Annotated in this window: 52 protein-coding genes (2 of these 52 only partly in view); 28 read left to right on the plus strand and 24 right to left on the minus strand. The window is 72.4% G+C overall.

What is annotated here, in order from left to right; translation table 11 throughout:
• Positions 1-403, plus strand: the 3' end of a protein-coding gene (locus ACE101_RS03500) for an ABCB family ABC transporter ATP-binding protein/permease (RefSeq protein WP_379126159.1). Its footprint begins 1,553 nt before the window's first position; the window shows 403 of its 1,956 coding nt (coding positions 1,554-1,956); its start codon lies beyond the left edge, outside the window; its stop codon occupies positions 401-403.
• A gap of 324 nt (positions 404-727) precedes the next feature.
• Here the strand turns inward: ACE101_RS03500 and argC are convergent, their stop codons facing one another.
• Positions 728-1,705, minus strand: coding sequence for an N-acetyl-gamma-glutamyl-phosphate reductase (gene argC, locus ACE101_RS03505; RefSeq protein WP_379126160.1), 978 nt, complete (start codon positions 1,703-1,705; stop codon positions 728-730).
• A gap of 372 nt (positions 1,706-2,077) precedes the next feature.
• Between argC and ACE101_RS03510 the strand changes: the two genes are divergently transcribed.
• The 6 genes from ACE101_RS03510 to hisN all read left to right on the plus strand — a co-directional run bounded on the left by ACE101_RS03510 (position 2,078) and on the right by hisN (position 10,450).
• Positions 2,078-4,315, plus strand: a complete 2,238-nt coding sequence (locus ACE101_RS03510) for a polyamine aminopropyltransferase (protein ID WP_379126161.1) — start codon at positions 2,078-2,080, stop codon at positions 4,313-4,315.
• A gap of 156 nt (positions 4,316-4,471) precedes the next feature.
• The gene (locus ACE101_RS03515) at positions 4,472-5,185 is read left to right on the plus strand and encodes a phosphatidylserine decarboxylase (RefSeq protein WP_379126162.1); all 714 of its coding nucleotides are present in this window, start codon (positions 4,472-4,474) and stop codon (positions 5,183-5,185) included.
• A 15-nt stretch (positions 5,186-5,200) separates the two neighbouring features.
• Complete coding sequence (pssA, locus tag ACE101_RS03520) at positions 5,201-6,037, plus strand: CDP-diacylglycerol--serine O-phosphatidyltransferase (protein WP_379126163.1); 837 nt, start codon at positions 5,201-5,203, stop codon at positions 6,035-6,037.
• A 102-nt stretch (positions 6,038-6,139) separates the two neighbouring features.
• The gene (locus tag ACE101_RS03525; protein WP_379126164.1) at positions 6,140-7,237 is read left to right on the plus strand and encodes a site-2 protease family protein; all 1,098 of its coding nucleotides are present in this window, start codon (positions 6,140-6,142) and stop codon (positions 7,235-7,237) included.
• A gap of 302 nt (positions 7,238-7,539) precedes the next feature.
• A complete protein-coding gene (locus ACE101_RS03530) occupies positions 7,540-9,585 on the plus strand; it encodes an AI-2E family transporter (protein WP_379126165.1) in 2,046 nt (681 codons plus the stop codon).
• A 76-nt stretch (positions 9,586-9,661) separates the two neighbouring features.
• Positions 9,662-10,450 carry a histidinol-phosphatase gene (gene hisN, locus ACE101_RS03535; RefSeq protein WP_379126166.1) on the plus strand — a complete coding sequence of 263 codons (789 nt, stop codon included), beginning with the start codon at positions 9,662-9,664 and terminating at the stop codon, positions 10,448-10,450.
• Between the two features lie 27 nt (positions 10,451-10,477).
• Here hisN and ACE101_RS03540 read toward each other — a convergent pair whose 3' ends face one another.
• Positions 10,478-11,476, minus strand: coding sequence for an alpha/beta fold hydrolase (locus tag ACE101_RS03540; RefSeq protein WP_379126167.1), 999 nt, complete (start codon positions 11,474-11,476; stop codon positions 10,478-10,480).
• Positions 11,477-11,700: 224 nt separating this feature from the next.
• Here ACE101_RS03540 and ACE101_RS03545 point away from each other — a divergent pair, with 224 nt between their 5' ends.
• Positions 11,701-12,171 carry an Hsp20 family protein gene (locus tag ACE101_RS03545; protein WP_379126168.1) on the plus strand — a complete coding sequence of 157 codons (471 nt, stop codon included), beginning with the start codon at positions 11,701-11,703 and terminating at the stop codon, positions 12,169-12,171.
• A 509-nt stretch (positions 12,172-12,680) separates the two neighbouring features.
• Here the strand turns inward: ACE101_RS03545 and ACE101_RS03550 are convergent.
• On the minus strand, positions 12,681-13,109 hold the full coding sequence (locus tag ACE101_RS03550) for an RNA polymerase subunit sigma-70 (RefSeq protein WP_379126169.1): 429 nt from the start codon (positions 13,107-13,109) through the stop codon (positions 12,681-12,683).
• A gap of 216 nt (positions 13,110-13,325) precedes the next feature.
• Here ACE101_RS03550 and ACE101_RS03555 point away from each other — a divergent pair, with 216 nt between their 5' ends.
• The 3 genes from ACE101_RS03555 (at position 13,326) to hemC (ending at position 14,865) form a co-directional block, all read left to right on the plus strand.
• Entirely contained in the window at positions 13,326-13,625 is a 300-nt protein-coding gene (locus ACE101_RS03555; protein WP_379126170.1) for an antibiotic biosynthesis monooxygenase family protein, read from the plus strand.
• A gap of 42 nt (positions 13,626-13,667) precedes the next feature.
• Positions 13,668-13,859 (plus strand): hypothetical protein, encoded by a 192-nt coding sequence (locus ACE101_RS03560; RefSeq protein WP_379126171.1) that lies wholly within the window; start codon positions 13,668-13,670, stop codon positions 13,857-13,859.
• A gap of 70 nt (positions 13,860-13,929) precedes the next feature.
• Positions 13,930-14,865 carry a hydroxymethylbilane synthase gene (hemC, locus tag ACE101_RS03565; RefSeq protein ID WP_379126172.1) on the plus strand — a complete coding sequence of 312 codons (936 nt, stop codon included), beginning with the start codon at positions 13,930-13,932 and terminating at the stop codon, positions 14,863-14,865.
• 1 nt (position 14,866) lies between these two features.
• Here the strand turns inward: hemC and pbpC are convergent, their stop codons facing one another.
• On the minus strand, positions 14,867-16,972 hold the full coding sequence (gene pbpC / locus ACE101_RS03570) for a penicillin-binding protein 1C (RefSeq protein WP_379126173.1): 2,106 nt from the start codon (positions 16,970-16,972) through the stop codon (positions 14,867-14,869).
• 62 nt (positions 16,973-17,034) lie between these two features.
• Positions 17,035-18,030, minus strand: coding sequence for an aldo/keto reductase (locus ACE101_RS03575; protein ID WP_379126174.1), 996 nt, complete (start codon positions 18,028-18,030; stop codon positions 17,035-17,037).
• Between the two features lie 96 nt (positions 18,031-18,126).
• Between ACE101_RS03575 and ACE101_RS03580 the strand changes: the two genes are divergently transcribed.
• Positions 18,127-19,020 carry a LysR family transcriptional regulator gene (locus ACE101_RS03580; protein WP_379126175.1) on the plus strand — a complete coding sequence of 298 codons (894 nt, stop codon included), beginning with the start codon at positions 18,127-18,129 and terminating at the stop codon, positions 19,018-19,020.
• 7 nt (positions 19,021-19,027) lie between these two features.
• On the opposite strand, the gene ACE101_RS03585 is transcribed toward ACE101_RS03580, so the two are convergent.
• Complete coding sequence (locus ACE101_RS03585; RefSeq protein WP_379126176.1) at positions 19,028-24,310, minus strand: alpha-2-macroglobulin family protein; 5,283 nt, start codon at positions 24,308-24,310, stop codon at positions 19,028-19,030.
• 196 nt (positions 24,311-24,506) lie between these two features.
• Here ACE101_RS03585 and ACE101_RS03590 point away from each other — a divergent pair, with 196 nt between their 5' ends.
• Positions 24,507-25,895: a peptidoglycan-binding protein gene (locus ACE101_RS03590; RefSeq protein WP_379138456.1), complete on the plus strand. Its 1,389-nt coding sequence runs from the start codon at positions 24,507-24,509 to the stop codon at positions 25,893-25,895.
• Between the two features lie 317 nt (positions 25,896-26,212).
• Here ACE101_RS03590 and ACE101_RS03595 read toward each other — a convergent pair whose 3' ends face one another.
• The 5 genes from ACE101_RS03595 to ACE101_RS03615 are packed head-to-tail and all read right to left on the minus strand — an operon-like array spanning position 26,213 to position 30,502.
• A complete protein-coding gene (locus ACE101_RS03595; protein ID WP_379126177.1) occupies positions 26,213-27,043 on the minus strand; it encodes an alpha/beta hydrolase in 831 nt (276 codons plus the stop codon).
• Positions 27,036-27,941 carry a polysaccharide deacetylase family protein gene (locus ACE101_RS03600; protein ID WP_379126178.1) on the minus strand — a complete coding sequence of 302 codons (906 nt, stop codon included), beginning with the start codon at positions 27,939-27,941 and terminating at the stop codon, positions 27,036-27,038. The genes ACE101_RS03595 and ACE101_RS03600 overlap by 8 nt, the downstream gene beginning before the upstream one ends.
• Positions 27,938-28,717, minus strand: coding sequence for an ABC transporter ATP-binding protein (locus ACE101_RS03605; RefSeq protein ID WP_379126179.1), 780 nt, complete (start codon positions 28,715-28,717; stop codon positions 27,938-27,940). Before ACE101_RS03605 ends, ACE101_RS03600 begins: the two co-directional genes overlap by 4 nt.
• Complete coding sequence (locus tag ACE101_RS03610) at positions 28,710-29,558, minus strand: ABC transporter permease (protein WP_379126180.1); 849 nt, start codon at positions 29,556-29,558, stop codon at positions 28,710-28,712. Before ACE101_RS03610 ends, ACE101_RS03605 begins: the two co-directional genes overlap by 8 nt.
• The gene (locus ACE101_RS03615; protein ID WP_379126181.1) at positions 29,555-30,502 is read right to left on the minus strand and encodes an ABC transporter substrate-binding protein; all 948 of its coding nucleotides are present in this window, start codon (positions 30,500-30,502) and stop codon (positions 29,555-29,557) included. Before ACE101_RS03615 ends, ACE101_RS03610 begins: the two co-directional genes overlap by 4 nt.
• Before the next feature lie 124 nt (positions 30,503-30,626).
• Between ACE101_RS03615 and ACE101_RS03620 the strand changes: the two genes are divergently transcribed.
• The gene (locus ACE101_RS03620) at positions 30,627-31,550 is read left to right on the plus strand and encodes a LysR family transcriptional regulator (RefSeq protein WP_379126182.1); all 924 of its coding nucleotides are present in this window, start codon (positions 30,627-30,629) and stop codon (positions 31,548-31,550) included.
• 222 nt (positions 31,551-31,772) lie between these two features.
• On the opposite strand, the gene ACE101_RS03625 is transcribed toward ACE101_RS03620, so the two are convergent.
• The 10 genes from ACE101_RS03625 to ACE101_RS03670 all read right to left on the minus strand — a co-directional run bounded on the left by ACE101_RS03625 (position 31,773) and on the right by ACE101_RS03670 (position 40,401).
• Positions 31,773-32,855, minus strand: a complete 1,083-nt coding sequence (locus tag ACE101_RS03625) for an SPL family radical SAM protein (protein WP_379126183.1) — start codon at positions 32,853-32,855, stop codon at positions 31,773-31,775.
• A gap of 67 nt (positions 32,856-32,922) precedes the next feature.
• Entirely contained in the window at positions 32,923-33,606 is a 684-nt protein-coding gene (gene rpe, locus ACE101_RS03630; protein WP_379126184.1) for a ribulose-phosphate 3-epimerase, read from the minus strand.
• 83 nt (positions 33,607-33,689) lie between these two features.
• Positions 33,690-33,968, minus strand: coding sequence for a translation initiation factor IF-1 (gene infA / locus ACE101_RS03635; RefSeq protein WP_012335131.1), 279 nt, complete (start codon positions 33,966-33,968; stop codon positions 33,690-33,692).
• A 256-nt stretch (positions 33,969-34,224) separates the two neighbouring features.
• Positions 34,225-35,352: a branched-chain amino acid ABC transporter substrate-binding protein gene (locus tag ACE101_RS03640; RefSeq protein WP_379126185.1), complete on the minus strand. Its 1,128-nt coding sequence runs from the start codon at positions 35,350-35,352 to the stop codon at positions 34,225-34,227.
• Between the two features lie 106 nt (positions 35,353-35,458).
• Complete coding sequence (locus ACE101_RS03645; RefSeq protein WP_379126186.1) at positions 35,459-35,818, minus strand: DUF6867 family protein; 360 nt, start codon at positions 35,816-35,818, stop codon at positions 35,459-35,461.
• Positions 35,818-36,594, minus strand: a complete 777-nt coding sequence (locus tag ACE101_RS03650) for an ABC transporter ATP-binding protein (RefSeq protein WP_379126187.1) — start codon at positions 36,592-36,594, stop codon at positions 35,818-35,820. Before ACE101_RS03650 ends, ACE101_RS03645 begins: the two co-directional genes overlap by 1 nt.
• The gene (locus ACE101_RS03655) at positions 36,591-37,205 is read right to left on the minus strand and encodes a LysE family translocator (RefSeq protein ID WP_379126188.1); all 615 of its coding nucleotides are present in this window, start codon (positions 37,203-37,205) and stop codon (positions 36,591-36,593) included. The genes ACE101_RS03650 and ACE101_RS03655 overlap by 4 nt, the downstream gene beginning before the upstream one ends.
• Positions 37,202-38,059: an ABC transporter ATP-binding protein gene (locus ACE101_RS03660; RefSeq protein WP_379126189.1), complete on the minus strand. Its 858-nt coding sequence runs from the start codon at positions 38,057-38,059 to the stop codon at positions 37,202-37,204. Before ACE101_RS03660 ends, ACE101_RS03655 begins: the two co-directional genes overlap by 4 nt.
• A complete protein-coding gene (gene livM, locus ACE101_RS03665) occupies positions 38,059-39,480 on the minus strand; it encodes a high-affinity branched-chain amino acid ABC transporter permease LivM (RefSeq protein WP_379126190.1) in 1,422 nt (473 codons plus the stop codon). The genes ACE101_RS03660 and livM overlap by 1 nt, the downstream gene beginning before the upstream one ends.
• A complete protein-coding gene (locus tag ACE101_RS03670) occupies positions 39,481-40,401 on the minus strand; it encodes a branched-chain amino acid ABC transporter permease (RefSeq protein WP_379126191.1) in 921 nt (306 codons plus the stop codon).
• A gap of 212 nt (positions 40,402-40,613) precedes the next feature.
• On the opposite strand from ACE101_RS03670, the gene ACE101_RS03675 reads away from it, so the two are divergent.
• The 10 genes from ACE101_RS03675 to ACE101_RS03720 all read left to right on the plus strand — a co-directional run bounded on the left by ACE101_RS03675 (position 40,614) and on the right by ACE101_RS03720 (position 50,433).
• On the plus strand, positions 40,614-41,078 hold the full coding sequence (locus ACE101_RS03675) for an SRPBCC family protein (RefSeq protein WP_379126192.1): 465 nt from the start codon (positions 40,614-40,616) through the stop codon (positions 41,076-41,078).
• A gap of 504 nt (positions 41,079-41,582) precedes the next feature.
• Positions 41,583-42,083, plus strand: a complete 501-nt coding sequence (locus ACE101_RS03680) for a (2Fe-2S)-binding protein (protein WP_379126193.1) — start codon at positions 41,583-41,585, stop codon at positions 42,081-42,083.
• 75 nt (positions 42,084-42,158) lie between these two features.
• Positions 42,159-44,528: a xanthine dehydrogenase family protein molybdopterin-binding subunit gene (locus tag ACE101_RS03685; protein ID WP_379126194.1), complete on the plus strand. Its 2,370-nt coding sequence runs from the start codon at positions 42,159-42,161 to the stop codon at positions 44,526-44,528.
• A gap of 16 nt (positions 44,529-44,544) precedes the next feature.
• Positions 44,545-45,348, plus strand: a complete 804-nt coding sequence (locus tag ACE101_RS03690; RefSeq protein ID WP_379126195.1) for an FAD binding domain-containing protein — start codon at positions 44,545-44,547, stop codon at positions 45,346-45,348.
• A 306-nt stretch (positions 45,349-45,654) separates the two neighbouring features.
• Positions 45,655-46,557, plus strand: coding sequence for an AAA family ATPase (locus ACE101_RS03695; protein WP_379126196.1), 903 nt, complete (start codon positions 45,655-45,657; stop codon positions 46,555-46,557).
• Positions 46,554-47,738, plus strand: coding sequence for a vWA domain-containing protein (locus ACE101_RS03700; protein WP_379126197.1), 1,185 nt, complete (start codon positions 46,554-46,556; stop codon positions 47,736-47,738). The genes ACE101_RS03695 and ACE101_RS03700 overlap by 4 nt, the downstream gene beginning before the upstream one ends.
• A 47-nt stretch (positions 47,739-47,785) precedes the next feature.
• On the plus strand, positions 47,786-48,109 hold the full coding sequence (locus tag ACE101_RS03705) for an XdhC family protein (protein WP_379126198.1): 324 nt from the start codon (positions 47,786-47,788) through the stop codon (positions 48,107-48,109).
• Positions 48,110-48,117: 8 nt separating this feature from the next.
• Positions 48,118-48,804 (plus strand): XdhC family protein, encoded by a 687-nt coding sequence (locus tag ACE101_RS03710; protein ID WP_379126199.1) that lies wholly within the window; start codon positions 48,118-48,120, stop codon positions 48,802-48,804.
• Between the two features lie 10 nt (positions 48,805-48,814).
• The gene (locus tag ACE101_RS03715; RefSeq protein WP_379126200.1) at positions 48,815-49,840 is read left to right on the plus strand and encodes a molybdopterin-binding protein; all 1,026 of its coding nucleotides are present in this window, start codon (positions 48,815-48,817) and stop codon (positions 49,838-49,840) included.
• Positions 49,837-50,433: a nucleotidyltransferase family protein gene (locus ACE101_RS03720; RefSeq protein ID WP_379126201.1), complete on the plus strand. Its 597-nt coding sequence runs from the start codon at positions 49,837-49,839 to the stop codon at positions 50,431-50,433. The genes ACE101_RS03715 and ACE101_RS03720 overlap by 4 nt, the downstream gene beginning before the upstream one ends.
• A 3-nt stretch (positions 50,434-50,436) precedes the next feature.
• Here ACE101_RS03720 and ACE101_RS03725 read toward each other — a convergent pair whose 3' ends face one another.
• Complete coding sequence (locus ACE101_RS03725) at positions 50,437-51,048, minus strand: exopolysaccharide biosynthesis protein (protein WP_379138459.1); 612 nt, start codon at positions 51,046-51,048, stop codon at positions 50,437-50,439.
• 261 nt (positions 51,049-51,309) lie between these two features.
• The gene (locus tag ACE101_RS03730) at positions 51,310-51,579 is read right to left on the minus strand and encodes an usg protein (RefSeq protein WP_379126202.1); all 270 of its coding nucleotides are present in this window, start codon (positions 51,577-51,579) and stop codon (positions 51,310-51,312) included.
• Positions 51,580-51,972: 393 nt separating this feature from the next.
• Between ACE101_RS03730 and bcsS the strand changes: the two genes are divergently transcribed.
• From bcsS to ACE101_RS03750, 4 genes are all read left to right on the plus strand, one after another.
• Entirely contained in the window at positions 51,973-52,695 is a 723-nt protein-coding gene (gene bcsS, locus ACE101_RS03735; RefSeq protein WP_379126204.1) for a cellulose biosynthesis protein BcsS, read from the plus strand.
• A gap of 139 nt (positions 52,696-52,834) precedes the next feature.
• Positions 52,835-53,701, plus strand: a complete 867-nt coding sequence (locus ACE101_RS03740; RefSeq protein WP_379126205.1) for a methionyl-tRNA formyltransferase — start codon at positions 52,835-52,837, stop codon at positions 53,699-53,701.
• A 3-nt stretch (positions 53,702-53,704) separates the two neighbouring features.
• Positions 53,705-53,860, plus strand: coding sequence for a DUF2256 domain-containing protein (locus ACE101_RS03745; RefSeq protein WP_379126206.1), 156 nt, complete (start codon positions 53,705-53,707; stop codon positions 53,858-53,860).
• 73 nt (positions 53,861-53,933) lie between these two features.
• The gene (locus ACE101_RS03750; RefSeq protein WP_379126208.1) at positions 53,934-55,424 is read left to right on the plus strand and encodes a carbohydrate porin; all 1,491 of its coding nucleotides are present in this window, start codon (positions 53,934-53,936) and stop codon (positions 55,422-55,424) included.
• A gap of 52 nt (positions 55,425-55,476) precedes the next feature.
• Here the strand turns inward: ACE101_RS03750 and ACE101_RS03755 are convergent, their stop codons facing one another.
• On the minus strand, positions 55,477-55,871 hold the final stretch of the coding sequence (locus tag ACE101_RS03755) for a multidrug effflux MFS transporter (RefSeq protein WP_379126209.1). The gene runs 775 nt beyond the window's last position; the window shows 395 of its 1,170 coding nt (coding positions 776-1,170); the start codon falls outside the window, past its right edge — the gene reads right to left on this strand; the stop codon is at positions 55,477-55,479.

The raw sequence follows: 55,871 nt of genomic DNA on the forward strand, positions 1-55,871 counted from the left end.
CATCCTCAAGGCCCCGCCGATCCTCGTCCTCGACGAGGCGACCTCGGCCCTCGATTCCTTCACCGAGCGCGAGATCCAGGATGCCCTCGACCGGGTGAGCCGGGGCCGCACCACGCTGGTCATCGCCCACCGGCTCTCGACGGTGGTGGAGGCCGACGAGATCATCGTCCTCGACCGGGGCACGATCGTGGAGCGGGGCGACCACGCGGCCCTGCTGGCGCGCGGCGGGGTCTACGCGGCGATGTGGAGCCGCCAGCGCGAGGCCGACGCCGCCCGCGAGGCGCTCCAGCGGGCGGAATCGAGCGAGGGCGAGAGCCTGCGCCGGAACCTCGAACCGGGCGAACTGCCGCCCCCGTCCGCCAAGGAATCGGCCAAGGCGCCGGAGCCGGCCTCGGTGTCGTGAGGCTGGCCGCCGGATAAGTCGGCCCAGGGGCTCGCGGGTCCGAACCGGCTCGCCTTGATCCGTGTGAGGGCTGTTGCCGGCCTTGAGCGGGCCTTGTGATCCGGAATCCGAAAGATCAGGTCCGGATTCCGGATCACAAGCCCGCGCGGCGCAGCCTCGCTCCGCAGGTTTGAGCGAAGCCGCTTTCCGCATCGCGAAGCGATCAATCGGAAACCGGATCACGAGCCCGCGCGGCGCCTGAGCGAGGCCGGTTTCCGCATCGCGAAGCGATCATCCGGAAAGCGTATGAGGCGGCCTAAATCGCTGCTTGGAGGCCCGCCTTCATCATGGCCAGAGAGGTGTGCCGTCCAGCCCCGCGGTCTCGGGGAGGCTGCAGATCAGGTTCGCATTCTGTACCGCCTGGCCAGCCGCTCCCTTGCCGAGATTGTCGACCACGCCCATCGCGATCACCAAATTGCGCTCCGGATCGGCCGCATAGCTGACAAATGCGAGGTTCGAGCCGGTCGCCCATTTGGTCTGCGGCGGCTTGTCGGTCACGCGGACGAATGCCCGCCCGGCGTAGAAGCGCCGGGCCGCATCCAAGCACTGGCCCGTGGTGGCGCGGCCGCGGCAGTAGATGGTGGCGAGGACGCCGCGGGTCATCGGCACCAAGTGCGGTGTGAACACCAGCCCGGCCGCACTGCCGCCGCTCAGCCGCTCGATTGTCTCGGCCATCTCGGGCATGTGGACGTGCTTGAGCAGACCGTAGGGCACCAAGTTCTCGTTGCTCTCGGCGTAGCCGAACCTGCTGTCGGCGCCGCCCCGGCCGGCGCCGGAGATGCCGGTCTTGGCGTCGATCACGATGTTGCCCGGCTCGATCAGCTCGTTGACCAGCAGCGGGGCCAACGCGGTCAGCGTCGCCGCGGGGAAGCAGCCGGGATTGGCAACGCGGCTCCGGCCCTCGATCTGGGCTGGCCAGACGTCGGCCAGGCCGTACACCCAACCCTCGGCGTAGCGGTGGTCGCCGCCGATATCGACGATCTTCACGTCCTTGGGCACGCGTGCCAGCGCCTCGGCCGAGGTGCCCGTGGGCAGCGACGCGAACAGCAGGTCGAGCTTCGGCAGGCTCGCAGGATCCCACTTCTCGATCACCCGTTCGGCCAGCTTGGCCGGTACACCCGGGAAGCGGTCCACCAAGCGGCTGCCGGCGCTGCCCTCGCCTGCGGCGTAGATGAGTTCGAAAGAAGGGTGGCTCGCGATCAGGCGCATCGCCTCGCCGCCACCAAAACCGCTGATCCCGACAACGCCGACGCGAATGCTCATGGGGACGTCCTTCTGGAGACTGGGCAAAAGAAAACCCCCGGAGCCGAGGGCTGCGGGGGTTCAGGAACGCGGGCCGGGCCGCTCCGGCGGGTGAGACCTAAGGTGAGGCCGTCACCACGCGGAGGGACGTTGATCGACGCGCAGTCCGAGGAACCGCCGCTTGGATGCAGCGGCGTCGACGTCGGTCACTGATGGTCTGGTTCCTGAGCATCTCCTGCGAGACTGTCGCGACCCACATTCACGGTCAAGCGGAATGTCTGCGGCCCCTCGGCCGCTCTTCTTGGATCAATCTGATCGGGTGTGGACCCCCCCTCCAAGGCTCCTTAATCCTTCGCCGGCATCCTGGCCGCGGTCCCTCGGGGAGATCGCGCCGTGCCCTCCGTCCCGCATCCCGCAGCCCGGCCCGCCGCCGGCCTCGCCGCGGCCGGCGGCCAGCTCGCGGCGACCCGCACCGCCCTGTTCCTCTCGGCCTTCCTGCTCTTCACCCTCCCGCCGATCGCCACCCGGATGGCGCTGCCGCGGCTCGGCGGCGCGCCGGCCGTGTGGTCGGTGGCGCTGGTCTGCGTCCAGGCGGCCCTGCTCGGCGGCCTGCTTTACGCCCGGGATCTCGACCGCCGCCTCAGCCCGCGGCGGGCGCTGGCCGCTCAGCTCGCGCTGATGGCGGCTGCCCTCCTCACCCTGCCGATCCATCTGCCGGCTGGCTTCGGCCGCCCGCCCGCGGATCGCGAGGCCCTGTGGGCGTTCGGCCTGTTCGCGGTCGCGATCGGGCTGCCGCTCCTCACCCTCGCGGCGAACGGTCCACTCCTGCTGGCGTGGTTCATCCGCTCGGATCATCCCCGGGCCGGCGATCCGGGCTTCCTCCCCACCGCCTCGCATGCCGGCTCCTTCGCGGCGTTGATCGCCGATCCGGTCCTGATCGCGCCCTTCCTGTCCCTGCACGCGCAGGCGCTGGTCTGGACGTTCGGATTCGGTGCGCTGACCGGCGTGATCGCAGCGGCCGGATGGCTCGCCCGGCCGGCGCCGCCGCCGGCGCCGGTGCGGGTCCGCCCCATCCCGGCTGCGGCCAAGCCCGTTCCGCCCCTCACCTGGCGCAGCCGCGCCGGCTGGATCGCCCTCGCCGCGGTGCCGGCCGGGCTCCTCATCGCGGTCACCGCCGACCTCAGCGCCGGCCTCGCGGCGGCATCCCCGGTCTGGTCGGCGCCGCTCGCCCTCTATCTCCTGACCTTCGTCACCGCGTTCCGCGACGGGGCCGAGCGCGCCCTGCGCTGGCTCGCCCCGCTGCAGGCCTGGGGCACGGCCCTCGCGATCCTCGCCCTGGCGCTGAGCCCCGGCCTCTGGACCGGCCTCGCCCTGCCTCTCGGGCTCCTGCCGATCAATGCCGGGCTCTGCCACACCGCGCTCTACCGCGCCCGGCCCGAGACCGCGCACCTGCCGAGCTACTACGTCTGCATCGCCCTCGGACGCGTGCTCGGGGCGGTGACCTGCGGGCTCGTCGCGCCCCGGCTGCCGGGCGTGGCGGAATACCCGCTGCTTCTCGGCGCGGCCCTGGCCTGCCGGCCGGGGCTGTTCGCGGGCGGCCGGGCCGCCCTGCGCGGGTTCGGCGCGGCGGCCCTGGTCTGCGCCCTGCTGGCGGGGCTCGTCGCCGCCGGGAGCAGTGTCGCCGGGATCGGCGCGACGCGCCTGCTCGTCGGCCTCGGTCTGCTCGGTCTCCTGGTCCTCGCCTGGGGGAGCCCGCACCAGACGGCGGTCACGGGGATCGCGGCCCTCGCGGTCCTCGCCGGCATCGGTGCGCCGCCGGCCGCGGAGACGGTCCGCTCCTTCTTCGGCACCCCCCGGATCGCCACCACGCCGGATGGCAGCGCCCGCCTGCTCCTCCGCGGCCGCGTGGCGCAGGAGGCCATGCGGCTGCGCGACCGGGATGGCAGCCCGGCCGGCGGCCGTCCGGAGCCGCTCCTGTCGGCCGCGCCCGACGGCCCGCTCGGGAGCGCGATCCGGGCGGTCCGGGCGGCGCGCGGCGGCCATCTCGGGAGCGTTGCGGTGCTCGGGCTCGGCGCCGGAAGCCTCGCCTGCGCGGCCCAGGACGGCGAGGCCTGGACCTTCCTGGAGGGCGACCCGGCGGTGATCCGCATCGCCCGCGACCCCGCCCGCTTCCGCTTCCTGGCGGAATGCGGGCCGACCCTGCCGGTGCTGGCGGGCGAGCCGCGCCTCGCCCTCGCCGAGCAGCCCCCCGGCCTCGGGCTGATCCTGGTCGATGCGGCCGCATCGGAGGCGCTGCCCGCGCATTGGCTCACGGTGGGGGCCGTCCGTCTCGCCCTGGCGAAGCTCGACCGCACCGGGGTCCTGCTGGTCCAGATCTCCCATCCGCATCTCGCCCTGGCCCCGGTCCTCGCCCGGGCCGGGGCCGCGCTCGGGCTCAGCACCTGGACGATCCGGCAGGAGGCCGGCGGCGGCCCGATCGGGCTCGTGGCGCTGGTGCGCGACCCGGCCCATCTCGGCAGCCTCGCGCCGGATACGGCGTGGCGACGCGTCCCGGTCGAGGCGGACCGGCGCCCGTGGACCGACGATCATGCCGGCATCCTGGCGGCCCTGATCGCGGGTCGCGGCGAGTGAGGCGGCGCCGGGCGGCACCGCCATCCGCGGCGCGACGGGGCCGCCCGGAGATCGCACGAGGTGCCGCAGGGATCGGGAGCGCACCGGGCGATTGACGGGAGGGCGTGCGCCTGCCATCCGCGGTGGCGACATAGCGCCCGGAGTGCCTGCAGGCCGATGACCGACCTCTTCGAGACGATCCGCCGCGTCCTCGTGCCGATCCACAAGGAGGGCTACCTCTTCATCGCGATCGGCATCGTGCTGACCGTGATCATGGGCGCCTTCGTGCAGGCCCTGGGCTGGATCTTCTTCCTGCTCACCCTCTGGGTCTGCTACTTCTTCCGCGATCCCGAGCGCGTGGTGCCGGTGGGCGAGAGCCTCGTGATCTCGCCCGCGGACGGGCGCGTGAACCTGATCAGCACCGTGGTGCCGCCCTCGGAACTCGACCTGCCCTCCGAGCCGATGCTGCGCATCTCGGTCTTCATGAACGTGTTCGACTGCCACGTGAACCGCGTGCCGGTCTCGGGCCGCATCGACCAGATCCACTACACGCCGGGCCTGTTCCTCAACGCCGAACTCGACAAGGCGAGCGAGGACAACGAGCGCAACGGCCTCGTCATCGAGACCACGAGCGGGGGCGAGAAGGTCCGGATCGGCGTCGTGCAGATCGCCGGCCTGGTGGCGCGCCGCATCGTCGACTGGGTCAAGCCGGGCGACGCGCTGGTGGTCGGCGACCGGTTCGGGCTGATCCGCTTCGGCTCGCGGGTGGACGTCTACCTGCCGGCGGGCTCGCGGGTGCTGGTCGGCCTCGGCCAGAAGGCGGTGGCGGGCGAGACCGTCCTCGCCGATCTGCGCCCCGGCGGCCCGGTGCGCCAGTTCCGCCGGACCTGAGATCCCGGAGGCCGCATGGACGACCATCTCTTCCCGCCTTTCGCGCCGGAGCCGAACGAGCCGCGCCCGCGGCGCTTCAAGCCGATCCCCCTGCGGATGATCATTCCCAACATGATCACCCTGATGGCGGTCTGCCTCGGGCTCACGGCGGTGCGGCTCGCCTTCGAGGGCCGCTTCGAGCCCGCCGTGATCGCCATCGTGGTGGCGGCGGTGCTCGACGGCATCGACGGGCGCGTGGCGCGCCTGCTCAAGGGCACCTCGCGCTTCGGGGCGGAACTCGATTCGCTCGCCGATTTCGTGAATTTCGGCTGCGCCCCGGCGCTGATCCTCTACGGCTTCACGCTCCACCACCTGAAGTCGCTGGGCTGGATCGTGGCGCTGATCTTCGCCATCGCCATGGCGTTGCGGCTCGCCCGCTTCAACGTGATGCTGGACGATCCCGACCGGCCGGAATGGAAGAAGGACTATTTCGTCGGCATGCCGGCTCCGGCCGGCGCGCTCACCGCTTTGCTGCCGCTCTACCTCCATTTCCTCGGCCTCACCTTCGGGCCGAAGCTGGCTCCGGCCGCGCTCGCCTACATCCTGGTGCTGGCGATCCTGGTGATCTCCACCGTGCCGACCTACGCGGGCAAGACCATCGGCAAGCGGGTGCCGCGGGAATACGTGCTGCCGATCTTCGTCGTCACGGTGGCGGGGTTCGGGCTGTTCATCAGCTTCCCGTTCGAGACGCTGGCGGTGATCAGCATCGCGTATCTCTGCGCGATCCCGATCGGCGCCAACCAGTACCGCCGCCGGGTCAAGGCCGAGGCCGCCGCGATCCCGGCCCCGGCGCGCGAGACCCCGACGGCCTGAGGCCGCCGGCCGGCGGCGTTCGTACCGTCACGATGATCTGCCTCATTGTCTCCGACGCCTGGTCATCCACTTCGTCGGATCAGGCATGAGGAGGGGGACGGAATGGGTTGGTCGCTGCCGCTCGGTACGGTGATGGGCACGGTGATCCGGGTCCACGTCACCTTCCTGCTGTTCCTGCTCTGGATCGGGGCCGCCGCCTATGCCCGGGGCGGGCAGGGGGCGGCGCTCCAGAGCACCGTCTACATCGTGCTGCTGTTCCTCTGCGTGCTGCTGCACGAGTTCGGCCACGTCGCGGCGGCCCGGCGCTACGGGGTGCAGACCCCCGACATCACGCTCCTCCCCATCGGCGGCGTCGCCCGGCTGGAGCGCATCCCCGAGGATCCGCGCCAGGAACTCGTCATCGCGCTCGCCGGCCCGGCCGTGAACCTCGTGATCGCGGCCCTGCTGTTCCTGGCGCTGGGAGCGGTGCCGAGCGCGGAGGTGGAGAATCCGGGGGTCTCGCTCTTCGAGCGGCTGCTCTGGGTCAACCTGTTCCTCGTCGGCTTCAACCTGATCCCGGCCTTCCCGATGGATGGCGGGCGGGTGCTCCGGGCGATCCTGGCCGCCCGGCTCGGCTACGCGCGGGGCACGCAGATCGCGTCCGGGGTCGGGCAGGCGGTGGCCTTCGCGCTCGGCCTCCTCGGCCTCGTCGGCGGCAACCCGCTCCTGATCTTCATCGCGCTCTTCGTCTATCTCGGCGCCGCCTCGGAGGCCCATGCGGTGCAGATGCGGCAGGTCTCCCGGGGGCTGCTCGCCGGGGATGCCATGATCACCCGCTACGAGAGCCTGGGCCCGGCCGCCCGGGTGGAGGACGCGGTGCAGGGCCTGATCGCGACGACGCAGCACGAATTCCCGGTGGTCGACGGCGCCGGCCGGCTCCGGGGCGTGCTGACCCGCGACGACATGATCCGGGCGTTGCGCGACCGCGGCCCGGACGCGCCGGTGCTGGAGGTGATGCGCAGCGACATCCCGAGCGTCCGCGACCGCCAGCCCCTGGAGGACGCCCTGCGGCTGATGCAGGAGGGGCGGCTGCCGGCGGTCGGCGTGACGGATGCCTTCGGGCGGCTCGTCGGCCTGATCACCCCGGAGAACGTCGGCGAGATGATGATGATCCTGGCCGCCCGGCCGGAGGGCCGCACGGGGCTCCGGCGGAGCGGGTGAGGCTTCTGCCCGCGCGATCGAGACGATCCGGCTCCGGACGGGTCCCGGGAGCCGGATCGACCCTCGCGGCGAGTTCGGAAGATCATCGGCGTGAAGTTCCCGCTCTCGCCAGCGCTCCGGACAATCCGCGCCGTATCCCAGGCTATTCTTCCATCCGGAAGGCTCGGTTCCATTGGGCCCGAACCCTCGGGACCGGTGCCGGCGCGCCGTTTCCGGCGGGATCCAACCATACCCCCCGGCCGTTCCTGACAAGGACGCAACGGCCCGGCTTCGCAGCGGGTCCGCTGGAGAGGTGCGGGTGAATGGCACGCGGCGGTGATCGGCAATCCTCCCTCATTCCGGCCGCGCCGGCGCGGATCCCGGCGGCCGAGACTCCCGGCCGGGGCTTCGCCCTGCCGCTGATCGTCGCCGCCGTCATCGTGGCGGGCCTCTATTTCGGCCGCGAGATCCTGATCCCCATCGCCATCGCGGTGCTGCTGAGCTTCGTGCTCTGGCCCCTCGTCAGCCTGCTGCGCCGCCTGCGCCTGGGGCGCACCGCCTCGATCGGGCTCGCGGTTGTCACCTGCATCGGCATCGCGGCGCTGCTCGCCGGCGTCATCGGCATGCAGCTCGCCGATCTCGGCACCGGCCTGCCGCGCTACCAGCGCACCATCGAGCGCAAGCTCGACAACCTGAAGGAGGGGCCGGTCGGGGCCGTCGCGGGCTACGTGCGCAGCATCGGCCGCCACCTCCAGCAGGCCGGCAGCATGCCCGAGGAGAAGGGCAAGCCGCAGGACCCGGTCGCCCCCCGGCCCGAGCCACAGGTGCAGAATCCCGACAAGCCGGTGCTGGTGGAGGTGCGCGAGCGCGGCGCCTCGCCGGTCGAACTCGCCGAGCGCCTCGCCACGCCGGTTCTCGGACCGCTCGCCACCACGGGCATCGTCTTCGTGGTGCTGATGTTCATCCTCGCCCAGCGGGAGGATCTGCGCGACCGCCTGATCCGGCTCGCCGGATCGAGCGACCTCCATCGCACCACGGCGGCGATGGACGACGCCGCCCGCCGCCTCAGCCGCTTCTTCCTGGTGCAGCTCGCGCTCAACGCGAGCTTCGGGGTCGCGATCGGCCTCGGCCTCTGGATCATCGGCGTGCCGAGCCCGATCCTGTGGGGCATCTTCTCCGCGTTGATGCGCTTCGTGCCCTATATCGGCGCCTTCCTGTCGGCCCTGCTGCCGCTCGTGCTCGCCGCGGCGGTGGATCCGGGCTGGAACATGGTGCTGGCCACCGCCGCCCTGTTCCTGGTGCTCGAACCGATCGTCGGGCACGTGATCGAGCCGCTGCTCTATGGACATTCCACCGGGCTCTCGCCCTTCGCGGTGCTGGTCTCGGCGCTGTTCTGGACGTGGCTGTGGGGACCGGTCGGGCTCCTGCTCTCGACGCCGCTCACCGTCTGCCTCGTGGTGCTCGGCCGCCACGTCGACCAGCTCGAATTCCTCGACGTGCTGTTCGGCGACCGGCCGGCGCTGACCCCGGTCGAGAACTTCTACCAGCGCCTCCTCGCGGACGATCCCGACGAGGCGCAGGAACTCGCCGAGACGATCCTCAGCGAGTGCTCGCTCTCCTCCTACTACGACGACGTGGTGCTCAAGGGGCTGCAACTCGCGGCCTCCGACGCGCGGCGCGGCGTCCTGAGCGAGGAGCAGCTCGACCGGATCCGCACCGCCATCGACCAGCTCGTCGCCGACCTCGCCGACCGCGAGGACGCCAAGCCCGCGAGCCAGCCGGGTCTCGCGGAACGCCTCCTCGCCCGGCGCGACGCCGATGCGCCGCCCTGCGAGGCCGGACCTGCCGTTCCGGACGCCCCCGACCCCGAGACGCTGCCCGCGCCCTGGCGCCAGAAGGGCGCCGTGCTCTGCGTCGCCGGCCGCGGCCCCCTCGACGAGGCCGCCTCGACGATGCTGTCGCAGATCCTGGAGAAGAACGGCATCGGCACCCGCGTCGTCCCCTTCGGCGCGGTCTCGCGCAGCCGGATCGCCGATCTCGACGCGGGCGAGGCGCGCATGGTCTGCATCTCCTACCTGGAGATCAGCGGCACCCCGGCCCATCTGCGCTACCTCGTGCAGCGCGTCCGCCGCCGCCTCCCGCAGGCGCGCATCCTCGTCGGCCTCTGGCCCGCCGACGACGCGGTGCTGGCCGACCCGGAGGCCCGGACCTCCCTGGGAGCGGACGATTACGTCGTCTCGCTGCGGGAGGGCGTCGAGGCCTGCCTGAAGGCCGCCCTGGCCGAGGAGGCCACCGCGAGCCCGCCGCGCCGCGAGGCCGTGGCCGGGATGCCGCGCCCCGGCGCCATCCCGGCCGGCGCTCCCGCCTGAGGGCTTGACGCCCGGCGCACGCCGTCCTTTCGATCCGGACGGGCCGCCGAGCGCGCGTCCTCGGGAGAAGCAGGTGATGAGCGTCGTCGATTTCGCGCGGTTCGTGGACGAACTCGCCACCCAGTCGGGCCAGGCGATCCTGCCCTTCTTCCGTGCCGCCTTCGTTACCGAGGACAAGGCGACGGGCTCCAAGCCGTTCGACCCGGTGACGGAGGCCGACCGGGCCGGCGAGGCGGTGATGCGCCAGCTCATCCGCCGCACCTTCCCGAGCCACGGCATCCTGGGCGAGGAGTTCGGCACCGAGAGCGCGGATGCGGAATACGTCTGGGTGCTCGATCCGATCGACGGCACGCGCGGCTTCATCGCCGGCCTGCCGCTCTGGGGCACCCTCATCGGGCTCTCGCGCGGCGGCACGCCCTGCTACGGCCTGATGAACCAGCCCTTCCTGGGCGAGCGCTTCTCCGGGGACGGGCAGACCGCCCAGTACCGCGGCCCGCACGGCGCCCGCCGGCTGCTCACGCGCCGCCGCTCCTCCCTGTCCGAGGCGATCGCCGCCACGACCGACCCGCGCCTGTTCGGCGAGGGGAAGGACCGCGAGGCCTACGGCCGGGTCGAGGCGGCGACGCGCCTCACCCGGTTCGGGACGGATTGCTACGCCTATTGCATGCTGGCGGCCGGCCAGATCGACCTCGTGATCGAGGCGGGGCTGAAGCCCTACGACATCGTGGCGCTGATCCCGATCGTGGAGGGCGCGGGCGGCGTCGTCACCACCTGGGACGGCGGCCCGGCCTCGAACGGCGGCAACATCGTGGCGGCGGGCGACAAGCGCCTGCACGAGGCGGCGCTGAAGCTCCTCAACGGGTGAGCCGAGGGGGCGCAGGGCGCCCCCGCGTCACGCCGGCGGCACCCGCTCCAGCGCGATCAGGTCCTCCTCCCGGGCGCTCGGTGCGGGCGTGCCGGGCACGAAGGCGTCGAAGGCCGCCCAGAACTGCTCGCGGATCGCGTCCTGCTCCATCAGGATCTCGTGGCGGGCGCCGCGCAGGGTGATCGAGTGCCCGGCCTTGAGGCGGGCGGCGAAACGCTGGATCGCCGGCGTGCTGCAGACCGGATCGTCCCCGGCCGCGAGGACGAGCACCGGCAGCCGGATGCCGAGGGGAAAACGCGGATCCGTGAGGCGGCGCATGGTCCGGAAGGCGGCGGCGAGCCATGCCACGGTGGGATCGCCCACCGCTCCGGCTCCCACCGCGCGCGCCGCCGCGGCGTTGCGGGCGTAGCGCGCCGGATCGGTGGTCAGGCGGTTGCCCGGGAACGGCTTCGTCGCGATGGAGACCGGGCTGCCGCCGGGCACGTAGCTGCGGCCGAGGCCGAGGGCGTTGAGGAGGGCGGCGGCCCGCATCGCCGCCCGGGGATGGCGCACCATCACGATGCCGAGCATCGGCGCCACCGTGACCAGGCGCGAGAAGGGGAGCGCATCCTCGTGGGCCGCGGCGAGGCAGACCGCCCCGCCCATCGAGTGGGCGAGCCCGAAGACCGGCTGCGGCATCGCCTCCAGCACCTGCGCCGCGATGGCGTCGAGGTCGAGCCGGTACTCGGCGAAATCCCCGACATGGCCCTTGTGGGCATCCGTCACGGTGCGGTCGGATCCGCCCTGGCCGCGCCAGTCGAAGGCGGCCACGGCGAAGCCGCGGGCCCGCAGGTCGCTGATGGTCTCGAAGTACTTCTCGATGAACTCCGCCCGGCCCTGGATGAGGCAGACCGTCCCCTTGGTGGTGCGGGTGGTGGCGGCCCAGGTCGCGGCGCGCAGGGTCAGGCCGTCCCGGGTGCGCACGGCACGCATCTCGGCCCCGGGCGGGATCGGGTTGTCCGGGGTCGCGATGAGCGGGACGGTCACGGGAACACCCCTCGGGCAGGCGGACGGCAGCGCTGCGAGAGCACCCCGTCCGCGGTGCGAAATCAAGCGTGCGGCAGGCCTCGTCCCGCGATTTCGGGTCTTGAACCGGGCCGAGGCTCCCCCAATATCAGGGAGGTGCCGGCCATCAGGCGGTGCAGACAAGACCAGGGTTCGGCCATCCGGCGAACCCGAGACCACATATTGCTTCGCACGGAGAATATGTCATGCGTCAGTTCGACCTTGCTCCTCTCTATCGCTCGACTGTCGGCTTCGACCGGCTGTTCTCGGCTCTCGACCAGTTCGTGAGCACGGATGCAGCCCCGACCTACCCGCCCTACAATATCGAACGCACCGGCGAGAACGCCTACCGGATCTCGGTGGCTGTCGCCGGCTTCACCGACCAGGATCTGTCGATCGAGGTCCGTGAGAACGCGCTGACGATCAAGGGCGAGCGCAAGGCGGCGGAGCCCCGCACCAGCGAGTTCCTGCATCAGGGCATCGCGGCGCGCAGCTTCGAGCGGCGCTTCCAGCTCGCCGACCACGTCCAGGTGACGGGCGCGGCGCTGGAGAACGGCCTGCTCCATGTCGATCTCGTCCGCGAGATCCCGGAGGCCAAGAAGCCGCGCCAGATCCAGATCGCATCGGGTGCCGCCCCGCGATCGATCGAGGGCACGGTGCAGCAGCAGGCCGCGTAAGCGGCACCTGATTCCAGAGTGTGGGCGCCCCGGCGAGAGCCGGGGCGTTTTCATTCGGCGGGCTCCCTCGGACGCCTCGACAGGGCTGCCCGTCCTCGACGGCGTCCTGATCCGATCTCGCGACAGCCGTGGAGCACTCTCGTCCCGTCGACGCCGCCGGGTATCGGGACGGAGAAGATCGGATATCGGGCGACCGGGACGCTGCGAAGCCGGATCGACGTGCGAGAGGGCGCCGGAGAATCCTAGCCACGTGCCGCCGAGGTTCGGCCCGACCGCCGCGCGCCAGCCCGAGGCCATCACGCACGACCTCGCCGCCGAGGCATGACGGCCGCCATCCACCAAGTCGCGGACGAACTGCTCGTCGTGCTCTCCCGGCATACGGCCCGCAGCCATGGGACCAACCCTCTGTCGGTCTCCGGGAATGGCATTTTACGATATGGTGAACGCGACCCCTCGCGCAGACGCTTCAGCCGCCGCCATGCCGTGCTGATCCGGGATCATGGAGGCGATCACAGATCCCCGAAGGCGAGCTGCGCATCCGGCTTCGGCTTGCGGGCCGCCCCCGCCGCCTTCTCCTTCGGCTTGCGCGGGCGCTTCGTGTCGGTTCCGCGGATGCGCGCCTTGCCCTTGTCGCGGGCGACGGCCTCGGGAGCGGCCTGATCGCCCGAGAGCCACTTGCCCCGCTTGATCACCTCGTTCACGCGGCCCTGGTTGACCCCGAGCTTGAAGGCGATCTCCTGCTGGGTCATGTCGGTGGAGCCGTGCAGCTCCAGGATGGTCCGGGCGAGTTCCGGGGTCATCTTCTTGCCCACGATGCGCCGGCCCGGCTTCACGGTCCGGGTCGCCCGGTCGCGCTCGCGCAGCTTCTCCAGGATGGCCAGCGCCATCAGCATGCCTTGCTCGCGCAGGGCGTCCTCGAATTCCTTCAGCGTCGTCATCGGCGAACCTTCGGATCGGCTGATCGGAGCAACGGTTCCGCTTGCGCGCGGTTTCTGGCGGTATTCACGGTTTGTGCGCGCCGGGCCGGCCCGATGCAACCGGGCGATCGCGTCATCCACTGCTCTTCGCATCCGCTTCGCGTGGATGGGGCACCCGCGCCGCGTGGACTTGCGCGCGGGGATCGCGCATGCGGAGATGGTCACGGGAGGAACAGCATGGTTCTGGAAATCGCGCAGATCGAGGTGAAGCCCGGCCACGAGGCCGCGTTCGAGGACGGCGTCGCCGAGGCGACCGCCCTGTTCCGGCGCGCCAAGGGCTGCCGCAGCATGAAGCTGCACCGCTCCATCGAGAATCCGACCCGCTACCGGCTGATGGTCGAGTGGGAGACCCTGGAGAACCACACGGTGGATTTCCGCGGCTCGCCCGACTTCCAGGCCTGGCGCGCCCTCGTCTCCAACCATTTCGCGGCGCCGCCCGCGGTCGAGCATACCGCCGTCACCACCGCGGGCTTCTGAACACCCGGCGCCCCGCGGGCGTTGGTCCGTCCGGAGGTGCCCATGACCACGGACCGGACCGCGCATGCGCAGGGCGAGCCCCGCCGCGAGGGGCTCGCCAACGACAGCCTCGCCACCAGCCGCCGTCCCGCGGGCACGCCGCCGGGGCCGCGGGGCGAGCCCGCCCATCCGGCCGGCACGCCCCAGGGCGAGCCGGTGGCGGACGAGCAGATCCCGCAGGCGAGGGAGGAATGAGCCGCAGGTGACAGCGCCGGGGCTTGCCGCTACTCGCGAGAGTTCGTGAAGGTTCTCTGACGGCACGGCCATGGTCCACCGCCCCCTGCGCATCGGCACCCGCGGCAGCCCGATGGCGCTCGCCCAGACCGGCATGGTCCGCGATCGCATCGCGGCCGCCCATCCCCACCTCGCCGAGCCCGGGGCGATGGAACTCGTCGTCATCAACACGGTGGCGGACCGGGTGCTCGACCGGCCGCTCTCGGCGATCGGCGGCAAGGGGCTGTTCACCAAGGAACTCGAGCAGGCGCTGTTCGCCGATCAGATCGACATCGCCGTCCACTCGATGAAGGACGTGGAGACCTGGCTGCCGGACGGGCTCGTCATCGCCGCCATCCTGGAGCGGGACGACCCGCGCGACGCCTTCCTGTCGCTCAAGGCCGACAGCCTCGACGCGCTGCCTCCCGGCAGCCGCGTCGGCACCTCCTCCCTGCGGCGCGGCGCCCAGGTGCTGATGCGCCGGCCGGACCTGCGGATCGTGCCCCTGCGCGGCAATGCCAACACCCGCATCCGCAAGCTGGAGGAGGGGGCCTGCGACGCGACGCTGCTCGCCATCGCGGGGCTGGAGCGGCTCGGGCTCGCGCATCTCGCCAAGGCCGTGATCCCGGTGGAGGAGATGCTGCCGGCGGTGGCGCAGGGCGCGCTCGGCATCGAGTGCCGGGCGGCGGACCGGGACGTCATCGCCCTGCTCCAGGCGGTGGCCTGCCCGCGCACCACCACGGCGCTCGCCGCCGAGCGGGGGCTGCTCGCGGAACTCGACGGCTCCTGCCGCACGCCGATCGCGGCGCTCGCCCTGATCGACGGCGACCGGCTCACCCTCGACGGGCTCCTGTTCCAGCCGGACGGCAGCGCCCATTGGGCGACGCGCCGCAGCGGCCCGGCCGCGGAGGCCGCCGCCATCGGCCGCGAGGCGGGGGCGGACCTGAAGGCCCAGGCCGGCGAGACCTACCGGCGGGATCTCCAATAGATCACTCCAGCCGCACCACCACGCTGTCGCTGGCGCCGGTGGCGTCCATCACCGAGATCCGCACGAAGCCGGCCCCGTCCGGCTGCCATTCCGCCTGCCGCCGCGAGACCTCCGGCAGGGGCAGGCTGTTGACCATCCAGGTCAGCGGCAGCGTGCCGCCGAGCGCCTTGAGCGCGAGACCGGCCGGGGCGCCCTCCGCGAAGCCCAGATCGACCCGGGCGCCGTCCGGCGGATAGGCGATCCGCACCGGCGCCCCCGGTGCCTCGCCGACCACCTTCGGGGCGTCGCGCCGGATGTGCCGCAGGGGCGGCGGCAGGCCGGCCGTGGCGGCGACCAGCGCGTCGCGGGCGGGCGCCACCGGCTCGGGCTCGCCGCCGTAGCGCGCGAAGGCATCGAACAGGATCGGCGCCGCGGCGAGCCGGCCGACGAGGCCCGGCACGCTCGCCCCGTCCGGCCGCCCGACCCAGACCGCGACCGTGATCCGCCGGTCGAACCCCGCCGCCCAGGCGTCGCGGTAGCCGTAGGAGGTGCCGGTCTTGTAGGCGATGCGGTTCGGCAGGGCGTTCTCGGGCGGCGGCGTGCCGCGCAACGTGTCCGCCACGTACCACGCGGCCACCCGCTCGGCGATGCGGGGCAGGTCGCGCGGGGGCGGCGGCGCGGTGTCGAGGCGGCGCACGAGATCCGGCACCAAGCCGCCGCGGGCGAGCCCCGCATAGAGCCGCGCGAGGTCGGTGAGGGTGATGCCGAGGCCGCCGAGCGCCACCGGCAGGCCGGGCGCCGCGTCGCGGGGCAGCGCGATCGCGGCGCCGCCCGCGCGCAGCCGCGCGATGAAGCGGGCCGGGCCGACCAGCTCCAGCAATTCCACCGCCGGCACGTTGAGGGACATCTGCAGGGCGCGCCGCGCCGTGACCGTGCCCTGGAAGGTGAGGTCGAAATTCTCGGGGGCGTAGGAGGCGCCGAAGCGCGAGGGCCGGTCCTCGATCAGCGTCTCCGGATGGGCGAGCCCGCTCTCGAAGGCGAGGGCGTAGACGAAGGGCTTGAGGGCCGAGCCCGGCGAGCGCAGGGCACCCGCCATGTCGATGGCGCCCGCGCGCGCGGCATCGAGATAGCCGGCGCTGCCCACATGGGCCCGCACCTCGCCCGTCGCATTGTCGATCACCAGGATCGCCGCCGAGAGGCCGGCACCCAGGGCGGCGATGCGCTCGGCGACGAGGGCCTCCAGGCTCGCCTGCAACCGGGCGTCGAGGGTCAGGCGGTGCACGGGGCGCCCGGGACCCTGCGCCACGGCGCTCTCGGCCGCGTGGGCCGCCAGCATCGGGAAGGGGCGGCGCTGGCGCGGCACCGGCTCGGCCCGGGCCGCCTCCGCCTCGTCGCGCCGGATCGCCCCGCGGGCCGCCGCGAGGGCCAGCACGCGGTCGCGGGCCCGCTTGGCCGTCTCCGGGAAGCGGTCGGGCCGGCGCGCCTCGGGGGATTGCGGCAGGGCGACCAGGAGCGCGGCCTCGGCCAGGGAGAGCCGCCCCGGCTCGTGGCCGAAATAGGCGAGGCTCGCCGCCCGCACCCCCTCGACCGGCCCGCCATAGGGAGCGAGGGCGAGGTAGAGCCGCAGCACGCCCTCCTTGCCGAGGCGCCGCTCCAGCGCGACGGCGCGCAGCATCTGGCGCAGCTTGGCGGCGAGCGAGCGCTCCGCCCGCGGCTCGACGAGCCGGGCCACCTGCATCGAGAGGGTCGAGCCGCCCGAGACGATCCGGCCCGCCCGCAGCCACTGGCCGGCGGCCCGCGCCATCGCCGCGGGGTCGATGCCGGGATGGCTCGCGAAGCGGTGGTCCTCGTAGGCCATCAGCAGGGCGAGGTAGCGCGGATCGACGGCGCCCGGCGCGAGCGGCAGCCGCCAGCGGCCATCCGGCGTCGCGAAGGGCCGCAGCAGGGTGCCGCTGCGGTCGAGGACGATGGTCGAGCGGGCCTCGGCGGCGGTCAGGTCGAGGTCGCCGCTGCGGGCGGCGAGCCACCCCAGGCTGCCGCCGAGGCCGCCGACGAGGGCCGCGACCGCGAGGAGCATGAGGCCGACGACGCGCCGCAGCTTGGTCCCTTCCACGATGCCCGACGCCATCCCGGTTCTCTTCCGAAGAGAAGGGGAACCATGGCGCATTTCAGGGCCGGACGCGACAGCGCTCAGGCGGGTTCGATCCCCACCATGCCGGCCTCCGGGTAGCGCGCGCCGGTGACGGCGTCGGGCGCGAACAGCGCGTCGAGGTCCCGGATCTCGTCGGCGGAGAGCGGGAGATCGACGGCCGCGGCGTTCTCGGCCAGCCGGTCGGGGCGCCGCGCCCCCGGGATCGGGATCACGTGCGGCTCCCGGGCCACGAGCCACGCCAGCGCGACCTGGGCCGCGCTGGCATCGCGTTCCCGCGCGAAGGCGCCGAGCGCCTCCGCGAGGCGACGGTTGCGGGCGAGCGCCTCGCCGTGAAAGCGGGGATTGCTGCGCCGGAAATCGTCCGGCGCCAGAGCCGCGACATCGACATGGCCGGTCAGGAAGCCGCGCCCGAGGGGCGAGTAGGCGACGAAGGCGACGCCGAGGTCGCGGCAGGCGGCGAGCAGGCCCTGCTCCGGCTCGCGGCTCCACAGCGAGTACTCGCTCTGCACGGCCGCGATCGGATGGATCGCGTGGGCCGCCCGCAGCGTCGCCGGGGCCACTTCCGACAGGCCGAGGGCGCGGACTTTTCCGGCCTCCACGAGCCGGGCCATGGCGCCGACGACCTCCGCGATCGGCAGGGCCGGGTCGCGGCGGTGACAGTAATAGAGATCGATCGTCTCGACTCCGAGCCGCCGGAGCGAGGCTTCGCAGGCTTGCGCGATGTAGGCGGGCGAGTTGTCGATGCGGCGGGAATAGGCGCCCGGTTCGCGCACGATGCCGAACTTCGTGGCCACCACGATCCGCTCGCGGTGCTCGCGGTGCTCGCGGAGGACCGAGCCGATCAGCGTCTCGTTGTGGCCGAGCCCGTAGGTGTCGGCCGTGTCGAGGAAGTCGTAGCCGAGGGCGAGAGCGGCTTCGAGGGCCGCCCGCGACTGGGCGTCGTCGGCCGGTCCGTAGAACTCGGACATTCCCATGCAGCCGAGTCCGGGAACCGAGACGCTGAGGCCGGAACGGCCGAGAGGGCGCCTGAGCATGGAATGTCTCCTTCGTGCGACGCACCGGATCTGGCATCGGAGACGCCGGGCGATAAGCTGCGCCGTCCCGCATGACCTCCTGAACCCCGCTCATCAATGCTGCGCAGCGACCTTCCCGATCTCATGGCCTTCGCCGGCGTGGCGCGGCATCGGAGCTTCCGCCGGGCCGCGGCGGAACTCGGCGTTTCGCCCTCGGCCCTCAGCCACGTCGTGCGGGACCTCGAAGCCCGGATGGGCGTGCGGCTTCTCAACCGGACCACCCGCAGCGTGGCACCGACCGAGGCCGGGACGGCGCTGCTCGACCGGGTTGTCCCGGCCTTCGACGAGATCGCCCGGGCGATGACGGAGGTCGCGCTGTCCGAAGGCCGCCTCGCCGGCACGCTGCGCCTCAACGCGCCGCGCTCGGCCTGCCGCCTCGTCCTGGCGCCCGTGGTCGCGCGGTTCCTCGCCCTGCATCCGGGGGTGCGGATGGAGATCGTCTGCGACGACGCGCTCGCCGACATCGTCGGGCAGGGATTCGATGCCGGGGTGCGCTTCGGCGAGCGGGTCCCACGGGACATGATCGCCGTGCCGCTCGGCGGGCCGCAGCGCTTCGCCGTGGTCGCAGCGCCCGCCTATCTGGCGGCGCGCGGCGTTCCCGAGCTGCCGCAGGATCTGAGCCGACATGCCTGCCTGCGGCAGCGCTTTCCGGGTGGGGCCGTGATGCGCTGGGAGTTCGAGCGCGACGGGCATGCCGAGGCGATCGACGTCGACGGTCCGCTGATCCTGAACGAGCAGGAAGTGCTGCTTCAGGCAGCGCTGGACGGTCTCGGGCTCGCCCTCGTGTTCGAGGGCTACGCAGCGCCCGCCCTCGCGGACGGCCGGCTCGCCCGCGTGCTGGAGCCTTGGTGCCCGCCCTTCCCGGGTTTCCTCCTCTATCACCCGAGCCGGCGGCAGCCTCCCGCGCCTCTGCGGGCCTTCCTGGCGCTGCTGCGCGAGGGCCAGCCCTGACCGCCGCTCACCGCGCCGCCCCCACCTCCATCGTCCCGAAGGCGGTGCGGCCGTAGCGCTCCGGCCGGTACATGTCCTCGATGGTCGCGGCCGGATGGACGTAGCGGCCCGGCGTCACCGCCCGCACCGTGTAGGCCACGGTGAAGAAGGCTGCCTGCGACGGGTCGCGGTCGTAGGCCGCGACGAAGCGGTCGTCGCGGAACTCCGTATGGGTCGGCGCGACGTCCGACTTCACCCAGGACAGGGCCGAGACCGCATCCGCGTCGAGGAGCTTCGGGTTGTCGATCTCCAGGCCCGCGGGCAGGCGGTCGACGAGGAGCAGGCGCGCGGCCCGGGCCTTGTCCTCCGTCACCTTCAGCACCACGACGAGACGGTCGTTCTGGCGCGCCTGCGCGAGATCGACGGGCGAGCCGTCGAGGCGGTGGTAGCTGCGCTCCACATTGTAGCCCTTGGCCTCCGGCGGCTCCGGCGCGATCGGGCTCCCCGCGACGCCGAGCACGAGCTGGGCCGCCCGGGTGCCGCGATTGGTGATCGTCACCGGCTGCGCGTCGAGCTGCGCGGCCTTCAGCGTCCGGTAGAGCGGGCCGCTCTGCGCCTCGCCGTTCACCGCGAAGGCCATGCTCTCGGCCTCCTTGGTCAGCCCCTCCGCCGCCAGCACCATCCAGGCATTCTCCTGGGTGCTGGTGACGCGGCCCGCGCCGCGTTCCTCGCCCACGATGGCGCCGAGGGGGGCGAGGCTGTCGCGCGACAGGCCGGTCTCGGCCGCGAGCGCGATCAGTCCGGCCCCGTCGCGCAGGCGCGAGCCGTAATCGGACCGGTACTCGGCCTTGTCCCGCTCGGTCCGCAGGGCGGCCACCGCGGCGTCGAAGGCCTTCTGCGCCCGGCCGCGGTCGCCGAGGAGCGCCAGGGCCGCCGCGATCTGCCCGCGGGCGAGGGGGGTGGCGAAGTCCGACAGCTTCGTGTCGGCGAGGTAGCGCAGATCCCCCATCACCGGCCGGCCATTGCGCGCGAGCACGTAGGCCGCGTAGGCGAGGTCCATGCCTCCGCCGCTCACCTCGTTGGAATTGGCGACCGCGTTGCGCAGCCGGTCGAGGGCGAGGGTGAAGGCGGTCTGCGGCACGGCGAAACCCCGCTCCCGCGCCCGGGTGAGGAAGTCGGTGACGTAGGCGTCGAGCCAGATGTCCTCCGCCCCGCTCGCCGACCACAGGCCGAAATTGCCGCTCGAATCCTGGCGCGCGAGCACCCGCTCGATGGCGCCGCGCACTCGCTCGTCCGCCTTGTCGTCGAGGGCGAGCCGGTCGAGGGCGGCGAGCCGGTTCACCGCGAGCAGCGGCATCGCCCGGCTCACCGTCTGCTCGGTGCAGCCATAGGGGTAGCGGTCGAGGGCCTGGAGCAGGGCCGGCACGTCGAGGCCGGCGAGCGGCGAGGCCGAGAGCGACAGGGTGCCCGTGCCGGGCAGCAACTCGGCGAAGAGGTCGCTCGACAGGGTCACGCTGGCACCCGGATCGAGGGCGCGCACCGAGCGGTTCAGGAGCGCGCCCGTGCCGGGCTGGACGCGCAGCGCGAAGCTCTGGCCGGCGGGCGCGTCGAGGCCGGGGCCGGTGAGCCGCAGGTCGAGCCGCGCGAGGCCGGGCCCGGCCGCGGTCACGGGGATCTCCAGGGCGCCCTTCTGGCCCGGCTCCAGCCGGATCGTCCGGGTGAGCGCCTCGGCCGGGACGACCACCGGGCCGGCGAGGTCGAGATCGACCGCGTAGTCGCCCGCCGGTCCCTCCACGTTGTCGAGGGCGACGTGCAGGCGCGAGCGGTCGCCGACATTGAGGAAGCGCGGCAGGGTGCCGCTGAGCACCACCGCGTCGCGGATCAGCACGTCGGCCGAGGCCGAGCCCACCCGCCCGGCGGTCCAGGCCGCCACCATCACGCGCGCCGTGCCGTTGAAGGCCGGCAGCGGGAAACTCACCTCGGCCCGCCCGTCCGGCCCCACCGTCACCACGCCGGAATAGCGCGCCAGCGGCTCCTGGGTCGGGGGCGCGCCGTCGAGGTCCGGGGCGCCGGCATCGCCGCCCGAGCGGATGGCGCCGAGCGTGCCCTGCATGCCGTCGATCAGGTAGCCGTAGAGGTCGCGGATCTCGGTGGAGAGCGCCTTCTGGCCGAAGAAGAAGCCGAACGGATCGGGCGTGGCGTAGCGGGTGAGGTTGAGGATGCCGACATCCACCGCCGCCACCGTCACGCGCGCCTCCTCGCCGGCCTTGAGGCCCGCGAGCCGGATCGGCAGGCGCAGCTCCCCGCGCGGGCGCAGCTTGGCGGGGGCCTCGACGGCGACGTCGAGGCTGCGCTCCGCCCGGTCGACGGAGAACCACGACAGGCCGAGCGCCCGGCCCGGCAGGCGCTTGGCCGCCTGATCGAGGGGCCGGTAGGCGGTGGCGACCAGATAGGCGCCCGCGCCCCATTCGGGCCTCACCGGGATCTCGACCGTGGCGCCGGCCGCCGGGACGTCGAGGGTGCGGATCTCGTGCAGCCTGTCGCTCACCACCGCCACCGTGGCGGTGCCGGAGAAGCGGGGCTTGAGCCGCGCCCTCAGGGTCTCGCCGGAGGCGTAGGCCGCCCTGTCGAGGGTGAGGTCGAGGAGGTCGGGCGCGTCGGCGCTCTCGGTGCCGCCCCAGCCGACCGTGAAGCCCACGCTCGCGCCCTGCGCGTTGGCGGCCTGCACCTCCAGCCGGTAGCTGCCGAGATCCACCGGCACCGCGATCCGGGCCGGGGCGCCGGGCGTGAGGTCGATGGTGCCGTTCGCCACCTTGCGGGAGGTCTTCACCGCCTCGTAGGACCAGCGCCCGTCCGCCCGGTACCATTGGTAGGTCCGCTCGACCCGCTTGAGCGTCCAGGCCGCGCCCGCCTGCGCGAGCCGCGTGCCGTCCGGCTGGGCGGCCACGACCTCGAAGGTCGCGGTCGCTCCCTCGCGCAGGTCGCCGAAGGTCTTGCGGATCGCCACGACCGGGCCCGGGGGCAGGATCGGCAGCGTCACGCTGCGCTGCACCGCCCGCCCGCCGGGCTCGCCCACCTGCAGGGACACCCTCGCTTCGAGGGGGCGCGGAGCGCTCACCGTCGGCACGATCGCCCGGATGCTCGCCTTGCCCTGCGCATCGGTGGTCGCGCGCTCGTCGATCTCGGCGGTGGTCGGGACCACGCTCTCGTCGTCGAGGCCGATCGAGAATCCGTCGAGGCCCTTGATGCCGCTGCCGGCGGCGGCCTGCACGGCGACGCTGCCGCCGACCTGAAGGTTCGATCCCGGCGCCCCGTAGAGGTAGCGCGCCGCGACGTCGATCAACGCCGGCTGGCCGGGGGCGAGGGCGGAGGCCTTGGGCGCCAGCGTCACCTCCAGGCGCTCGGGGACGTAATCCTCGACGAGGAAGCTCGCCTCGCCCACCGGCGCCGCCTTCGGGTCGGTATAGGCGGCGACCCGCCACGTGCCGGCCTGCGCTCCCGGTAGGATCGGCAGGGAGAAGGCCCGCCCGCCGAGCCCGGCATCCGGCACCGCCGCGCGGCGGTACTCGACCCCGTCCGGGCGCTTCACCACGAGCGTGAGGGGCAGGCCGGTGATGGCCGCGCCCCTGACGTCGCGCAGGAGGGCCGTGAGCTGCACCGTCTCGCCCGAGCGGTAGACCCCGCGCTCGGGGAACACGAAGGCCTCCGCGGCTCCGGGGGCCGCCCGGCCCTTCACGCCGCGGTCGGCGAGGTCGAAGGCGCTCAGCGTGAGGTCGAGGAAGCCGTAATCGTCGCCCAGGCGCGCGACCACGAGGCTCGGCGCGATGCCGCCCTCGCCGCGCGACAGGCCGGGATCGAAGGCGGCGTGGCCCTGCGCATCCGTCGTCCGGGTGCCCAGCACCTCGTTGTTGCGGGCGACGAGGCGGATCTCCGCCCCGGACACGGTCGCCGCGCTGGCGAGCGAGCGGGCGAAGACGTGGACCCCGTCGCGCCCCTTGAAGGCGGTGAGCCCGAGATCCGAGACCACGAACCACTGCGTCGCCTGGGCCTCGTAGCCGCCGGATTCCTCCTCCGCCGCAGAGGCGCTCCCGCTCGGCTGGGCGATCATCACGTAGAGGCCGGGCTCGACCTTGCCGACCGCCTGGAGCACCGGGAAGGCGGTGACCGCCTCCTGGTTCGCCTCGGCCTTGGCGGGGTCGAGGCTGCCCTTCCAGACCCGCACGCCCTTCTCGCGGGCGATGGTGCGGGCGGTGCTGCCGGAGAGCTGCGAGAGGAATTCCTCCGAGCGCAGGGCCGGCAGCAGCCCGCGGTCGCCGATGCGCAGCACCTCGACGTCGATCTTCGGCGTGTTGACCGAGACGAGCGGCACGCCCGCCTGCCCGGTGCGGGGCAGGACGTAGTTGCGGCCGGTGAAGCGCACCTGGGGCGAGCGGTCGCGGACGTAGATCTCGTAATCGGCCGCTTTGCGCAGGCTCTCGCCGGGGATCGCCGAGGGCAGGCCCTGGCGCAGCACCATGGCGTAGCGCTCGCCGTGCTTCAGCCCGTCGACGCAGACCTGCTGCCCCTCCGCCGTCACCGCGGCGTTGGCCGCCCCCGACACGGCGACGAAGGGCGAGAGGTCGGTCTTGGCGGAGAGATCCTCCGAGAAGGTGAAGCAGACGCGCGGCGCCGCGGCGTCCGAATCGACCTTGTAGTCGGTGATGCGGAAGCCGTGCTTGTCGCGCAGCTCCTCGTAGGTGCTGCGGGTCTCAGGCTCGTCGGCGAGCGCGAGGCTCGCCCGGTAGGCGTCGAGGGCGGTGCGCCAGCTCTCCTGCTCGGCCAGCACCTGTCCCAGCAGCGCCAGGGCCTTGGCCTCGTCCGGCTTCGCCGCGGCGCGCTGATAGGCCATGTAGGCGCCGGCGCGGGCGCGGCGGCGCAGCTTCTGGTTCTCGTCGTAATCGTCGTTCTCGACGCCGTTCGCGGTCTCGGCCAGCGCGTACCAGTTCCGCCAGTCGTTCGGCTCCGCCGCGACCGCGCCCGCATAGGCGGCGAGCGCCCCGTCGTTGTCGTCGTCCTTGAACAGCTTTTCGGCCTCGCGCCGCCACTGCGCGGCGGGCTTCTGCACGTTGGGCGCGGCCTCCGCCTTGATCTCGGCCTCGAGCCGCACCGCCTCGCTGGCGAGGTTCGGCCGCAGGAAGCTCTTCGGCGCGGGCATGAGGGCGGCGGGGGCGGGCCGGAGCGGCTGCGGCGCCTGCGCGGCGGCCGGACCGATCAGGGTCAGCGCCAAAGCGAGGGCACCGCCGAGGCGCCCCCTCCGGGTTGCTGTCGACATGGTTTGCCTCGCGCGGCGGTCCGTCCCGGGGCCGGACCCTATCACTTGGGCGCGCGGCTGCAACGCTCGGGGGAGGCGAAGGGTGCGCGGTTTCGCACAGGGCGCCGGCCGCGTTCCGCCTCGTCACTGGATGGCGGGATCCGGTTCTGCCAAGGTCGGGCGGCCCGACCGGATCTTCCGTCCCATGTTCCCGCCCATGCCGCGCCGCCTCCTGCTCGCTCTCGCCGCGATCCCGCTGCTGCCGCTCGCCGCCGCCGCCCAGGCGCCGCGCCCGGCCGCTCCGGCCGCTCCGGCCGCCAGTCCCGCTGCCAAACCCGCCGATCCGGCCTTCGAGGCCGCCCGCGCCGCCTTCGAGGCGCGGCCGGAGGCCGAGCGCAAGGCGGTGCAGGACGCCCTGGTCTGGGCGGGCGACTACACCAGCGTGACGAGCGGCGCGTTCGGCCGGCGCACCTTCGAGTCGCTCGCCGCGTGGCAGAGGCAGAACGGCCTCGATCCGAGCGGCATCCTCGACGACCGCGCCCGCGCCCGGCTGCTCGCGGCGGGGCAGGCGGGGCGGCAGGCGGTGCAGTTCACGCTCCAGACCGATGCCGCGACCGGCATCACCCTCGGCGTGCCGGAGCGCCTGCTGCCCAAGCGCGGCCGCAGCCCGAACGGCAGCCGCTGGCAGAGCGCGGACGGGCGCGTCACCCTCGACACCAAGGCCTTCGCCCCCGGCGAGACCGATCTCGACGCCCTGTTCGAGAAGGCTGCCGCGGCGACGCCCGAGCGCAAGGTCACCTACAAGCTCAAGAAGCCCGATTTCGTGGTCGTCACCGGCGAGACGGCGCAGGGCAAGTTCTACATCCGCTACGCGGCGGCCTCGGCCGGCATCCGCGGCTTCACGCTGGCCTACGACAAGGCCTCCGCCCGCGACCTCGACCGTCTCGTGATCGCGGTGGCGAACAGCTTCGTGCCTTTCCCGATCGAGGCTCCCGCCGTGGCGGCCGCGCCGGCGCCGCGTCCGGCCCCCGCTGCCTCCGCCGCCCCGCTTGCGCCGCTGGCGACCGGGCTCGCGGTCGGGCCGAAGCGGCTCGTCACCGCCGCCGCGGCGCTCGGCGCCTGCCCGGCGCCCCTCGTCGGCGGCGCGCCGGCCCGGGTGGTGCGCCAGGAGGCGGGCCTCGCGCTCCTCGAAACCGACCGGGTGCTGCGCCCGGTTCCGCTGATGGCGGCGCCGGCCGTGCCGGCCGCCGGCGAGGATGTCGTGGTGCTCGGCGCCGGGCGCGAGGGCGGGCCGAGCGTGGCGCCGGGCGCGATGGGGGCGGGCGGCGTGCTCGCGCCCTTGCAGCCGGGTGCGGCCGGGGCCCCGGTGCTCGACCGGGCGGGGCGGCTCGTCGGCCTCGTGGCGCAATGGCCGGCGCAGCCGCGCCTCGTCGCGGGCGTGATGCCGCCGATGACGCATCCGCTCGCCGGGATCGCGGCGTTGCGCGGGTTGCTCGGCGCGGAGGGGAGTGCGCTCGCGGCCTCCGCGGAGGCCGCGCCGAAGAGCACGGGGGCGATCGCCGCATCGGTCGCAGGCGCGGTGGTGGCGGTGCAATGCCGGCCGTGATGCCGCCGGTTCAGGGGGCACCCTTCTCGGGTTGTACTATTCACACGGAACGATGATGATTTATCGTCTATAATTCACGGATTTCCGATCCTGTTCCGTGGCCTTCACTGCGGATCCTCATGCTGAGGTGGCGCGCGGCGCCCTCGAAGCACCCCGGAACGGGAATCCCACGCATCAAGAGCTTGGACCGGCGGACAGGGGTGCTTTCGAGGCTCGCTTGCGCTCGCGCCTCAGCATGAGGAGCGTTGGGTTGTCCAGGCGCGTTCAGCCGTCGACAGAGGCGGACGATCGCCCGCGCGGGCGAGAGGCTCGGCCCCTCACGGCCCTCGCGCCAGCGCCACGGCCGCCTCGGTGAGCGCCCCGTCCGGCCGCATCAGCTCGTCGAGCACCGAGAAATGGTCGTGCCCGGGCAGGGCCAGCAGTGTCCCCGGCAGCCCGGCCGCGTGCCACGCCGCCTGATACGCGGTCGATTGCCGGCGCAGCTCGGGCAGTTCCTCGCCGCCATAGGCGACCGTCAGCGGTCCCGCCTCACCCGGGAGGTGGCGGATCGGCGAGAGGGCGTCGACCTCCCGGTCCGTCAGGCTCAGGGCGTCGTTGAGGCCGGTGCCGCGGATCGGCGCGAGATCGAAGATGCCGCTGATGGCGAGCGCCGCATCGGCCTGCCCGCGCGACAGGGCGAGCGCCGCCAGATGCCCGCCCGCCGACCAGCCCGAGACCACGATGCGCCGGGCCGTCCCGCCTTCCGCATCGCGCCGACGCAGGAAGGCGAGCGCCGCGCCGGTCTCCGCGGCGATCCGGGTCAGCGTCGCCGCGGGGGCGAGGGTGTAGCCGATCAGCGCCACGTCGAGGCCGCGGGCGAGCGGGCCCTCGGCCATGCAGGCGAAGCCCTCCTTGGCGTTCCTCTGCCAGTAGCCGCCATGCAGGAAGACGAGGAGCGGCGCACCGGCGCGGCCGCTGCGGAGGAGGTCGATCCGCTGCCGCTCCTCCTCGCCATAGGCGAGGTCGAGGTCCTGCGGATGCGCCTGCCGGACGGCCGCGCTGCGCGCGCGCCAGCCGGCCACGATCTCGGCGCTCCCCGCCACCGCGCCCGCATTGTCGTAGGCCGCGCTCAGGGTCGCGCGGTCCATTCCTCGCCAGTCGTCAGGCATCGTCACCCGTCCCGAGATACCAGTCGAGGATATCCCGGCCCTGCCAGAACAGCACGTCGGATCGGGCCATGAGCGCGTCGAGGAGCCGTTCCACCACGCCGATGCGGTGGGGCACCCCGGTGATGTAGGGGTGGATGGCGAAGCCCATCACCTTGGCGCCGGCGAGGGGGCCGTCGCCGGCCGCCTCCGCCGCCAGCCGCTCGGCCTGCGCGAGGGCCCGCTCCACGAACTCCTCCGCCCGGTGGTGCTGGATCGCCAGAATCGGGATGTCGTTGAGTTCCACCGAGTAGGGCAGGGTCACGAGGGGGCCGTGGCGGGTGGCGATCCGGCAGGGCCGGTCATCCATCGGCCAGTCGCCCACGTAGCGGATGCCGGCGGCCGCCAGATGGTCGGGGGTGTCGAGGGTCTCGGTGAGGCCGGGCCCGAGCCAGCCCAGGGGCGGCGCCCCGGTGAAGCGCGCGATGGTCTCGACCGTGCGGGCGATCATCGCCGCCTCGTCCTCCACCCGGTGCGTCGGCACCTGATGGAAGCCGTGGCCCATGAATTCCCAGCCGGCGTCGTGCGCCGCACCCGCGACCCGCGGATAGGCCTCGCAGACCGAGCCGTTGATCGAGAGGGTCGGGCGGATGCCCCGGCGCGCGAAGGCGTCGAGGAAGCGCCAGAACCCGACCCGCATCCCGTATTCGTGCCACGCCCAGTTGGGCAGGTCGGGCAGGAGCGCGGCGGCGGTCGGCGCCACCAGCACCTGCCGGGGCATCGGGTTGTCGATCAGCCAATGCTCGACATTGACCACGGGCCAGATCGCGACCCGCTTGCCTCCGGGCAGGCGCAAAGGCGGCCGGTCGACCGCCGCCCGGTAGGCGAGGCGGTGCTCGGGACGGCGGGGATCCTCGCTCATGCGGCCTTGCGGGAATGGTGGCTGTGGAGCTGGCCGGCGAGCATGCGGCGCAGGTCGTTGAAGGCGGGGCTCGACACGTCCCGGCGGCGGGGCAGGGCGATGTCGTGGATCGCCTCGATGCGGCCGGGACCGGGCGACATCATCACCACCCGGTCGGCGAGGAACACCGCCTCCTCGATGGCGTGGGTCACGAACAGCACGGTGAGGCCGGTGCGGCTCCACAGGTCGAGGAGTTCGTCCTGCAGGCGCTCGCGGGTCATGGCGTCGAGGGCGCCGAAGGGCTCGTCCATCAGCACCACCTCGGCGTCGTTGGCGAGCACGCGCGCGATGGCGACGCGCTGCTTCATGCCGCCCGAGAGCTGGTGCGGATAGGCGTCCGCGAAGCGCTGGAGGCCGACGAGATCGATGTAGCGCGCCGCGGTCTCGCGCACCTCGGCGGCGGGCCGGCCGCGGGATTTCGGCCCGAAGCCGATATTCTCGCGCACCGTGAGCCAGGGAAACAGGCCGTAATCCTGGAAGACCATGCCGCGGCCCGGATCCGGCCCCGCGATGGGCTTGCCCCACATCAGCGCCTCGCCCTCGCTGGCGGTCTCGAAGCCCGCCACGATGCGCAGCAGGGTGGACTTGCCGCAGCCCGAAGCGCCGAGCAGGCAGATGAACTCGCCCCGCCGCACCGTGAGGTTGGCGCCCCGCAGGGCATCGATCCGCTGGCCGTTCGTCGCGAAGCTCTTCGAGACCGAGCGGATGTCGAGGATGGGGACCGTCGGGTCAGCCATGGGAGGGGCTCCAGGCGAGGAGGCGGCGGCCGATCAGGGTGACGATGCGGTCGGAGACGAAGCCCGCGAGCCCGATCACCACCATGCCGCAGATCACGATCTCGGTGCGGGAGAGCTGGCGCGCCTCCATGATCAGGGCGCCGAGGCCGGTCGGCACGCCGGTCATCTCGCCGACCACGATGACCACCCAGGCGAAGCCGAGGCCGAGCCGCAGGCCCGTGAAGATCGAGGGCAGGGCGGCGGGCAGCACCACGCGGGCGAACTGCGCCGAGCCCCGGCAGCCGAGCATGGCGGCCGCCTCGAACAGCCGCGGCTCGACGGAGCGCACCCCGAACACCGTGTTGACGAGGATCGGGTAGAAGGCCCCGAGGAAGACGAGGAAGTAGGCCGAGCGGGGCCCGAGCCCGAACAGGATCATGGCGAGCGGCAGCCAGGCCGTGACCGGCACCGGGCGCAGGATCTGGAAGGTCGGGTCGAGGAGCTGGCGCACCAGCGGCACCCGGCCGATCAGCAGGCCGAGCGGCAGGGCGGCGAGCACCGCGAGGCCGAAGCCGCCGAGCACCCGGCTCACCGAGGCGACGAGGTGGGCGACGAGCGTGCCGCTGAAGGCGTCGTCGTTGATGCCGCCGACCGCGAGGTCGCGCAGCTCCGTCCAGACCTCCGCGGGCGGCGGGATCAGGCTGTAGGGCCGGTCCACCGTGGCGAGGTGCCAGATCACGCCGAGGGCGAGCGGAAAGGCGAGGGCGAGCACCGGCTCGCGCAGGCGGGCGAGGCGGAGGGCCGGCCGCCGGACGGAGGAGGCGGGCGCCGCCACCGCGGGGGTCAGTCCGGCGGCGCTCATGCGGCCCTCATCGCGTCCACGAAGCGGGTGTCGATGAAGCTCGCGAAGTCCGGCAGGCGCTTGATCTGCTTGAGCGCCAGCATGTGGTCGGCATAGGCCCTGGCCTGCTTCACCTCGGTGGCGCCGAGCTGCCAGGTCAGCTCCACGTTCGGGGCCGAGATCTCGATCGCCTCGCGCTTCTGGCCGAGCTTGGCCACCGCCATCGCCACCATGGCGTCGCGGTTGCGCGCCGCGTACTCGGTGCCCTTGCGGTGGATGTCGAGCATGGTGCGCACGAGGTCGGGCTTCTCCGCCAGCGTGTCGCGGTGGGCGCCGAACACCATGTTGAGGGCGCCCATCTCGGTGCCGTAGGGATACTCGACGAGGCTGCCGATGCCGCTCGACAGGCTCACCCCCGGGGCGGGCTCGGCGCCCACATAGGCGTCGACGTCGCCGCGGGCGAGGGCGATGTGCATCTCGCTGAAGGACACCCGCACGGGGGTGATGTCCTTCACGCTCATGCCCTCCATGCGCAGGCGCTCCAGCGCGAAGACCTCCTGGGTGGAGCCCGGCCAGATCGCGACCCGCTTGCCCTTGAGGTCCTTCAGGCCGGCGATGCCGGCATCCTTCCTGGCGATGATCGCCATGCCGCGGTTGCAGGCGGTGGCGATCACCACCAGGGGCTCGCCCGCCGCGGCGCCGAGCGTGGCGGCGGCGATGCCGAACATGCCGAAATCCACCGACTTGGTGACCACGGCGTTCTTGCACTCGGTCGGGCTCTCGAAGGGCACCACCTCCACCCGCACGCCGGCCGGGGTGAACTGGTCGTAGAAATGCGGCGCGATGGAGTGGATGAGCTTGAGCGAGCCCATCCGGATCACGGTCGGCGCCTGGGCCCGCAGGGGCAGGGGGCTGAGCGCCAATCCGGCCGAGAGGCCGGCGAGGAGGTCACGGCGGCGGATCATGGCGGCATCCCGGCAATCTGCGATCGCACCACGCTAGGCAGAACGCCTGTTGCAGACGAGTGCTGGTTTTCGATTGACCCGTTGCGATTTCGGCAACACCTTCGCCGGATCGGAGCGGCCGGCGATGAAGCACCTGCGGACCCTGTCCTACGTGGCCGAGATCGCCCGCAGCGGGTCGATCCGGCGGGCGGCCGAGGTGCTCCACATCACGCCCTCGGCGCTGACGCGGCACGTGCAGGATCTCGAATACGAACTCGGCACCCCGATCTTCGAGCGCATCGCGCAGGGCATGCGCCTCAATGCGGCCGGGGAGTTGCTGGTGCGGCACATCCGCGATCAGGTCGCGGATCTGGAGCGCGTGCGCTCGCAGATCGCCGACCTCTCCGGGGTGCGCCGCGGCCACGTGGCCCTGGCCGGCAGCCAGGCCTTCGTCAATCAGGTCCTGCCGGAGGAGGTGGAGCTCTACCGGGCGCGGTTTCCCCAGGTGACCTTCACGGTGCAGGTGCGCGACCATGCCCAGGCGGTGGCGGCGCTCACCGCGTTCGAGGCGGACCTCGCCCTGGTGCTCCAGCCGCCGCCCTCGGCGGATCTCCAGGTGCTGTTCGCCTGCCGCCAGCCGGTCTGCGCGATGATGCGGGCGGGGCATCCCCTCGCGCGCCAGCCCGGGCCCGTGCGCCTGCGCGACTGCCTCGCGCACGCCCTCGCCCTGCCGGACCGGTCGCTGGCCCTGCGCCACCACCTCGACCGGGCGCTCGCCCGGGCGGGGGCGCAGCGGCCCGCCATGGAATCGGGCTCGCTCGAATTCCTGCGCGGGCTGGTGCTGCGGGAGGACGTCCTGAGCTTCCAGGTGCCGAGCGGCATCCCGGACGATCCCCGCCTCCATGCCCGGCCGATCGACGGGCGCGACCTCGACACGATGACGATGATCCTCGGCCAGCTGCGCGGGCGCATGCTGCCGGTCGCCGCCGCCAAGTTCGCCGACCAGCTCGCGAGCAGCCTCAACCGCCGCTACGGGGCGGGAGATCATGCGAGCGGTCATTCTCAATGACCGTCGGGTCCGTCCGCGGATTTTCGCCGAGCCCAAGGCTCCGGATCTCTGGGCTCGGCATCGAAAATCCGCGATGGGTCATACGGTTTCCGGATGATCGCTTCGCGATGCGGAAACCGGCCTCGCTCAGGCGCCGCGCGGGCTCGTGATACGGTTTCCGAAAGTGATCTTCCGGAAACCGTATCAGTCGCCCGATGCGTCGGCATCTTGGCCCGTTGGGTCTCAGGTCCAGTAGAGCAGGCGCGCCGCCGGCAGCCGCGCGGCGAGGCGCGCGGTGAGATGCGCGCGCATCGCGGCCATCAGCTCCTGCGGCAGGACGTACTTCTCCGTCCCGAACTTGGTGCGCTTCCGGCTGCGCTCCTCCGCGCGCATCGGCAGGTCCGAACCCGGATACCAGCCCTCCAGCACCCCCTTGGACTTCGCCGTGAAGCGGTGGGTGATGCACTCGGCGGTGAGGTCGAGATCCGGCACGCCCGCGAGCGCCGCGGCGGCCTCGGCGAGGAGGGCGTCGTAGGCTTCCCGCCAGTCCGGAACGGGCAGGATCGGCGCGATGGTCAGGCCGACCGGATAGCCCGCCAGCGCCGCCACCCGCATCGCGGCCAATCGCGCGGCGAGCGGATCGGTGCCGCCCTCGTAGCGCGCGGCGGGCGCGGCGTTGACCGAGATGCGGATGCGGGTGCGCCGCCCGTGATCGAGGCCGAGCAGTGCTCCGACCGCCGCGAATTTCGTGGTGAAGCGCAGCTGCACGGGCGCGTCCCAGGCGCCGAAATGGCGGATCGTGGCGGAAAGCGAGCCGGTCAGGTGCTCGATCCCGAGGGGATCGGTGTAGCAGGAGGCCTCGAAGGTGGTGCCCTCGCGCGCCCGCACCGCATCCGCCGAGGTGACGCGCCCCGCGCCCGCATGATCGCGCAGCACGCCCAGGATCTCGTCGAGATTGGCGTAGACCCGGGTCACCGGCGGGCCGGCGAGCGAGCCCGCGAGGTAGCAATAGGCGCAATGGGCCGGGCAGCCCTCCGCGAGGTCGATGCGCCAATCGGCGCTCGGGGGAATCGGCTGGAGCGTGAGCTTGGCCGGCGGCGCGACGACGAGGGCGAGCGTGCTCTTCGCCTCCGCGTAGGCGCGGCGGGGATCCTCGTCCCGCAACCCGGTGAGCCGGTTGCTCCTCAGCCGCTCGACCGGAATGCCGAGGCGGTCGAGCCGCGCCGCCACCGCGCGCCCATGCGCGTGGTCGAGGGCGGCCGGGGTGACGAGGGCCCGGCGCGGCATCCACAGGCGCGTGCGCGGGGGCGGAGCGTGGAGATTCATCCGGCCGAACGCGGCGGGGAGCCTCCGGGATCCCGGATCGCGGAGATCCCCGGTGAGCGCCCGGTCCTCAGACCCAGGCGCCCCGCGCGTCCTCGGCCGCCTGCCGGATCGCTGCGATGTTCGCCGCGTAGGCCGCACGCCCGCCCTTGAAGGTGGCGGAGCCGGCCACCAGCGCGTTGGCGCCGGCGCGCACCACGGCCGGGGCGGTCTCGACCGTGACGCCGCCATCGACCTCGATGTCGATGTCGCGCCCGCCCACCATCGCGCGCACCCGGGAGACCGTCTCGCAGACGGAGGGGATGAAGCTCTGGCCGCCGAAGCCGGGATTCACCGTCATGCAGAGCACGAGGTCGGCGAGGTCGAGCAGCGGCTCGACCAGGGTGGCCGGCGAGCCGGGATTGATCGCCACGCCCGCCCGCTTGCCCAGCGCCCGGATGGTCTGGAGCGAGCGGTGGATGTGCGGGCCGGCCTCCGCGTGGACCGTGATGGTGTCGGCGCCCGCCGCCGCGAAGGCCTCGAGGTAGGGATCGGCCGGCGCGATCATCAGGTGCACGTCGAAATGCGCGTCCGTGTGCGGGCGCAGGGCCTTCACGACGTTCGGGCCGATGGTGATGTTGGGCACGAAATGCCCGTCCATCACGTCGACGTGGATCCAGTCCGCTCCAGCCGCGACGACGTCACGGACCTCCTCGCCGAGCCGCGCGAAATCGGCCGAGAGGATCGAGGGAGCGATGACGATGGGACGGGTCATGGGAGAGCCTCACCAACGCCGAAAGGCCAGGGTCCGAAAAACCCCGGCTCGGCCGGACGCGATGCGATGGACGATGGAGCGCGTCAGCGCCGACGGAACTGGCTGCCGCCGCGGAACGGGGGACGCGGACCGGACGAACGCTCGTCCTTGTGCCGGAAGACCAGACGGCCCTTCTCCAGGTCGTAGGGCGACATCTCGACGGTGACGCGGTCGCCGGCCAGAGTCTTGATGCGGTTCTTCTTCATCTTGCCGGCCGTGTAGGCCACGATCTCGTGACCCTGGTCGAGCTGCACGCGGTAGCGCGCGTCCGGCAGGATCTCCAGCACGAGACCCTCGAACTGCATCAACTCTTCCTTCGCCATTCACACTCTCCGCCCGAGTGCCGTCGCGGGCGGCATCCCGGGAGCTTGATCAATCGAATCCAGCGCGAGCGGTCGAGGCGAGGAGCACGGCGGGAAGGCCCGGGGGCTGAGGCCGTCGAACGCAACCGTGCATGTAAGGTCGCCCGGCACAGCGCGCAAGCCATGCCGGTGACGAAGTTCGTGGATCGTCAACATCGAGGGGGCCCGGCGCCGCCATGGCGCCGGGCCCGGATCTGCCGGAACGGAGGCGCCGGCCCTACTGCGTCAGCTCGTTGCCGGTATAGTCGACGCGGCCGTCGGCGCCCTTCTTCCACATGTACATGACGTAGTCGGGCCGGGTGATGTCGCCCTTCTTGTCGTAGGAGATGTCGCCGATCACGGTCTTGAACGGCTTGCCCTCGTGCATGACGGCGGCGACCTTCTTGCCGTCGGTGGACTTCGCCTCCTCCATGGCGGCCTTCAGGATCTGAACGGCGGCGTAGGAGTAGAGGGTGTAGGCCTCGGGATCGATGTTCTTGGCCTTGAAGGCGGCGACCGCGTCCTTGGCGTTCGGGTTCTTGCGGGCGTCGGGCGAGAAGGTCATCAGCGTGCCGTCGGCGCCGGGGCCGGCGATCTGTGCGAATTCCTTGTCGGTGATGCCGTCGCCGCTCATCAGCGGTGCGTTGAGGCCCTGGTCGCGCATCTGGCGCACGATCAGGCCGGCCTCGGTATGCAGGCCGCCGTAATAGACCACGTCCGCCTTGGCCTGCTTCAGTTTGGAGACCAGGGCCGAGTAGTCCTTCTCGCCCGGGTTGATGCCCTCGAACAGCACCTCCTTGCCGCCCTTGGTCTTGAGGGCCTTGAGCGTCTCGTCGGCGAGGCCGCGGCCGTAGGGCGTCTTGTCGTGCACGATGGCGATGTTCTTGCCCTTGAAGTGCTGGGCGAGATAGGCCGCCGCCACCGCGCCCTGCTGGTCGTCGCGGCCGCAGGTGCGGAACGTGTTCCAGAGCTTGCGCTCGGTGAATTTCGGGTTGGTCGAGGCCGGGGTGATCTCGACGATGCCGGATTCGGCGTAGACTTCCGAGGCCGGGATCGACACGCCCGAGTTGAAGTGGCCGACCACGGCGACGACCTTCTCGCTGCCGGCCTTGCTCGCCACCGAGACGCCCTGCTTGGGATCGGAGGCGTCGTCGTAGATGACGAGCTCGATCTTCTTGCCGAGGATGCCGCCGGCCTTGTTGATGTCCTCGACGGCCTGGGTGGCGCCGTTCTTGAGCTGGGCGCCGAAGGCGGCGTTCGGCCCGGTGATGGGGCCCGCGACCGCGATCTTGACCTGCGCCTGAGCCGAACCCGCCCAGGCGAGGCCGGCCGCCAGCATGAGACCGGGCAACAGCGTGCGTTTCATCGTGGACTCCTCTGGATCAGACGTGACCGCTTGTTGGGCCCTTTCGGCCAATGACCGGAGGGGAGACCTCCGGAACTCGGACAGCATCGGGTGCGCCCCGATGGGGTCAGCTGCTTTGCGCCGTCCTCTCGCGCCAGGTCAGCGGGCCGGTGCGCTCGTAGAGCCAGCGGTACTGCGTGGTCATCTGGCGGGCGCGGGTGGCCCGGTAGCCCGCCGAGCCCACGAGGAGCAGCACGATCGTGTCGGCCACGTAGTAGTGCGGCGACAGGAGCGTGCCGCCGAACAGCGCGAAGTGGATGAAGCGCACCGCCGCCCCGAGCAGCAGGAGCGCCAGCACCACCTGCCAGTAGGGGCGCCAGCCGAGGGCGATGCCGCGCGCCGTCATCCAGGCGGCCCAGCCGCCCATCACCACCGTGACGAGGAGGAAGAGCCAGATCGTGCTCTCCTCGTAGAGGATGCCCTGCATCAGTGCCGGCCTCCTTCCAGATAGGCCGCCTTCACGGAGGGATCGTCGAGCAGCTCCTTGCCCGTGCCGCTCATCGTGATGGTGCCGGTGACCATGACGTAGGCGCGATGCGCGAGCTTGAGGGCGTGGTAGGCGTTCTGCTCCACGAGGAAGACCGTCATCCCGTCGCGCTCGTTCAGGTCCTTGATGACGGAGAAGATCTGCTTGACGACGAGGGGCGCGAGGCCGAGCGAGGGCTCGTCGAGCAGGAGGAGCCGCGGCCGGCTCATCAGCGCGCGGGCGATGGCGAGCATCTGCTGTTCGCCCCCCGACATGGTGCCGCCGCGCTGGTGCAGCCGCTCCTTCAGGCGGGGGAACAGCACGCAGACCCGCTCCAGATCCTGCGCGAAATGCGCGCCGCCATTCACCGCGGCGCCCATCTGCAGGTTCTCGTAGACGGTCATGCGCGGGAAGATGCGCCGCCCCTCCGGCGACTGGGCGAGGTTGAGGCGGGCGATCTCGTGGGTCGGCATCCGGGTGATGTCCTGGCCCGCATAGGTGATGCTGCCCTCGCGCGCCCGCGGATTGCCGAAGATCGTCATCATCAGGGTGGATTTGCCCGCCCCGTTCGCCCCGATCAGGGTGACGATCTCGCCCTCGTTGACGTCGAGGTCGACGCCCTTGAGCGCGATGATGTTGCCGTAGAAGGTCTTGACCCCGCGCACGCCGAGGAGCGGCTGGCGGGTGCCGACGACGGTACCGCGCAGGTCGTCCGTCCGGAGGGGCCCGGCGCTCATGGCGCGCTCCGCGCGGTGGCGAGGCCGGCCCCGATCAGGAGGCTGCCGCCGATGCGGTTGAACAGGCGCACGCGCTCCGCCCGGCCGAACAGGCCCCGGGCCCGCGCCGCCAGAAGCGCGTAGCCGAGGGCGTTGAGGAAGGCGAGGATGACGAAGGTCGCCTCGAAGGTCGCCATCTGGGTCAAGAGATCCCCTCGCGGATCGAGGAACTGGGGCAGGAAGGCGATGAAGAAGGTCAGGCTCTTCGGGTTGAGGGCGGTGACGAGCCAGGCATGGACCGCCATCCGCAAGGCCGGGGCGCCCGCGCGGGGCGGAGCCTCGAGCCGCCCGCCGGCCCGCCACAGCTTCACCCCGAGCCAGACCAGATAGGCGGCGCCGAGCCATTTCAGCGCCGTGAACAGGGTGGCGGAGGTGGCGAGCAGGGCGCCGAGCCCCAGCATCGACAGGGTCATGGCGGTGAGGTCGCCGAGCGCCACCCCGATCGCCGAGGGCAGGGCCGCGCGCAGGCCGCCGCCGAGGGCGTAGGAGACGACGAGCAGGATGGTCGGGCCGGGGATCACCAGGAGGATCGCGGAGGCGCCCGCGAAGGCCGCCCAGGTTGCGATGGTCATACGCCCACCTCCGCCTCGACGGCCTCGACCTCCTCGTCCTCGACGCCCAGATAGGCGGCGATGACGCTCTGGTCGCTCTGCACCTCGGCGGGGGTGCCGTCCGCGATCTTGGTGCCGTAATCGAGCACCACGACGTGGTCGGAGATCTCCATCACCACCGACATGTCGTGCTCGATGAGCAGCACCGAGGTGTCGAAATCGTCCCGGATCGCCCGCAGCAGGTCGTTGAGTTCGAGGGATTCGCGCGGGTTGAGGCCCGCCGCCGGCTCGTCGAGGCAGAGCAGGACGGGATCGGTGCACATGGCCCGGGCGATCTCCAGCCGGCGCTGGTCGCCGTAGGGCAGGTCGCCCGCCGGGTCGTCCGCCCGGTGCAGGAGGTTGATGCGGGTGAGCCAGCCCACCGCCTTCTCCACCGCCGCCGCTTGCGCGTGGCGGAAGGCCGGCAATCCGAACAGGCCCGCGATGGTGAAGCCCGAGGCGTGCATCAGCCGGTTGTGCTGCGCCACCAGCAGGTTCTCCAGCACGGTCATGCCGGTGAACAGGCGGATGTTCTGGAAGGTGCGGGCGACGTGGGCCCGCCGGTTCACCGCGTAGCCGGGCAGGCGCTCCAGCAGGAACCGCGCCCCGTCGCGGTGGCGCAGGGTCATCATGCCTTCGGTCGGCTTGTAGAAGCCGGTGATGCAGTTGAAGACCGTGGTCTTGCCGGCGCCGTTGGGGCCGATCAGCCCGGTGATGTCGCCGCGCCCGACCACGAAGGAGAGGTCGTTGACCGCGACGAGACCGCCGAAGCGCATGGTCAGGTGGTCGACCGTCAGCACCGGGTCGGCGAGGCGGGGGGAGGCGAGGGCCGCCATCAGCCGTGCCCCTCCTTCACGAGGGAACCCGAGATGGCCTTGCGCTCCTTCAGCACGATGGAGGGCGACCGCTCCGAGATGAGGCCGCGGGGGCGCCAGATCATCATCAGCACCATGGCGAGGCCGAACAGCAGCAGGCGGTACTCGCTCGGGTCGAAGCCCTCGCCGAACACCGCCTTGAGGAAGCCGAGGTTGCGCAGCATCTCCGGCCCGCCGACCATCGCCACCGCCGCGATGGCGACGCCGATCTGCGAGCCCATGCCGCCGAGCACCACGATGGCGAGGATGATCGCGCTCTCGAGGAAGTTGAAGCTCTCGGGGCTGACGAAGCCCTGGCGCACCGCGAAGAACGACCCGGCGAATCCGCCGAACATGGCGCCGAGCGCGAAGGCGGTGAGCTTGGTGTTGGTGGTGTTGATGCCGAGGGAGCGGCAGGCGATCTCGTCCTCGCGCAGGGCCTCCCAGGCCCGGCCGAGCGGCAGGCGGCGCATGCGCAGGGTGACGAGGTTGGTGATGAGCGCCAGCACCAGGATCAGGTAGTACAGGAACACCACCCGGTGCATCGGGTCGAAGGCGAGGCCGAGCTTCGCCGCGAAGCCCTCGTCGTCCGAGGTGAAGGTCAGGCCGAAGAAGGTCACGCGCGGGATCGACGAGATGCCGGCCGCGCCGCCCGAGAAGTCCGACCAGTTGATCAGGACGAGGCGGATGATCTCGCCGAAGGCCAGCGTCACGATGGCGAGGTAGTCGCCGCGCAGGCGCAGGACCGGGAAGCCCAGGATCATGCCCCAGCAGGCGGCGAAGAGGCCGGCCAGCGGCAGGCAGATCCAGAAGGACAGCGCGAAGGTGGTCGAGAGCAGGGCGTAGGTGTAGGCGCCCACCGCGTAGAAGGCGACGTAGCCGAGATCGAGCAGACCCGCGAGGCCGACCACGATGTTCAGGCCCCAGCCCAGCATCACGTAGGTGAGGATGAGGATGCCGAGGTCGATCCAGTAGCGCGATTCGGACAGGCCCCCGGTGCCGAGCACCGCCAGGAGCGGGAAGGCCAGGGCCACGCCGAGGAAGGCCGGCAGCGCGAGCCCCGAGATCCGCTGCCCGGCATTCGGCGTCGCGTGGACGGCCTCGGTGGCCTGCCGGGGCGAGGGGGCGAGGGCGCGGCGGGCGTCGCGGTTGGCGAGCACCACCCGCTGCGCGATGCGGCCGATGAAGACGAGGCCGCACAGGATCGCGACGAGGCCCCAGCGCGGCGTCAGCCCGAGCGCGCCGCCCTCGCCGCCGAGATCGGTGCGGTAGCTGACGATCGGCACGCAGAGGCCGAAGGTGACGAGGGCGAAGAGGGCCGCGTCCTTGACGATCGCCGCGATGTCGGGGGCGGGCCGGGCTGCGGCGGTCGAGGCCGCGAGGGCGGGTGCGGGGGCGCTCATCTAGACCTTCTCGACCTCGGGCCGGCCGAGGATGCCGGAGGGCATGAAGATCAGCACGATGGCGAGGATCGAGAAAGCCGCCACGTCCTTGTATTCGATCGAGAAGTAGGCCGACCAGAAGGTCTCGATCAGGCCGATGATCAGGCCGCCGAGCACCGCCCCCGGCAGGCTGCCGATGCCGCCGAGCACGGCCGCCGTGAAGGCCTTCACGCCCGGCACGAACCCGTCCGAGAAGGACACGACGCCGTAGTAGAGCAGGTACATGGTGCCGGCGACCGCCGCGAGCGCGGCGCCGAGCACGAAGGTGAGCGAGATGGTGCGGTCGACGTCGATGCCGAGCAGGGCCGCCATCTTGCGGTCCTGCTCGCAGGCGCGCTGGGCGCGGCCGAGGGAGGTGTGCTGCACGAGGTACCAGAAGCCCGCGAGCAGCACGGCCGTGACCACCATGATGATGATCTGCTTGTAGGAGAGGGCGACCGCGTAGCCGTTCTCGCCGGTCCAGAGCACGATCACGTCGCGCATCATCGGCGGGGTCGGCTTGTTGCGGGCGCCCTGCACCACCTGCACGAAGTTCGACAGGAAGATCGAGACGCCGATGGCCGAGATCAGCGGCGCGAGGCGGAAGGAGCCGCGCAGGGGCCGGTAGGCGATCCGCTCGATCGACCAGCCCCACAGCGCGGTCAGCGCCATGGCGACGATCATCACCAGGATCAGCGCCACCACCACCGAGCCGATGCCGAGGACCGTCGTCAGCAGCAGGAAGGTGATCAGCGCGATGAAGGCCGAGAGCATGAACACGTCGCCATGCGCGAAGTTGATCATGCCGATGATGCCGAAGACCATCGTGTACCCGATGGCGATCAGGCCGTAGATCGACCCGAGCGTCAGCCCATTGATGAGCTGCTGCGCAAACACCTCCATGCGGACGCACACTCCCAACCCGGATCGCATCCGCTCGCGCGGTGCGATCCCGCCTCCCAAGAATCCGCCCCCGTGTTCGGGTGGCGGACTGTCCCGGCCAAATCCTTAGCAAGGGCCGCACCACTCCACAATCAGGCGGGGATTACGGCCGCTGGCTTGAGCGTCGCGGCTTCGCTATCGTCCGGCCGAACCGACCTCGGGGGAAACGCGCGATGGCGATGACGATGAGCGGCGAGGTGATGCTGCCCGCCGATCAGCAGACCGTGTGGGAGAAGCTGAACGACCCGGAGGTGCTCAAGCGCTGCATCCCGGGCTGCGAGAGCCTCGAAAAGACCGGGGACAACGAGCTGCAGGCCTCCGCCAAGGTGGCGGTGGGGCCGGTGAAGGCGACCTTCAAGGGCAAGGTGACCCTCTCCGACATCGATCCGCCGAACGGCTACCGCATCTCGGGCGAGGGCCAGGGCGGCGTCGCGGGCTTCGCCAAGGGCGGCGCCTCGGTGCGGCTCGAACCCGCCGAGGACGGCCAGACCAGGATGACCTACGACGTGGATGCCAGCGTCGGCGGCAAGATCGCCCAACTCGGCGGCCGTCTGATCAACGGCGTGGCGAAGAAATACGCGGACGGCTTCTTCGAGACCTTCGCCAAGGAGGTTCAGGGCGGGCAGCCTTCCGCCTGACGCCGCGCGGGCCGATCTCGTCGCCGTCCGGCGCCACGTCCCGCTCGGCACGTCGGAGACCGTCGCGTCGCGGCCGTTCACCCGCATCGAGGCGGCTTGGCGGCCGCTGCGCACCTTTCCGGCCCCGGGCGCCCAGCGGAACGATCCCGCACCGGGTCGGCCTGTGGCGGTGGCGGGGAGCTGAGTGGCCTATGATCGGCACGACGGTGCCGAGATCCTGATCGTCCGCATCCTCCCCGGCGCTCGCGACCCTGCGATGCTCGCGAAGCGCGGCAGCTTCTCCTGGGCGCCGCCGCCGCTTGGTCCGGCTCCGGCCGTGCCGCCGGCGTGAACCGTCCCATTTGGACCCCGAAAGTCCCGCCGATCCCTCCTTGACCGCCCGACCCGGCCGGTTGACACTCGTTTTCGAACGATTCTCAACGACGAGGGCGGCCGGCGCGGTTGCTCTGCCCAAGGACCTGGCACAAGGATCCGGCGGACCCGGCCGATGAGGAGGAAAGCATCATGAGCGCTGTCAGCCTGACGGTGAACGGCAAGGCCGTGACCGCCGACATCGAGCCGCGCACGCTTCTCGTGCAGTTCCTGCGGGACAAGCTTCGCCTCACCGGCACCCATGTGGGCTGCGACACCAGCCAGTGCGGCGCCTGCGTGGTGCATCTCGACGGGGAGGCCGTGAAGGCCTGCACGGTGCTCGCCATCCAGGCCCAGGGCCGGGCGGTGACGACCATCGAGGGGCTGGCCGAGGCCGGCGGCGCGCTTCACCCGATGCAGGCCGCCTTCCGCGAGCATCACGGCCTGCAATGCGGCTACTGCACGCCCGGCATGATCATGACCGCCGTCGACCTCGTGCGCCGCAAGGGTCACGACCTCGACGAGACCACCATCCGGCACGAGCTGGAAGGCAATCTCTGCCGCTGCACGGGCTACCACAACATCGTCAAGGCGATCGCCGCCGGCGCGGCCGCCATGGGCGGGGAGCCGCCTCTGCGCGAAGCCGCCGAGTAGGCGTTCGGGACCTTCACCGGCCCGCCAGAGGCCGGGATGCGCCGTCACACGATGGGCGATCGACGGGAGAGGAACATGACCGCGAGCGGCATCGGCGCCCCCGTGCGCCGCAAGGAGGACCAGCGCTTCATCACCGGCAAGGGCCGCTACGTCGATGACTTCAACCGCCCCGGCCAGGCCTACGCCTATTTCCTGCGCTCGCCCCACGCCCACGCGGCGATCCGCGGCATCGACACGGGGGCCGCGACGGCGATGCCGGGCGTGATCGGGGTGTTCACCGGCGCGGATCTCGCCGCCGACAAGGTCGGCGGGCTGATCTGCGGCTGGATGATCCATTCCCAGGACGGCAGCCCGATGAAGGCCGGGCCGCACCCGGCCCTGGCCCAGGGCAAGGTGCGCTACGTCGGCGATCACGTCGCCGTGGTGGTGGCCGAGACCCTGGCCCAGGCCCGGGACGCCGCCGAGGCGATCACGGTCGATTACGAGGTGCTGCCCGCCGTGGTCGAGACCGCCAAGGCGCAGGGCTCGGCCGTGACGGTGCACGACGTCGCGCCCGACAACGTCGTGTTCAACTGGCACCTCGGCAACAAGGCCGAGGTGGACGCCGCCTTCGCCAGGGCCAAGCACGTCACCACCCTCGACATCGTCAACAACCGTCTGGTGCCGAATCCGATCGAGCCGCGCGCCGCCATCGGCGAGTACGACGAGGCCGACGAGCAGTTCACCCTCTACACCACGAGCCAGAACCCGCACGTGGCCCGGCTCGTGCTCTCGGCCTTCATCGGCATCGCCCCCGAGAACAAGCTCCGGGTGGTGGCCCCCGACGTCGGCGGCGGCTTCGGCTCGAAGATCTTCATCTACGCCGAGGAGACGGTCTGCGTCTGGGCGGCCAAGCGGGTCGGCCGGCCGGTGAAGTGGACCAGCGACCGCACCGAGGCCTTCCTCGCGGACGCGCACGGGCGCGACCACGTCACCCGGGCCGAGATGGCCCTCGACGAGAACGGCCGCATCCTGGGGCTTCGCGTCCACACGGTGGCGAATCTCGGCGCCTACCTGTCGACCTTCGCCTCGTCGGTGCCGACCTACCTCTACGCCCCGCTGCTGTCGGGCCAGTACAACATCCCGGCAATCTCCTGCGAGGTGGACGGCGTCTACACCAACACCGCCCCCGTCGACGCCTACCGGGGCGCCGGCCGGCCCGAGGCGACCTTCGTCATCGAGCGGCTGGTCGAGGTGGCGGCCCGGCAGATCGGACAGGATCCGGCCCGGTTCCGGCGCCGCAACTACATCCGGAGCTTCCCCCACCAGACGCCGGTCATCATGACCTACGACGTCGGGGATTACGCCGCCTCCCTCGACAAGGCGCTGGAGGCCGCCGACGCCAAGCACTTCCCCCGCCGCCGCCGCGAGAGCGCGCGCCGCGGCAAGCTGCGCGGCATCGGCTACTCCTCCTATATCGAGGCCTGCGGCATCGCCCCCTCGCAGGCGGTGGGTGCCCTCGGGGCGGGCGTGGGATTGTGGGAATCCGCCGAGGTGCGGGTGAACCCGACCGGCTCCGTCGAGGTGCTGACCGGCTCCCACAGCCACGGCCAGGGCCACGAGACCACCTTCGCCCAGCTCGTCGCCGACCGGCTCGGCGTGCCGATCGAGAGCGTCAGCATCGTGCACGGCGACACCGACAAGGTGCAGTTCGGCATGGGCACCTACGGCTCGCGCTCCGGCGCGGTCGGCATGTCGGCCATCGCCAAGGCCCTCGACAAGGTGATCGCCAAGGGCCGCAAGGTCGCCGCCTACGCCCTGGAGGCGGGCGAGGGCGACATCGAGTTCAAGGACGGCCGCTTCACCGTGGCCGGCACCGACCGCTCGCTCGCCTTCGGCGAGGTGGCGCTCCAGGCCTACATCGCCCACAAGTTCACGGGCGCCGATCTGGAGCCCGGCCTGAAGGAGGGGGCGTTCTACGACCCCACCAACTTCACCTTCCCGGCCGGGATGCATGTCTGCGAGCTGGAGGTCGATCCCGAGACCGGCCACGTCACCATCGAGCGCTTCACGGCGGTCGATGATTTCGGCAACGTCATCAACCCGATGATCGTGGAGGGGCAGGTCCATGGCGGCATCGCGCAGGGGGTGGGTCAGGCCCTGTTCGAGGGGGCGGTCTACGATGCGGACGGCCAGCTCGTCACCGCGAGCTTCATGGATTACCGCATGCCTCGCGCCGCGGACCTGCCCTCCTTCGCGGTCGGCATGACCGTGACGCCCTGCCCGTCGAACCCCCTCGGCATCAAGGGCTGCGGCGAGGCCGGGGCGATCGCGGCGCCGGCCGCCGTGATGAACGCTCTCACCGATGCCCTCGGGCACGAGAACATCGCGATGCCGGCGACGCCCCTCGCCGTCTGGCGGGCCGCGCAGGCCGCCCGCCAGCCCCAGCCCTTGGCCGCCGAGTGAACCGGGAGCCCGCGCCATGTACGCCTTCGAGTATCACCGCCCCGCCTCCGTCAAGGAGGCGCTCGGCCTCCTGTCCAGGCAGGAGGACGCCAAGATCGTGGCCGGTGGCCACACCCTGATCCCGACCATGAAGCAGCGCCTCGCGGCGCCCGGCCACCTGATCGATCTCGGGGCGATCCCCGACCTCGTCGGGATCGAGCGCACGCCGCGCGCGGTCACGATCGGCGCGATGACGACCCACGGCGCCGTGGCGGATTCGGCGGAGGTCCGGGAGGCGATCCCGGCCCTGGCCGAACTCGCCGCCCTGATCGGCGACCCGGCGGTGCGCCACCGCGGCACCATCGGCGGCTCCATCGCCAACAACGACCCCTCCGCCGACTACCCGGCCGCCTGCCTCGCCCTCGGCGCCACCATCATCACCAGCAAGCGGCGCATCGCGGCGGAGGAGTACTTCCTCGGCCTGTTCGAGACCGCCCTGGAGGAGGGCGAGATCGTGACCGGGGTCTCGTTCCCGATCCCGCACAAGGCCGCCTACGAGAAGTTCCGCAACCCGGCCTCGCGCTACGCCCTCGTCGGCGTCTTCGTGGCCAAGCGCCCGAGCGACATCCGCGTCGCGGTGACCGGGGCGGGGTCGAACGGCGTCTTCCGCTGGCCGGAGGCCGAGGAGGCCCTGGCCAAGCGCTTCTCGCCCAAGTCGCTCGACGGGCTGAGCGCCTCCGCGGACGATCTCATCAGCGATCTGCACGCGGATGCGGAATATCGCGCCCATCTCATCGGCGTGATGGCGCGGCGCGCCGTGCAGAAGGCGACGGATCGATAGGACGGCGCCGTCCCGCATCCGATTGAGCACCGTCCGGTGCTGCCGTACAAGGTTGGCCGATGATGTCCTGCAGCCTTCGGCAATGCCCGCAGCCCGGCGGTGAAAGCGGTCTGGCAAGCACCCGGGCCCTCATGCCGAGGTGCCGCGGCTTTGCCGCGGCCTCGAAGCCCCCCAGGCCGCCGAGCCCGGAAGCACCGGCCTGTTCGGGTCTCTCGGCATGAGGATCGTCGAGGGCGCCCGCACCGTCCCAGCATTGGCGATCGGATCCGAGCCGGATCGGATCGCCGCCATCAGCCCCGGATCGGCATGACACCGCCCGCCTCGATCGACGCCACCCTCGCGCTCCTCGCCGATAACGGCTACGTCGCCGACCGGGCGCTCGCCACCGTGGCCTTCCTGTCACTGCGGCTGAAGCGACCGCTCTTCCTCGAGGGCGAGGCGGGCGTCGGCAAGACAGAGATCGCCAAGGTGCTGGCCTCCGCCCTCGGCCGGCCGCTGATCCGGCTGCAATGCTACGAGGGCCTCGACGTCGCCTCCGCGGTCTACGAGTGGAACTATGCCGGGCAGATGATGGCGATCCGCCTCGCCGAGGCCGGCGGCGGGGTCGATCGCGAGCGGCTCGAAGCCGACCTCTTCTCCGAGCGCTACCTGATCCGCCGGCCGCTCCTGCGCGCCCTGGAGCCGGCGGAGGGGGGATCGCCGGTCCTGCTGATCGACGAACTCGACCGCACCGACGAGGCGTTCGAGGCCTTCCTGCTCGAGGTGCTGTCGGATTTCCAGGTGACGATTCCCGAACTCGGCACCATCCGGGCGCCCGAGCCGCCCATCGTCGTGCTGACCTCCAACCGCACCCGCGAGATCCACGACGCCCTCAAGCGCCGCTGCCTCTATCACTGGGTCGATTACCCGGACGCGGAGCGCGAACTCGCCATCCTGAAGCGCCGGGTGCCGGGCGCGCCGGCCGCGCTGGCGCGCGACGTCGTCGCCTTCGTGCAGGCGATCCGCAAGGAGGACCTGTTCAAGGCGCCGGGCGTGGCCGAGACCCTCGATTGGGCGACGGCCCTGGTCGAACTCGATGCGGTCGCCCTCGATCCCGCCCTCGTCTCCGACACGCTCGGCGTGCTGCTGAAGTACCAGGACGACATCCAGGCCATGCAGGCCGGGCGCGCCAAGGCGCTCCTCGACGAGGTGCGCTCGGCGGCGCGATGACGGGCCGGCTGCCGGACAACATCGCCTATTTCGCCCGCGCCCTGCGCAAGGCCGGCCTGCCGGTCGGGCCGGGCGACGTCATCGACGCGGTCGAGGCGGTGCAGGCGGCCGGGATCGGCAGCCGCCAGGATCTCTACTGGACGCTCCACGCCGTGCTGGTGCGCAAGCACGAGCATTCGGTGCTGTTCGCGGAGGCGTTCCGCCTGTTCTGGCGGCGGCGCGACCTCATCGAGAAGCTGATCGCCCAGATGTCGCCGCTGGCGCCGGAGCGCGGGCGCGAGCCGCCCAAGGCCGGCGCCCTGCGGGTGCGCGAGGCCCTGAGCCCCGCCGCGCCGAAGCCGCGGCCGGAGCAGGACGAGACGGTGGTGCGCGCCACCCTCACGGTCTCCGAGCGGGAGGTGCTGAAGGCCAAGGACTTCGCCCAGATGTCCGCCGACGAGGTGGCCGAGGCCCGCCGCCGGATCGCGGTGCTCGCGCTCCCCGACGACGCCACCCGCACCCGCCGCTTCGCCCCGCAGGCCCACGGGCGGATCGACCCGCGCCGCAGCTTTCAGCGCACCATCCGCGCCTCTGGCGGCATCGACCTCGCCTTCCGGGCCCCGCGGGTGCGCCCGCCGCCGCTCGTGGCGCTCGCCGACATCTCGGGCTCGATGGCGGAGTATTCCCGCCTCTTCCTCCACTTCCTGCATGCGCTCAGCGAGCGGCGGCGGGTGCACAGCTTCGTCTTCGCGACGCGGCTCACCAACATCACCCGCGAACTCGCCCGCCGCGACCCGGACGAGGCGCTCGCCCGGGCGAGCGCCCGCGCCCGCGACTGGGAGGGCGGCACCCGCATCGCGGAGGCCCTGCACGCCTTCAACCGGCACTGGTCGCGCCGGGTGCTCGGCGGGGGCGCGGTGGTTCTGCTGTTCACGGACGGGCTGGAGCGCGAGGTGACGCCGGACCTCACCTTCGAGATGGACCGGCTCAAGCGCTCCTGCCGCCGCCTCGTCTGGCTGAACCCGCTCCTGCGCTTCGACCGCTTCGAGGTTCGGGCCGCCGGCATCCGGGCGATGCTGCCCCACGTCCACGATTTCCGGCCGATCCACAGCCTCGCGGCGATGGAGGATCTCTGCCAAGCGCTTCGCGCAGGGCCGATCCGCGCGGAGGATCCGCGGGCTTGGTTGCACCGCGCCGGCTGATGCCTACCTTGTCGGCAGCGCGCGATCCGCGGCGCGGGAGAACCCCGATGCTCTCCACCGACACCGACATCCTCTCCGCCGCGCAGAGCTGGCGCGAGGCGGGGCGCGGCGTGGCCCTCGCCACCGTGATCGAGACCTGGGGCTCGGCCCCGCGGCCGGTCGGCAGCCATCTGATCATCGACGCGGAGGGCAACTTCCTCGGCTCCGTCTCGGGCGGCTGCGTCGAGGGCGCGGTGATCACCGAGGCCGTGGAGGTGATCGAGGAGGGCCGCCCGCGCATCCTCGAATTCGGCGTCGCCGACGAGACCGCGTGGCGGGTCGGGCTCTCCTGCGGCGGGCGGATCCGCGTCCTGGTCGAGCGGGTGGAGTAGGGGCGGCCATGCGTCTCGATCTCCTGAAGAGCCTCAACGCCGAGCGCGCCGCCCGGCGGGCCGCCATCCTGGTCACGGCCCTCGACGGGTCGGAGCAGCGTCTCGTGCCCGAGGCCGAGGCCGCCGCCGACCCGCTCGCCGGCGAGCTGCTGCCGCGCTTCCGCTCGGGGAAGAGCGGCGTGATCGAGGCCGGGGAGCGCTCGTGGTTCCTCACCGTGCAGGTGCCGCCGCCGCGCCTCGTCATCATCGGCGCCGTGCATATCAGCCAGGCGCTCGCGCCAATGGCCGCGCTCGTCGATCTCGACGTCGCCATCATCGATCCGCGCACCGCCTTCGCCACGCCCGAGCGCTTCCCGGATGTGCCCCTGGTGGCGCTCTGGCCGGACGAGGCGCTCGCCGGCCTGCCGCCCCTCGATGCCTACACGGCCCTCGCGGCCCTGACCCACGACCCGAAGATCGACGATCCCGCCCTGGTCGCGGCGTTGCGCGCCGGCTGCTTCTATGTCGGGGCGCTCGGCTCGCGGAAGACGCATGCCCGGCGGGTCGAGCGGCTGATGCAGGCCGGCCTGTCCGAGGCGCAGATCGGGCGCATCCGGGCGCCGATCGGCCTCGATCTCGGCGCGGTGAGTCCGGCGGAGATCGCCGTCTCGGTCCTGGCCGAGGTGATCGCGGCCCTGCGCCGCTCCGGCCCGTGAGAGAGGGCTCATGAGGTTCGGTCCCGTCCCGGTCGCGGAATCCGCCGGGCTCATCTCGGCCCATTCGGTGCGGGCGGGCGGCGCGGTGCTGCGCAAGGGCAGCCGCATCGGTCCCGAGGAGGCGCGCCGCCTCGCCGAGGCGGGCCTCACCGAGATCGTCGCCGTCACCCTGGAGCCGGGCGACGTGTCCGAGGACGAGGCGGCCCGGGCGGTCGCCGAGGCGGCGGCCGGGGAGGGGATCGAGATCGCGCCGGCCTTCACCGGCCGGGCGAACCTCCACGCGGCGACGGCGGGCGTGCTGGTTCTCGACACGCGGACCATCGAGGCCGTCAACCGCGTGGACGAAGCGGTGACCCTCGCGACCCTCGCCCCGTTCAAGCCCGTGGTGCCGGGCGAGATGGTGGGGACGGTCAAGATCATCCCCTACGCGGTCTCGGGACCCACCCTGCGGACCGCGCTGGCGGCGGCGGCCCGGCCCTCCGTCGCGGTGGCGCCCTACCGGCTCCGGCGGGTCGCCGTGATCTCGACCCTGCTGCCCGGCCTGAAGGCCAGCGTGGTCGACAAGACCCTGCGGGTGCTGGCGGAGCGCCTCGCGCCCACCGGGGCCGAGATCGTCTCCGACGACCGCGTCGCCCACACCGCCGAGGCGGTGGCCGAGGCGTTGCGGCGGACCGCCGGAACGAGCGACCTCGTCGTGGTATTCGGCGCCTCGGCCATCGCGGACCGGCGCGACGTGATCCCGGCCGGCATCGCGGCGGCGGGCGGCGGGGTCGATCACCTCGGCATGCCGGTCGATCCCGGCAACCTCCTGCTCCTCGGGCATCTCGGTGATGCGCCCGTGATCGGCGCGCCCGGCTGCGCGCGCTCGCCGAAGGAGAACGGTTTCGACTGGGTGCTGCACCGCCTGCTCGCCGGCCTCGCGGTCGGCCGGGCCGACATCGTCGCGCTCGGCGTCGGCGGCCTGCTCATGGAGATCGTCTCGCGGCCCCAGCCCCGGGCCGGCGGCACGCCGGACGATCCGGAGCACGAGGGGTGAGCGCCCCGGTCGGCATCGTGCTGCTCGCCGCCGGCCGCGGCACCCGGTTCGGCCCCTCGCCGAAGCTGCTCGCCCCCCTCGACGGCAAGCCGCTGGTGCGCCACGCGGCCGAGGCCGCCATCGCCGCCGGGCTCGGGCCCGTCGTCGCCGTGCTGGGGCATGCGGAGCCGGATGTGCGCGCCGCCCTCCAGGGCCTCGGTCTCGCCGCCGTCACCAACGCCCGCTACGCCGAGGGCCTGTCGACCTCGCTGCGCGCGGGACTGGCGGCGCTGCCCGCGGAGGTGGCCGGCGCGGTGATCCTGCTCGGCGACATGCCGCGCGTCTCCGCCGCGGTGATCCGGGGGCTGGCGGCGGCCTTCCGGGAGGCGGGCGAGGCCCCGGCGGCCGTCATCCCGGTTCGCGCCGGCCGGCGCGGCAACCCGGTGCTGCTCAACCGCCGCCGCCTCGCCGCCGACCTGGCGACGCTGGCCGGCGACCGCGGCGCGGGACCGCTCCTCGCCGGGCGGTCCGACCTGCTCGAATGGGAGGTGGAGGAGGATGCCGTGCTCCTCGACATCGACACGCCCGAGGCGCTCGCCGGCGCCCGCCGCTGAGGATCAGACGATCCCGAGGCTGAACAGGCCAACGACGGCGCTGAACACCGCGTAGACGAAGCCGAGATTCAGGAGCACGCCGAGCACGCCGACGCCGAGCCCGGCCATGACGACGATGCCGTCGCGCTCCACGAGGCCGAGGCCCATCAGCGACACCGCGAGGCCGAGCGGGATCTGGCCGACGATCGGCGCGGCGACGATCAGCACCAGGGCGAGCGCCAGCAGCAGCAGGCCCATGGCCCGCATCCCGACCTCGTTCTCGAACACCCGCATGCGCGGGCGCGACCAGCGCTCCAGGCGGCGCAGCAGCGGCACCGCGCGGGCGACCGCCCGCTGCAGGTCGGCGCGCTTGATGGAGCGGCCGAGCAGCGAGCGCGGCAGCCAGGGCGCCGACATGCCGGCCGCGATCTGCGCCGCGACGAGCGCGAGCAGGAGCCCGCAGATCAGCGGGATGGGCGGCGGCATCGGCAGGCAGTTCGGCAGGCCGAGCAGCACCACGAGGAGTGCGAAGGCCTTGTCGCGCAGCACCGCGACGATGTCGCCCACCGTGAGTCGGTCCGTCTCCTGCGCGGCGAGCACGGTGAGGACGTCGGAGGTTCGCGTCGGTTGGGTCAAAGGGATCGGGCCGTCCGCTGCCTCGGTGGCGGCGCCCGCCGCTCTAGCCTGTTCTGCCCCCTCGGCCAACCCGACCGCCCGCCGGGCGGGCGATGCGTCGCAATCCGCGGCCGGCTCCAGGAGGCCGACGGCGTCTCGCGGCGCTGCCGCCATTCCCGCACGCGTGCTCGTCATTCGACAACCATCTCCGCGCCCTCGGCGAGGGCGCCGTGACCGTCTTCAGACGAGGAAAAGGGGCATTCGTGAGGCAGGGCCCGCCGGTCAGTGGATCGTGAACACGCCGTTCACCGATCGGAACTCCGCCGGCTTGATCAGGTGCGAATGGGCCACGCGCACCGAGTGCAGCGGCCCCTCCAGCTCGCGCTCCCAGAAGGCCAGGAAACCGTGCAGCACCGGGAATTTCGGAGCGAGGTCGTATTCCTGCCAGACGTAGGTCTGGAGCACGCCCGGATGATCGGGCAGACGATAGAGGATCTGAGCGGTGGTCAGGCCATAACCTTCGAGCTGACGCAGGAACTCCCTGGATACCATCGGACCTCCTTCCTCGGCCGGGGCAAGAACGGCCGTGCATAGGCTGGCGAGGGATCCGATGATGCGGCCAAGAGGCCGCCATGCTCAAGATCAAAAATCGGCGTTGTCGTTCAAAAACAAGGCTTTGGCAGCACTTATTGAAGAGTGCCAACAAGTCTTGCGGCGCTGCGCAGCTCCTATGACGCCGCGGGTCCTGACTGGCAAGCGGAATCATGGCTGCTGCCCGTCTCTTCGGAGCCCGATCGGTCGGCATGCCGCCGTGATTTCCCGGGGAGCGTCACTTGACCTTGCGGCAATGGAAAGGAATTTTCCACACCATCGAGTCCCCGACCCCGGTGTCGCCCCCTGTCGACGCGACGGCTCCAGCGCATTCGTTGGGCGGCAGCCCTGGCCGTGGGCGGCATCGCGGCCGCGTGGGCGGAAAGGCCGCGGGCCGACGACCGCGCCGCCCTGCGCACCGTGCTGTTCGGCAGCCTCGATGCCGGGCGCTCCACCTTCGTCAATGCCGGCGCCAAGTTCCTGCCCGGCGGCCCTGCCGCCGACGGCGTCGTCCTGCTCGGGCAGGTCGGCTACGGCGTCCGCTCCGAGCGGGACCGGGGCGGACTGGACGTGCGGGCAGGCGCGGTGCCGCCGCGGGTCCTGCGCCATACGGTCCTCGGCAGCGCCCTCGGCGGCTGGCAATGGCTGTGGGACTGGGGCGTGGTGGCGGTCTTCGCCGGGCCCGAGACGGCGTTCGAGGTCCTCGATTCGAGCGCCCTGAGGCGGCTCCCGGCGCCCCGTTTCGGCCTCCGCCTCCATGCGGAGGTCTGGGCGCGGCCGACCGAGGACACGCTGCTCACCACGACGGCGATCGCCGGCAGCGCCCGGGGCGATGCCTGGAGCCGTCTGTCCTGGGGCTGGCGGGTGGAGTCGCTCTATCTCGGGCCCGAGGCGTCGCTCTATGCCGACCGCACGGGCTACCGGAAGTGGAATCTCGGCCTCCATCTCACGGATGTCGATCTGGCGCGCGTCGCCGTCCCGCGGCTGCGCGGGCGGGTCTCGGCGGGCTGGCTCTACGAGGACGCGATCCGCCGTCCCGGGCTCTATCTCTCGGGCGCGCTCTGGCTGCCTCTGTGAGGCCGAGGCGCGATGCCGCCGCCCGCCTTCCGCATCATTTTGCCGCCCGACCCCGGGACAGGCCGGCGCCCGGGGTTTAGGTAGGGCGGATGACGGGCCGGCCGCGCGACGGGCCGGCGCATCCGGGAGGTCACGGGGCATGAAGTTCGCCTTCGCGGGGATCGACTTTCTCGGCGGCGTCTTCGAGGCCCTCACGGGCGCCGGCTGGCAGCCCATCAAGCTGTTCACCCGCCCCTGCGACGGGATCTACGACTTCAACGACGTCGTGGTGGCCCATGCGCGGCGCTACCGGGTGCCGATCCAGCTCTCGCGCCTGCGGCCCGCCGACATCGACGCGCTCACCGCCGAGCACGGCCGCGACTGGGCCCTCGTCGTCGCCGGCTATCCGTGGCTGATCACCGGCTGGCCGGGCCGGGTGCGCTACGCCCTGAACTTCCATCCCTCGCCGCTGCCGAACGGCCGCGGTCCCTATCCGCTGTTCAAGGCCATCCTCGATTCCTACGAGAGCTGGGGCATGACCGCCCATGTGCTGGCCGAGGACGGCTTCGACACCGGCGACATCCTGGCCCAGGAGATCTTCCCGCTCTCCCCGCTGGAGACGCACGAGACGCTGCTCGCGCGCTGTCAGATGGCGGCGATGCGGATCGCCGCCGGGCCGATCGCCCGCGAGCTGCCGGCCCGCTGGCGCTCGCCCGAGCCGCAGGGGGACGGCAGCTACTGGCCGCGGGTGACGGATGCGGACCGCACCCTCGATTTCCGCCAGCCGGTCGAGGCGGTGCTGCGCAAGGTGCGGGCCTTCGGGGCGATCGAGACGGTGGCCCGGCTCAACGACGCCCGCGTCTTCGTGGCCTCCGCCGACGGCTGGAGCGAGCCCCATCGCCACGCGCCGGGCACGATCGTGCACCGCCACCGCCGCCACCTGCTGGTGGCCGCCCGCGACGGCTACGTCCAGATCACCCGCTGGAGCACGCTGCCGCTCGCCGAGGCGGGACAGACGGGGCGCTGAGCCGTGCCCCCGATGCGCCGCAAGGGCGATCTGCCCCAGAGGATCTGCGCCCGGTGCGGCCGGCCCTTCGCGTGGCGCAAGAAGTGGGCGCGGGTCTGGGAGGAGGTGCGCTACTGTTCCGAGCGCTGCCGGCGGGAGGCCGGGCGCGAGGGACGCTGAGGAGCCGTGCCGTCTCCCGATCGACATCCCGACATGCTAGCGGCCCTCGCGTCAGGGCTGCGCGGGAGGGGACGTGCGGGGAGCAAGTGCGATCGGCCTCGTCCTCGCCCTTCTGACGACGGCGGCGAGCGGGCAGGCCGGGCCGGATGAGGCGGCCCGGATCGCCGGGGAGGGGATCGCGATCGGCTCGCCCTTCGGCGCCGGCGGCGACCCGCAGACCTCGGTGGCCCAGCCGGACACCTCCGCCAAGCCCTCGGCCAACCTCAACACCTCCATCGCCGAGGGGTTTGGCCCCGCGGGCGACCCGGGCGGCGACCGGGCCTTCCTGAAGACGAAGGGCATCGAGTACAGCCTCACCTATATCGGCGAGCTGCTCGGCAACGCCACCGGCGGCGCGCGGCGCGGCGCCATCGCCGAGGGCCGCCTCGACGTGCAGGTCGACATGGATCTGGAGAAGCTCGCCGGCTGGACCGGCGCGGCGATCCACGCCAACGCCTACCAGATCCACGGCACCGGCCTGTCGCGCTACTACGTCGACAACCTCATCACGGTGAGCGCCATCGAGGCGCTGCCCGCCTCGCGGCTCTACGAGGCGTGGTTCGAGCAGAAGCTGTTCGACGGCCGGCTCGCCCTGCGCGCGGGCCAGCTCGCCGCCGACACCGAGTTCGCGGTCAGCCAGACCGGCACGCTGTTCATCAACTCGACCTTCGGCTGGCCCAACATCATGGCGGTGATCCTGCCGAGCGGCGGGCCGATCTACCCGCTGGCGACGCCCGGCGCCCGCATCAAGCTGATGCCCAACCGCAACCTCTCGTTCCAGGCCGGCCTCTACGACGGCGATCCGGCCGGCCCGGTCCGGCCCGGGCTCGATCCCGACCCGCAGCGGCGCAACCGCACCGGCACCTCCTTCCGCACCGGCGACCCGGCGCTCGCCATCGCGGAGATCTCGTATGCCTACAACATCGACAAGGGCTCGACGGGCGAGCCCGGCACGGTGACGCTCGGCGGCTGGTATCATTTCGGCCGCTTCACGTCCCTCGACCGCGACACCGCCGGGCGCGCCCTCGCCGATCCCGCGACGACCGGGATCGGCCGCCGCTTCCGCGGCAACACCGGCATCTACGGGATCATCGACCAGACCATCTACCGGGAGCCGGACGATCCCAACGACGGCGCCAGCGTGTTCCTGCGCCTCTCCGGCTCTCCCGGCGACCGCAACCTGCTCGATCTCTACCTCGACGCCGGCATCGCCTACAAAGGGCTGTTCCCGGGCCGCTCGGACGACACGCTCGGCCTCGCCTTCGCGCTCTCGCGCGTCGCGCCGGGCGCGCGGCAGGCGGATCTCGACGGGATCCTGTTCTCCGGCATCGGCCAGCCGCGGCGGAGCGCCGAGGCGGTGCTGGAGGCGACCTACCAGGCCGTGCTCGGCCCCGGCATCACGCTCCAGCCCGACATCCAGTACGTGTTCAAGCCGAGCGGCGGCGTGCGCAACCCGCGCGATCCCGATCTCGGCCGGGTGAAGAACGCCGCCGTGTTCGGCCTGCGGGCGACGATCCGCTACTGACGGGGCGTCATCCGCTCTCCGGCCGCGGCGCCACGCGGAACATCGGGATTGCTCAGGCCCGGCGCAGGGCCAGCGCCGCCGCGCTCGCCGCGCCGAGCAGGGTCGCCGCCACCGGGGTCGCGGTGCCGTCGTGCCACGCGGCCACCGAGACCGTGAACAGGGCGCCGAAGGCCATCTGCAGGAAGCCGTAGAGGCTGGAGGCGGCGCCCGCCGCGTGCGGATCGACGTTCATCAGCCCCGCCACCGCCGTGGGCCCGAGGATGCCGATGCCGACCGCGTAGAGGATCAGCGGCAGGATCAGGGTCACGATCGTGAGCTGCCCGCTGCGGTCGATGGCGAGCAGCGCGAGCGCGCCCGCGAAGCAGAGCAGGTTGCCGCGCCGGGCCGCCTGCCGGGTCGGAACCCGCCCGGCCATCCGCCCGGCGATGCCCGCCCCGGCCACCATGC

It is taken from the genome of Methylobacterium carpenticola, from assembly GCF_042748905.1.
GTDB lineage: Bacteria > Pseudomonadota > Alphaproteobacteria > Rhizobiales > Beijerinckiaceae > Methylobacterium > Methylobacterium carpenticola.

Bases quoted from the DNA above. Each gene is read 5' to 3' on its own strand.
- hemC (WP_379126172.1), top strand. From the start codon at position 13,930: ATGGTCCACCGCCCCCTGCGCATCGGCACCCGCGGCAGCCCGATGGCG.
- ACE101_RS03715 (WP_379126200.1), top strand. From the start codon at position 48,815: ATGAGGTTCGGTCCCGTCCCGGTCGCGGAATCCGCCGGGCTCATCTCG.
- ACE101_RS03700 (WP_379126197.1), top strand. From the start codon at position 46,554: ATGACGGGCCGGCTGCCGGACAACATCGCCTATTTCGCCCGCGCCCTG.
- ACE101_RS03590 (WP_379138456.1), top strand. From the start codon at position 24,507: ATGCCGCGCCGCCTCCTGCTCGCTCTCGCCGCGATCCCGCTGCTGCCG.
- pbpC (WP_379126173.1), bottom strand. From the start codon at position 16,972: ATGGCGTCGGGCATCGTGGAAGGGACCAAGCTGCGGCGCGTCGTCGGC.
- ACE101_RS03605 (WP_379126179.1), bottom strand. From the start codon at position 28,717: ATGGCTGACCCGACGGTCCCCATCCTCGACATCCGCTCGGTCTCGAAG.
- ACE101_RS03600 (WP_379126178.1), bottom strand. From the start codon at position 27,941: ATGAGCGAGGATCCCCGCCGTCCCGAGCACCGCCTCGCCTACCGGGCG.
- ACE101_RS03675 (WP_379126192.1), top strand. From the start codon at position 40,614: ATGGCGATGACGATGAGCGGCGAGGTGATGCTGCCCGCCGATCAGCAG.
- ACE101_RS03705 (WP_379126198.1), top strand. From the start codon at position 47,786: ATGCTCTCCACCGACACCGACATCCTCTCCGCCGCGCAGAGCTGGCGC.
- hisN (WP_379126166.1), top strand. From the start codon at position 9,662: ATGAGCGTCGTCGATTTCGCGCGGTTCGTGGACGAACTCGCCACCCAG.
- ACE101_RS03555 (WP_379126170.1), top strand. From the start codon at position 13,326: ATGGTTCTGGAAATCGCGCAGATCGAGGTGAAGCCCGGCCACGAGGCC.
- infA (WP_012335131.1), bottom strand. From the start codon at position 33,968: ATGGCGAAGGAAGAGTTGATGCAGTTCGAGGGTCTCGTGCTGGAGATC.
- ACE101_RS03710 (WP_379126199.1), top strand. From the start codon at position 48,118: ATGCGTCTCGATCTCCTGAAGAGCCTCAACGCCGAGCGCGCCGCCCGG.
- ACE101_RS03585 (WP_379126176.1), bottom strand. From the start codon at position 24,310: ATGTCGACAGCAACCCGGAGGGGGCGCCTCGGCGGTGCCCTCGCTTTG.
- pssA (WP_379126163.1), top strand. From the start codon at position 5,201: ATGGACGACCATCTCTTCCCGCCTTTCGCGCCGGAGCCGAACGAGCCG.
- ACE101_RS03625 (WP_379126183.1), bottom strand. From the start codon at position 32,855: ATGAATCTCCACGCTCCGCCCCCGCGCACGCGCCTGTGGATGCCGCGC.
- rpe (WP_379126184.1), bottom strand. From the start codon at position 33,606: ATGACCCGTCCCATCGTCATCGCTCCCTCGATCCTCTCGGCCGATTTC.
- ACE101_RS03515 (WP_379126162.1), top strand. From the start codon at position 4,472: ATGACCGACCTCTTCGAGACGATCCGCCGCGTCCTCGTGCCGATCCAC.
- ACE101_RS03680 (WP_379126193.1), top strand. From the start codon at position 41,583: ATGAGCGCTGTCAGCCTGACGGTGAACGGCAAGGCCGTGACCGCCGAC.
- argC (WP_379126160.1), bottom strand. From the start codon at position 1,705: ATGAGCATTCGCGTCGGCGTTGTCGGGATCAGCGGTTTTGGTGGCGGC.
- ACE101_RS03580 (WP_379126175.1), top strand. From the start codon at position 18,127: ATGCTGCGCAGCGACCTTCCCGATCTCATGGCCTTCGCCGGCGTGGCG.
- ACE101_RS03550 (WP_379126169.1), bottom strand. From the start codon at position 13,109: ATGACGACGCTGAAGGAATTCGAGGACGCCCTGCGCGAGCAAGGCATG.
- ACE101_RS03670 (WP_379126191.1), bottom strand. From the start codon at position 40,401: ATGGAGGTGTTTGCGCAGCAGCTCATCAATGGGCTGACGCTCGGGTCG.
- ACE101_RS03560 (WP_379126171.1), top strand. From the start codon at position 13,668: ATGACCACGGACCGGACCGCGCATGCGCAGGGCGAGCCCCGCCGCGAG.
- ACE101_RS03695 (WP_379126196.1), top strand. From the start codon at position 45,655: ATGACACCGCCCGCCTCGATCGACGCCACCCTCGCGCTCCTCGCCGAT.
- ACE101_RS03655 (WP_379126188.1), bottom strand. From the start codon at position 37,205: ATGACCATCGCAACCTGGGCGGCCTTCGCGGGCGCCTCCGCGATCCTC.
- ACE101_RS03640 (WP_379126185.1), bottom strand. From the start codon at position 35,352: ATGAAACGCACGCTGTTGCCCGGTCTCATGCTGGCGGCCGGCCTCGCC.
- ACE101_RS03740 (WP_379126205.1), top strand. From the start codon at position 52,835: ATGAAGTTCGCCTTCGCGGGGATCGACTTTCTCGGCGGCGTCTTCGAG.
- ACE101_RS03575 (WP_379126174.1), bottom strand. From the start codon at position 18,030: ATGCTCAGGCGCCCTCTCGGCCGTTCCGGCCTCAGCGTCTCGGTTCCC.
- ACE101_RS03615 (WP_379126181.1), bottom strand. From the start codon at position 30,502: ATGATCCGCCGCCGTGACCTCCTCGCCGGCCTCTCGGCCGGATTGGCG.
- ACE101_RS03530 (WP_379126165.1), top strand. From the start codon at position 7,540: ATGGCACGCGGCGGTGATCGGCAATCCTCCCTCATTCCGGCCGCGCCG.
- ACE101_RS03525 (WP_379126164.1), top strand. From the start codon at position 6,140: ATGGGTTGGTCGCTGCCGCTCGGTACGGTGATGGGCACGGTGATCCGG.
- ACE101_RS03690 (WP_379126195.1), top strand. From the start codon at position 44,545: ATGTACGCCTTCGAGTATCACCGCCCCGCCTCCGTCAAGGAGGCGCTC.
- ACE101_RS03685 (WP_379126194.1), top strand. From the start codon at position 42,159: ATGACCGCGAGCGGCATCGGCGCCCCCGTGCGCCGCAAGGAGGACCAG.
- ACE101_RS03730 (WP_379126202.1), bottom strand. From the start codon at position 51,579: ATGGTATCCAGGGAGTTCCTGCGTCAGCTCGAAGGTTATGGCCTGACC.
- ACE101_RS03645 (WP_379126186.1), bottom strand. From the start codon at position 35,818: ATGCAGGGCATCCTCTACGAGGAGAGCACGATCTGGCTCTTCCTCCTC.
- livM (WP_379126190.1), bottom strand. From the start codon at position 39,480: ATGAGCGCCCCCGCACCCGCCCTCGCGGCCTCGACCGCCGCAGCCCGG.
- ACE101_RS03610 (WP_379126180.1), bottom strand. From the start codon at position 29,558: ATGAGCGCCGCCGGACTGACCCCCGCGGTGGCGGCGCCCGCCTCCTCC.
- ACE101_RS03545 (WP_379126168.1), top strand. From the start codon at position 11,701: ATGCGTCAGTTCGACCTTGCTCCTCTCTATCGCTCGACTGTCGGCTTC.
- ACE101_RS03620 (WP_379126182.1), top strand. From the start codon at position 30,627: ATGAAGCACCTGCGGACCCTGTCCTACGTGGCCGAGATCGCCCGCAGC.
- ACE101_RS03650 (WP_379126187.1), bottom strand. From the start codon at position 36,594: ATGAGCGCCGGGCCCCTCCGGACGGACGACCTGCGCGGTACCGTCGTC.
- ACE101_RS03595 (WP_379126177.1), bottom strand. From the start codon at position 27,043: ATGCCTGACGACTGGCGAGGAATGGACCGCGCGACCCTGAGCGCGGCC.
- ACE101_RS03660 (WP_379126189.1), bottom strand. From the start codon at position 38,059: ATGGCGGCCCTCGCCTCCCCCCGCCTCGCCGACCCGGTGCTGACGGTC.